The sequence below is a fragment of the Arthrobacter sp. P1_D12 genome (genome assembly GCF_056406175.1).
Window position 1 is genome coordinate 1 of sequence record NZ_JBFUAR010000017.1, and the last position, 56,973, is coordinate 56,973.

The 56,973-nt window shown below is 66.9% G+C and carries 51 protein-coding genes, 1 tRNA gene, 1 pseudogene and 2 riboswitches (1 of these 55 only partly in view); of the genes and pseudogenes, 18 read left to right on the forward strand and 35 right to left on the reverse strand.

Annotated elements, in window-relative coordinates; translation table 11 throughout:
* Positions 1–173: 173 nt before the first annotated feature.
* Positions 174–1,169, reverse strand: a complete 996-nt coding sequence (locus AC1DZV_RS13780) for a substrate-binding domain-containing protein (RefSeq protein ID WP_028275612.1) — start codon at positions 1,167–1,169, stop codon at positions 174–176.
* A 348-nt stretch (positions 1,170–1,517) separates the two neighbouring features.
* Between AC1DZV_RS13780 and AC1DZV_RS13785 the strand changes: the two genes are divergently transcribed.
* Positions 1,518–2,258, forward strand: a complete 741-nt coding sequence (locus tag AC1DZV_RS13785) for a GntR family transcriptional regulator (RefSeq protein ID WP_243181584.1) — start codon at positions 1,518–1,520, stop codon at positions 2,256–2,258.
* A 151-nt stretch (positions 2,259–2,409) separates the two neighbouring features.
* Positions 2,410–3,306, forward strand: coding sequence for a 5-deoxy-glucuronate isomerase (iolB, locus tag AC1DZV_RS13790; RefSeq protein WP_476953919.1), 897 nt, complete (start codon positions 2,410–2,412; stop codon positions 3,304–3,306).
* On the opposite strand, the gene AC1DZV_RS13795 is transcribed toward iolB, so the two are convergent.
* Positions 3,303–3,848 (reverse strand): aldo/keto reductase, encoded by a 546-nt coding sequence (locus AC1DZV_RS13795; RefSeq protein WP_476953920.1) that lies wholly within the window; start codon positions 3,846–3,848, stop codon positions 3,303–3,305. The two genes, iolB and AC1DZV_RS13795, sit on opposite strands and share 4 nt — an antisense overlap.
* A gap of 31 nt (positions 3,849–3,879) precedes the next feature.
* Positions 3,880–5,148: an MFS transporter gene (locus AC1DZV_RS13800; RefSeq protein WP_476952031.1), complete on the reverse strand. Its 1,269-nt coding sequence runs from the start codon at positions 5,146–5,148 to the stop codon at positions 3,880–3,882.
* Positions 5,149–5,312: 164 nt separating this feature from the next.
* Here AC1DZV_RS13800 and AC1DZV_RS13805 point away from each other — a divergent pair, with 164 nt between their 5' ends.
* Positions 5,313–5,762 carry a MarR family winged helix-turn-helix transcriptional regulator gene (locus AC1DZV_RS13805; RefSeq protein WP_223915289.1) on the forward strand — a complete coding sequence of 150 codons (450 nt, stop codon included), beginning with the start codon at positions 5,313–5,315 and terminating at the stop codon, positions 5,760–5,762.
* A 102-nt stretch (positions 5,763–5,864) separates the two neighbouring features.
* Here the strand turns inward: AC1DZV_RS13805 and AC1DZV_RS13810 are convergent, their stop codons facing one another.
* The 9 genes and pseudogenes from AC1DZV_RS13810 to AC1DZV_RS13850 all read right to left on the reverse strand — a co-directional run bounded on the left by AC1DZV_RS13810 (position 5,865) and on the right by AC1DZV_RS13850 (position 16,293).
* Positions 5,865–7,280, reverse strand: a complete 1,416-nt coding sequence (locus tag AC1DZV_RS13810) for a sugar porter family MFS transporter (RefSeq protein ID WP_476953921.1) — start codon at positions 7,278–7,280, stop codon at positions 5,865–5,867.
* Positions 7,277–8,152: a sugar phosphate isomerase/epimerase family protein gene (locus AC1DZV_RS13815; RefSeq protein WP_476953922.1), complete on the reverse strand. Its 876-nt coding sequence runs from the start codon at positions 8,150–8,152 to the stop codon at positions 7,277–7,279. The genes AC1DZV_RS13810 and AC1DZV_RS13815 overlap by 4 nt, the downstream gene beginning before the upstream one ends.
* Before the next feature lie 73 nt (positions 8,153–8,225).
* Positions 8,226–9,152 (reverse strand): annotated as a pseudogene (locus AC1DZV_RS13820) (Gfo/Idh/MocA family protein); the annotation flags it as partial.
* 16 nt (positions 9,153–9,168) lie between these two features.
* On the reverse strand, positions 9,169–10,080 hold the full coding sequence (locus AC1DZV_RS13825; RefSeq protein ID WP_476952035.1) for a sugar phosphate isomerase/epimerase family protein: 912 nt from the start codon (positions 10,078–10,080) through the stop codon (positions 9,169–9,171).
* A 91-nt stretch (positions 10,081–10,171) separates the two neighbouring features.
* Entirely contained in the window at positions 10,172–11,680 is a 1,509-nt protein-coding gene (locus tag AC1DZV_RS13830; RefSeq protein WP_476952036.1) for a CoA-acylating methylmalonate-semialdehyde dehydrogenase, read from the reverse strand.
* A gap of 48 nt (positions 11,681–11,728) precedes the next feature.
* Positions 11,729–13,657, reverse strand: a complete 1,929-nt coding sequence (gene iolD, locus AC1DZV_RS13835) for a 3D-(3,5/4)-trihydroxycyclohexane-1,2-dione acylhydrolase (decyclizing) (RefSeq protein WP_476953923.1) — start codon at positions 13,655–13,657, stop codon at positions 11,729–11,731.
* 39 nt (positions 13,658–13,696) lie between these two features.
* Complete coding sequence (locus tag AC1DZV_RS13840; RefSeq protein ID WP_028275600.1) at positions 13,697–14,647, reverse strand: Cgl0159 family (beta/alpha)8-fold protein; 951 nt, start codon at positions 14,645–14,647, stop codon at positions 13,697–13,699.
* Positions 14,644–15,645, reverse strand: coding sequence for a 5-dehydro-2-deoxygluconokinase (gene iolC / locus AC1DZV_RS13845; protein WP_476952038.1), 1,002 nt, complete (start codon positions 15,643–15,645; stop codon positions 14,644–14,646). The genes AC1DZV_RS13840 and iolC overlap by 4 nt, the downstream gene beginning before the upstream one ends.
* Before the next feature lie 243 nt (positions 15,646–15,888).
* Positions 15,889–16,293: a tautomerase family protein gene (locus tag AC1DZV_RS13850; RefSeq protein ID WP_476953924.1), complete on the reverse strand. Its 405-nt coding sequence runs from the start codon at positions 16,291–16,293 to the stop codon at positions 15,889–15,891.
* A gap of 252 nt (positions 16,294–16,545) precedes the next feature.
* On the opposite strand from AC1DZV_RS13850, the gene AC1DZV_RS13855 reads away from it, so the two are divergent.
* Both AC1DZV_RS13855 and AC1DZV_RS13860 read left to right on the forward strand, forming a co-directional pair.
* Positions 16,546–16,908 (forward strand): ArsR/SmtB family transcription factor, encoded by a 363-nt coding sequence (locus AC1DZV_RS13855; RefSeq protein ID WP_476952040.1) that lies wholly within the window; start codon positions 16,546–16,548, stop codon positions 16,906–16,908.
* Positions 16,905–17,387, forward strand: coding sequence for an SRPBCC family protein (locus AC1DZV_RS13860; RefSeq protein ID WP_223914266.1), 483 nt, complete (start codon positions 16,905–16,907; stop codon positions 17,385–17,387). Before AC1DZV_RS13855 ends, AC1DZV_RS13860 begins: the two co-directional genes overlap by 4 nt.
* Before the next feature lie 173 nt (positions 17,388–17,560).
* On the opposite strand, the gene sucD is transcribed toward AC1DZV_RS13860, so the two are convergent.
* The 4 genes from sucD to AC1DZV_RS13880 form a co-directional block, all read right to left on the reverse strand.
* Complete coding sequence (gene sucD / locus AC1DZV_RS13865; RefSeq protein ID WP_090582639.1) at positions 17,561–18,463, reverse strand: succinate--CoA ligase subunit alpha; 903 nt, start codon at positions 18,461–18,463, stop codon at positions 17,561–17,563.
* A 12-nt stretch (positions 18,464–18,475) separates the two neighbouring features.
* A complete protein-coding gene (sucC, locus tag AC1DZV_RS13870) occupies positions 18,476–19,645 on the reverse strand; it encodes an ADP-forming succinate--CoA ligase subunit beta (protein ID WP_018776032.1) in 1,170 nt (389 codons plus the stop codon).
* Between the two features lie 393 nt (positions 19,646–20,038).
* The gene (gene pcrA / locus AC1DZV_RS13875; RefSeq protein ID WP_476953925.1) at positions 20,039–22,627 is read right to left on the reverse strand and encodes a DNA helicase PcrA; all 2,589 of its coding nucleotides are present in this window, start codon (positions 22,625–22,627) and stop codon (positions 20,039–20,041) included.
* 458 nt (positions 22,628–23,085) lie between these two features.
* Positions 23,086–23,943 carry an inositol monophosphatase family protein gene (locus tag AC1DZV_RS13880; RefSeq protein ID WP_476953926.1) on the reverse strand — a complete coding sequence of 286 codons (858 nt, stop codon included), beginning with the start codon at positions 23,941–23,943 and terminating at the stop codon, positions 23,086–23,088.
* A gap of 101 nt (positions 23,944–24,044) precedes the next feature.
* Here AC1DZV_RS13880 and AC1DZV_RS13885 point away from each other — a divergent pair, with 101 nt between their 5' ends.
* The gene (locus AC1DZV_RS13885) at positions 24,045–24,695 is read left to right on the forward strand and encodes a hypothetical protein (RefSeq protein WP_476953927.1); all 651 of its coding nucleotides are present in this window, start codon (positions 24,045–24,047) and stop codon (positions 24,693–24,695) included.
* Between the two features lie 258 nt (positions 24,696–24,953).
* On the opposite strand, the gene AC1DZV_RS13890 is transcribed toward AC1DZV_RS13885, so the two are convergent.
* Positions 24,954–25,976 carry a hypothetical protein gene (locus AC1DZV_RS13890; protein WP_476953928.1) on the reverse strand — a complete coding sequence of 341 codons (1,023 nt, stop codon included), beginning with the start codon at positions 25,974–25,976 and terminating at the stop codon, positions 24,954–24,956.
* Between the two features lie 217 nt (positions 25,977–26,193).
* On the opposite strand from AC1DZV_RS13890, the gene AC1DZV_RS13895 reads away from it, so the two are divergent.
* Positions 26,194–26,343, forward strand: coding sequence for a hypothetical protein (locus AC1DZV_RS13895; RefSeq protein ID WP_223914272.1), 150 nt, complete (start codon positions 26,194–26,196; stop codon positions 26,341–26,343).
* Positions 26,344–26,444: 101 nt separating this feature from the next.
* On the opposite strand, the gene AC1DZV_RS13900 is transcribed toward AC1DZV_RS13895, so the two are convergent.
* From AC1DZV_RS13900 to AC1DZV_RS13915, 4 genes are all read right to left on the reverse strand, one after another.
* Positions 26,445–27,968: a putative bifunctional diguanylate cyclase/phosphodiesterase gene (locus AC1DZV_RS13900; RefSeq protein ID WP_476953929.1), complete on the reverse strand. Its 1,524-nt coding sequence runs from the start codon at positions 27,966–27,968 to the stop codon at positions 26,445–26,447.
* Positions 27,958–28,449, reverse strand: a complete 492-nt coding sequence (locus AC1DZV_RS13905) for a DUF7793 family protein (protein ID WP_476952047.1) — start codon at positions 28,447–28,449, stop codon at positions 27,958–27,960. Before AC1DZV_RS13905 ends, AC1DZV_RS13900 begins: the two co-directional genes overlap by 11 nt.
* Entirely contained in the window at positions 28,446–28,982 is a 537-nt protein-coding gene (locus AC1DZV_RS13910) for a hypothetical protein (RefSeq protein WP_476953930.1), read from the reverse strand. The genes AC1DZV_RS13905 and AC1DZV_RS13910 overlap by 4 nt, the downstream gene beginning before the upstream one ends.
* Before the next feature lie 184 nt (positions 28,983–29,166).
* Positions 29,167–29,964 (reverse strand): DUF998 domain-containing protein, encoded by a 798-nt coding sequence (locus tag AC1DZV_RS13915; protein ID WP_476953931.1) that lies wholly within the window; start codon positions 29,962–29,964, stop codon positions 29,167–29,169.
* Positions 29,965–30,046: 82 nt separating this feature from the next.
* Here AC1DZV_RS13915 and AC1DZV_RS13920 point away from each other — a divergent pair.
* The 3 genes from AC1DZV_RS13920 (at position 30,047) to AC1DZV_RS13930 (ending at position 31,130) form a co-directional block, all read left to right on the forward strand.
* Positions 30,047–30,119: transfer RNA gene (locus AC1DZV_RS13920), tRNA-Arg, on the forward strand.
* Between the two features lie 64 nt (positions 30,120–30,183).
* A complete protein-coding gene (locus AC1DZV_RS13925) occupies positions 30,184–30,726 on the forward strand; it encodes a DUF6314 family protein (RefSeq protein WP_476953951.1) in 543 nt (180 codons plus the stop codon).
* Positions 30,723–31,130 (forward strand): NUDIX hydrolase, encoded by a 408-nt coding sequence (locus tag AC1DZV_RS13930; RefSeq protein ID WP_476952050.1) that lies wholly within the window; start codon positions 30,723–30,725, stop codon positions 31,128–31,130. The genes AC1DZV_RS13925 and AC1DZV_RS13930 overlap by 4 nt, the downstream gene beginning before the upstream one ends.
* A gap of 60 nt (positions 31,131–31,190) precedes the next feature.
* Here AC1DZV_RS13930 and AC1DZV_RS13935 read toward each other — a convergent pair whose 3' ends face one another.
* The gene (locus AC1DZV_RS13935) at positions 31,191–33,104 is read right to left on the reverse strand and encodes an ABC transporter ATP-binding protein (protein WP_476953932.1); all 1,914 of its coding nucleotides are present in this window, start codon (positions 33,102–33,104) and stop codon (positions 31,191–31,193) included.
* Positions 33,101–34,768 (reverse strand): ABC-F family ATP-binding cassette domain-containing protein, encoded by a 1,668-nt coding sequence (locus AC1DZV_RS13940; RefSeq protein WP_476953933.1) that lies wholly within the window; start codon positions 34,766–34,768, stop codon positions 33,101–33,103. Before AC1DZV_RS13940 ends, AC1DZV_RS13935 begins: the two co-directional genes overlap by 4 nt.
* A 279-nt stretch (positions 34,769–35,047) precedes the next feature.
* Between AC1DZV_RS13940 and AC1DZV_RS13945 the strand changes: the two genes are divergently transcribed.
* The 3 genes from AC1DZV_RS13945 to AC1DZV_RS13955 are packed head-to-tail and all read left to right on the forward strand — an operon-like array spanning position 35,048 to position 37,309.
* Positions 35,048–35,794 carry a hypothetical protein gene (locus AC1DZV_RS13945; protein ID WP_476952053.1) on the forward strand — a complete coding sequence of 249 codons (747 nt, stop codon included), beginning with the start codon at positions 35,048–35,050 and terminating at the stop codon, positions 35,792–35,794.
* Complete coding sequence (locus AC1DZV_RS13950; protein ID WP_476953934.1) at positions 35,791–36,522, forward strand: hypothetical protein; 732 nt, start codon at positions 35,791–35,793, stop codon at positions 36,520–36,522. The genes AC1DZV_RS13945 and AC1DZV_RS13950 overlap by 4 nt, the downstream gene beginning before the upstream one ends.
* 43 nt (positions 36,523–36,565) lie before the next feature.
* Positions 36,566–37,309 carry a hypothetical protein gene (locus AC1DZV_RS13955; RefSeq protein WP_476952055.1) on the forward strand — a complete coding sequence of 248 codons (744 nt, stop codon included), beginning with the start codon at positions 36,566–36,568 and terminating at the stop codon, positions 37,307–37,309.
* 239 nt (positions 37,310–37,548) lie between these two features.
* Here the strand turns inward: AC1DZV_RS13955 and AC1DZV_RS13960 are convergent, their stop codons facing one another.
* The 9 genes from AC1DZV_RS13960 to AC1DZV_RS14000 form a co-directional block, all read right to left on the reverse strand.
* Positions 37,549–40,584 (reverse strand): alpha-mannosidase, encoded by a 3,036-nt coding sequence (locus tag AC1DZV_RS13960; protein WP_476953935.1) that lies wholly within the window; start codon positions 40,582–40,584, stop codon positions 37,549–37,551.
* Between the two features lie 90 nt (positions 40,585–40,674).
* Positions 40,675–41,547, reverse strand: coding sequence for a formate dehydrogenase accessory sulfurtransferase FdhD (gene fdhD / locus AC1DZV_RS13965; protein WP_476952057.1), 873 nt, complete (start codon positions 41,545–41,547; stop codon positions 40,675–40,677).
* A 134-nt stretch (positions 41,548–41,681) separates the two neighbouring features.
* Entirely contained in the window at positions 41,682–43,184 is a 1,503-nt protein-coding gene (locus tag AC1DZV_RS13970; RefSeq protein WP_476953936.1) for a molybdopterin molybdotransferase MoeA, read from the reverse strand.
* Positions 43,181–43,468 (reverse strand): DUF6457 domain-containing protein, encoded by a 288-nt coding sequence (locus tag AC1DZV_RS13975; protein WP_079555354.1) that lies wholly within the window; start codon positions 43,466–43,468, stop codon positions 43,181–43,183. The genes AC1DZV_RS13970 and AC1DZV_RS13975 overlap by 4 nt, the downstream gene beginning before the upstream one ends.
* Positions 43,469–43,489: 21 nt before the next feature.
* Positions 43,490–44,161 carry a molybdenum cofactor guanylyltransferase gene (gene mobA, locus AC1DZV_RS13980; protein WP_476953937.1) on the reverse strand — a complete coding sequence of 224 codons (672 nt, stop codon included), beginning with the start codon at positions 44,159–44,161 and terminating at the stop codon, positions 43,490–43,492.
* A gap of 94 nt (positions 44,162–44,255) precedes the next feature.
* Positions 44,256–44,756, reverse strand: coding sequence for an HNH endonuclease (locus AC1DZV_RS13985; RefSeq protein WP_026266867.1), 501 nt, complete (start codon positions 44,754–44,756; stop codon positions 44,256–44,258).
* A gap of 219 nt (positions 44,757–44,975) precedes the next feature.
* Entirely contained in the window at positions 44,976–45,740 is a 765-nt protein-coding gene (locus AC1DZV_RS13990) for an NlpC/P60 family protein (protein WP_079555356.1), read from the reverse strand.
* 295 nt (positions 45,741–46,035) lie between these two features.
* A riboswitch (cyclic di-AMP (ydaO/yuaA leader) is annotated at positions 46,036–46,205 on the reverse strand.
* 136 nt (positions 46,206–46,341) lie between these two features.
* Positions 46,342–47,163, reverse strand: coding sequence for a M23 family metallopeptidase (locus AC1DZV_RS13995; RefSeq protein ID WP_476952060.1), 822 nt, complete (start codon positions 47,161–47,163; stop codon positions 46,342–46,344).
* 4 nt (positions 47,164–47,167) lie between these two features.
* A riboswitch (cyclic di-AMP (ydaO/yuaA leader) is annotated at positions 47,168–47,382 on the reverse strand.
* A gap of 150 nt (positions 47,383–47,532) precedes the next feature.
* On the reverse strand, positions 47,533–48,228 hold the full coding sequence (locus tag AC1DZV_RS14000) for an iron-dependent transcriptional repressor DtxR (protein WP_476952061.1): 696 nt from the start codon (positions 48,226–48,228) through the stop codon (positions 47,533–47,535).
* 345 nt (positions 48,229–48,573) lie between these two features.
* Here AC1DZV_RS14000 and serC point away from each other — a divergent pair, with 345 nt between their 5' ends.
* On the forward strand, positions 48,574–49,704 hold the full coding sequence (gene serC, locus AC1DZV_RS14005) for a phosphoserine transaminase (RefSeq protein WP_476953938.1): 1,131 nt from the start codon (positions 48,574–48,576) through the stop codon (positions 49,702–49,704).
* Between the two features lie 61 nt (positions 49,705–49,765).
* On the opposite strand, the gene AC1DZV_RS14010 is transcribed toward serC, so the two are convergent.
* The 3 genes from AC1DZV_RS14010 to AC1DZV_RS14020 are packed head-to-tail and all read right to left on the reverse strand — an operon-like array spanning position 49,766 to position 52,145.
* Complete coding sequence (locus tag AC1DZV_RS14010; protein ID WP_476953939.1) at positions 49,766–51,085, reverse strand: MFS transporter; 1,320 nt, start codon at positions 51,083–51,085, stop codon at positions 49,766–49,768.
* A gap of 44 nt (positions 51,086–51,129) precedes the next feature.
* Positions 51,130–51,753: a DUF3027 domain-containing protein gene (locus AC1DZV_RS14015; protein WP_476953940.1), complete on the reverse strand. Its 624-nt coding sequence runs from the start codon at positions 51,751–51,753 to the stop codon at positions 51,130–51,132.
* 8 nt (positions 51,754–51,761) lie between these two features.
* Positions 51,762–52,145 carry a cold-shock protein gene (locus AC1DZV_RS14020; RefSeq protein WP_018776003.1) on the reverse strand — a complete coding sequence of 128 codons (384 nt, stop codon included), beginning with the start codon at positions 52,143–52,145 and terminating at the stop codon, positions 51,762–51,764.
* Between the two features lie 177 nt (positions 52,146–52,322).
* Here AC1DZV_RS14020 and AC1DZV_RS14025 point away from each other — a divergent pair, with 177 nt between their 5' ends.
* The 4 genes from AC1DZV_RS14025 to AC1DZV_RS14040 form a co-directional block, all read left to right on the forward strand.
* Positions 52,323–52,556, forward strand: coding sequence for a hypothetical protein (locus AC1DZV_RS14025; protein WP_079555362.1), 234 nt, complete (start codon positions 52,323–52,325; stop codon positions 52,554–52,556).
* Positions 52,557–52,566: 10 nt separating this feature from the next.
* Positions 52,567–55,059 (forward strand): helicase-associated domain-containing protein, encoded by a 2,493-nt coding sequence (locus AC1DZV_RS14030; protein ID WP_476953941.1) that lies wholly within the window; start codon positions 52,567–52,569, stop codon positions 55,057–55,059.
* Positions 55,056–56,702, forward strand: a complete 1,647-nt coding sequence (locus AC1DZV_RS14035; RefSeq protein WP_476953942.1) for a DNA repair helicase XPB — start codon at positions 55,056–55,058, stop codon at positions 56,700–56,702. The genes AC1DZV_RS14030 and AC1DZV_RS14035 overlap by 4 nt, the downstream gene beginning before the upstream one ends.
* Before the next feature lie 78 nt (positions 56,703–56,780).
* A protein-coding gene (locus AC1DZV_RS14040) for a response regulator transcription factor (RefSeq protein ID WP_018775770.1) crosses the window boundary here: on the forward strand, positions 56,781–56,973 show its 5' end (the start). The gene runs 518 nt beyond the window's last position; 193 of the gene's 711 nt are visible here — the first part of the coding sequence; its start codon is at positions 56,781–56,783; its stop codon lies off the right edge, out of view.

Here is a 56,973-nt window from a genome sequence, read left to right on the forward strand (position 1 = left end):
GGACGTCCGAGCAACTTCTGGAACGGACTGCGCTTGGCGACGCGCTCATCGGGCGCGGACTGCGCTTGGCGACGCGCTCATCGGGCGCCGGCGACTTTGTCTTGGTCTGGGTGATGGTCATGATAAGTCTCCTAGCCGCCGGGCCGGCGCGAACCGGCCCGGCCAGCGGGCTGTTAGCGGACGCCCTGCTGGGCGAAGGTCAGGACATCGGCCGCATTGGATTTGTCGATGACCGCCGGGCCTGTCAGCACAGGCTGGCCGCCGCCGATCTTGAAGCCGCCGCGCTTGTTCTGCCAGATGGCGTCAACGGCTCCGTAGCCCTGCAGCCACGGCTGCTGGTCCACGGTGAACAGAACTGCACCATCCACGATCTTCTGGGCGAGCTCCGCGTTGAGGTCGAAACTAGCGACCTTGGCAGAGCTGCCGGCGTCAGTGACCGACTTGAGGAGGGTCAGGGTGATGGGGGCTCCGAGGCCGATGATGACGTCGGCGTCCTTGGAAGCCTGAAGCTTGGCAGTCGCGGTGGACTGAACGGAGGTCATATCCTTGCCGTCGACGTAAAGGATCTCCGTTCCGGGAACCTTCGCCTTGACGCCCGCGCACCGTGCTTCAAGTCCCACGTGGCCCTGTTCCTGAATCACACAGACCGGGTGTTTGTAGCCGTCCGCGGCCAGCTTGGTGCCCACGGCCTGACCGGCGAGCTGCTCGTTGGAACCGAAGTGGGTGAATGCTCCGAGCTGGGAGGAGACCGATTCACCGGCGTTGAGGCTCACAATCGGGATGCCGGCGTCGGAGGCCTTCTTCAGGACGTCCTTGAGGGCTTCGGGCTTGGCGAGCGTGACCGCGATGCCGTCGACCTTCTGGTCGATGGCCTGCTGAATGAGCTGGGCCTGGCGCCCGGCTTCGGGATCGGACGTATAGAGGAGCTCAACGTTGTCCTTTGCCGATGCCTCCTCGGCGCCCTTGCGAACAATATCCCAGAAGGTGTCACCGGCTGCGGCGTGCGTGATAAGGGCGACCTTGATGCGGGAGGTGCTGGCTGCCTGGCCTCCGCCAGCCGCATTACCTGAGTCTGCGGGCTTGCCGCCGGTGCTGGAACACGCGCTCAGGGCCAGCATGGGTACAACGGCCGCCACGAGGGTCGCCTTCCGCCACGAGAACTTGGTCACGATCAATCTCCTTTGATTCCGGGCCACGCCGGCCGCTTCATCGCGTCGGTCCATGAGCCATCTACAACCGATCATGGTGACTCCAATCACAGTTGTCAATAGTTTGTCCTGACATTAGGATGTTTGGACGTAACGAAGGGGGGTCGGAATGTCGCATTCGCGGAGCTTGCCGGGCCAGCACCGACAGCCCGACCCCCGCAAACAAGGCCCGTCACAGCAGCCCTTGGCACCTCTTGGCAGCCCTGCTACTATCAGAAAAAGGCAGTATGTCCTATCAAGCGAACATAGCCTGACATACGCGGACAGGCCGGCACAACGGCCGCCGCGAAGCACAAGGGAGCATGCCCAGTGGCGAATCAACTGAATCTGCGGATCGACCGCTCTTCCCCGGTGCCGCTGTACCACCAAGTGGTGCAGGGCATCGAGGCAGCGATCCACACGGGGCTGCTGGAACCCGGCAGCAGGCTGGAAAACGAGATCGACCTGGCCGCCCAGCTGAACCTGTCCCGGCCCACGATGAGAAAAGCCATGGACGAGCTGGTCCGCTCGGGCCTCCTGGTCCGCAAGCGCGGCGTCGGCACCCAGGTGGTGTCCAGCCAGGTCCGCCGCCCGCTGGAACTCTCCAGCCTCTACGACGACCTGAGCAACAACGGCAGCAAGCCCACCACCGACGTGCTCAGCTTCTCGCATGAGGAGGCGGACGGCGCGATCCGGACGGCACTGCAGCTTCCGGCCGGCGCCAAGGTCTACCACTTCACCAGGCTCCGGAAGGTGGGCGGCAAGCCGCTGGCCCTGATGGAGAACTGGGTGCGGGATGACATCACCGCCCTCGACGAGGCTTCCCTGGGCGCGCAGGGCCTCTACGCCATTCTGCGCAACGGCGGCGTGAACTTCCGCCTGGCCTCACAGCGGATCGGCGCCATGATCGCCAACGACTACCAGGCGCCGCTGCTCGAGACCACCCCCGGCTCCGCCCTGGTGACCATGGAGCGGACCGCGGTGGACGACACCGGGCGCATGGTGGAAACCGGCCACCACGTCTACCGGGCGGATTCCTACAGCTTCGAAATGACACTGGTCCAGAGGTAAGCGTCCAGAGTCAGCAGTTCAGGGCTGGCCGCGCAACGACAAGGCCTTCAACGATTGGGCCTCTGGTGAGGCGCCAGCGACGGGCGCAACCGGCTCCAACCCCGCACACACACGCGCCTGCCTCCGGCGCGACAACGAAAGGGCAGCTTCCATGGCCAACTGGGTCTATCCGCTCGGCACCGCCGCCGAAGACACGTGGGACGTCTCCATCGGGACGTCCGACTCCAAACTGGAGGTGGACGGCTGGGCGCATACCGGGCTGAAGGTTGCCACGCTGGCAGCCGGCGCCGCCGTCGAACTCGATGCCGCGGCGGAGGAACGCATCGTGATCCCGCTCAACGGCTCTTTCGTGGCGACCGTCGACGGGCAGGACTATCCCCTGGCCGGCCGGGCCAGCGTCTTCAGCGGCCCCAGCGACGTGCTCTACACGGGAGCCGGCAAGGCGGTGGCCATCACCTCGGCCGACGGCGGACGCGTGGCAGTCGCCACTGCCCCGGCCAAGGCCGCCTACCCGATCCGCCTCATCACGGCCGCCGAGACGCCGGTGGAACTGCGCGGTGCGGGTAACTGCTCCCGTCAGGTCCACAATTTCGGGACTCCCGCCGCCCTGGAGGCGGACCGCTTCATCGTCTGCGAGGTCCTCACCCCGGCTGGCAACTGGTCTTCCTATCCCCCGCACAAGCACGATGAGGAAAAAGACGGCGAGACCAACCTCGAGGAGATCTACTACTTCGAAACCCGCGTGACGCCCGGGGCCCCGCAACGCCCGGGCGCCGACGACGCCATCGGCTACCAGCGCGTCTACGCCTCCGACGAGCGGCCCATCGACGTTGCGGCCGAGGTCCGGACCGGCGACGTCGTCCTGGTGCCCTACGGCTGGCACGGGCCCGCCATGGCCGCCCCCGGCTACGACATGTATTACCTCAACGTCATGGCCGGACCCGGCCCGGTCCGCGAGTGGCTCATCAGCGATGACCCGCACCACGGCTGGATCCGCCAGACCTGGGAGGGCCAGGACCTGGACGCGCGGCTGCCGTTCGGCAGCTAGGCCGTCAGGCCCCTCCGGCCCACGTCGTGCTGCTGGAGGGCCGGGTGCAGCTCCACCTGGTTGACCGCCGGCACCGTTCCGCCCAGGTCGATGAGCCGCTGCAGGTGCCCCGGCTCGAAATTGGACACGCCGATGGCCCTGACCCGGCCGTCGGCATGGAGTTTTTCAAGGGCCAGCCAGGAGTCGGCGTACCGGTCCGACGCCGGCGCGGGCCAGTGAATCAGGTAAAGATCCAGATAGTCGAGACCCAGCTTGTCCAGGCTCGCGTCGAAAGCCGCCAGGGCTGGTTCGTAGCCGAGGTCGTCGATCCACAGCTTGGAGGTGATGAACAGGTCTTCCCGCGCGATCCCGGACTCGGCGAGCGCGCGGCCGGTTCCGGTTTCGTTTCCATAGATGGCGGCCGTGTCGATGCTCCGGTAGCCGGCGTCGAGCGCCGCCGCTACCGCCTCGGTGGTCTCGGCGTCGGGAATTTGAAAGACGCCGAATCCCAGCTGGGGCATCCGCACCCCGTTGTTGAGGACGATATCCGGGATTGCGTTCATGGTGTCTCCTGTTGTTGTTGTGGTCGGGCGGTCAGCGGGCAACGGCTGCAGCCTCGGTGACGGGAAGGTCTGCGCTGGTTTCCGGCGCGGCAACGGCGGCAACAGCGGGAACGGTTGACCCGCCGGTTCCCGGCAGGTAGACGTCGTGCTTCTTGGCAGCGGCTGCCGCGAATACCATCACTGCCAGGCCCAGCAGGGTGATCCCGGCGCCGGCCCAGATCGGCGAGGTGTAGCCGAGGCCGGCGGTGATGGTGACGCCGCCCATCCAGGCGCCCAGGGCATTGCCGACGTTGAAAGCTCCGATGTTGGCGCCGGAGGCCAGGGTGGGAGCGCTGCTGGCGTACTTCATGACGCGCATCTGCAGCCCGGGAACGGTGGCGAAGCCGAAGCCGCCCAGCAACACCATGGAGGCGATGGTCACCGACTGGTTGCCGGCGGTCAGGGCGAAGACCACGAGCACTACCACCAGGATGGCGAGCACTACGAGCAGCGTGCGGTCCACATTTTTGTCGGCCGCCTTGCCGCCCACGGTGTTGCCGATGAAGAGCCCGACGCCGAAGAGGATCAGCAGCCACGGGACCGTGGTGGCGGAGAAGCCGGTGACCTCGGTGAGGGTGAAGGCAATGTAGGTGAAGGCACCGAACATGCCGCCGTATCCGAGGATGGTGACCAGGATGGAGAGCCAGACCTGCCCGGACCGGAAGGCCCGGAGCTCGCCTCGCAGGCCGCCCGAATTTTCGGCCGCCTCGCCGGAGCCGGCTTTCGGCACGAGTGCGAGGATGCCGGCCAGGGCGAGGACACCGATCACGGTGATCGCCCAGAACGTGGAGCGCCAGCCCGCGGCCTGGCCCAGCATGGTGCCGAACGGGACACCGAGCACATTCGCAGCCGTCAGGCCGGTGAACATGATCGCGATCGCACCCGCCTTCTTAGTGGGCGCCACCATGCTCGCGGCCACCACTGCGCCGATGCCGAAGAACGCGCCGTGCGAGAGCGCGGCAATGATGCGGCCGATCATCATTACCGAGTAATCCGGCGCGAGCGCCGAGACGAGGTTGCCGGCAATGAACAGCACCATCAGCACGGCCAGCACGGGCTTGCGTTCGAAACGCGTCACGGCGGCGGTGAGACCCAATGCCCCGACCACGACGGCGAGCGCGTAGCCGGAGATGAGCCAGCCCGCGGTGGCCTCGGAGACGTGGAAGTCTGCGGCCACTTGCGGCAGAAGGCCCATGATGACGAACTCGGTGAGTCCGATGCCGAACCCGCCGAGGGCGAGGGCTATCAGGCCAACAGGCATGGAGGTGCTCCTTACAAAGCTGTACGGGATGGGGTATGGCGCGTAAGCTAGTAGTTGCAGACGCGTTATTTATTCTTGCACAAGCAGATACAGCGCGCAAGCAACTATTATTTGATGTGCCCGTCACCACCCCGCCGGGCACGCGAGTTGAAGGGAAACACCTGATGGGCATCAAGGACGACGCCGTCGAGGTCCGGGCGCAAGGCTGGCGGACCCTGGCGGCCCTGCACGGGCTGATCGAGGCCGAGCTGGAGCGGTCCTTGCAGGCCGAGGCGCAGCTCTCCGTCGTGGAGTACACCGTGCTGGACGCGCTGAGCCGGCAGGACGGCTGGCACATGCGGATGCAGCAGCTGGCCCGCGCCACGGCGTTGAGCGCGAGCGCCACCACGCGCCTGGTCAACCGGCTCGAGGACCGCGGGCTGCTGACCCGGATCCTGTGCGCGGATGACCGCCGCGGAATCTACACCGAGCTCACCCCCAGCGGCATCGCCCTGCTCGAGCAAAGCAGGCCGGTCCACGACGCCACGCTGGAGCGGGCGCTGGCCGAGGCCCAGGAAGTCCCCGAACTGGCGCCGCTGGTCGACGCCCTCCCCCGGCTGCACGCCGCGGCATAGCGCGGCAACCCCCTCGCGCGAGTACGCAGAAAAGACGCAGAAAGCCCCGCCGGGGACGAATCCCGGGCGGGGCTTGTGCGTGCAGGGCCTTCTTGACTGGAGCTAGACGGTGACCGGTTCCCTGGCGGCCGCTTGTTTGAAGAAGTGTTCCAGGTCCTCCAGGCTCTTGTCCTTGGTCTCCGGAATGTACTTCGCGGCAAAGGCGATGGCCCCGACGCCGAGCACAGCGAAGACGAAGAAGGTGCTGGACAGTCCGATCGCGGCGAGGAGCTGCGGGAAGCCGAAGCCAACCAGGAAGTTCACGATCCACAGCACGAAAGCCGAGGCGCCCATGCCCAGGCCACGGATCTTCAGCGGGAAGATCTCTGAGAGCATCAGCCAGGTGACCGGTGAGATTGCACCTTGCTGGAAGGCCAGGAATGTCACGGTCAGGGCCAGGATCACGAAGCCCCGGGCGGGGCCCTCGGGGAGGATGAGAGAGAAGACGCCGATCAGGAACAGCGCCGTCGTGGTGCCGAGCTGGCCGGTGATGAGCATCCTCCGCCGTCCCACTTTGCCCAGCAGCCCGATGCCCAGAAACGTGGCGAGAACGGAGATGACCCCGTTGGCGATGTTGGCCGTGAGGGCCGCTTCGCGGCCGAATCCGGACTCGGCGAGGATCTGCGTGCCGTAGTACATGATCGAGTTGACGCCCGTGATCTGCTGGATGACCGCGAGCCCGATCCCCACCACGAAGATGTGCCGGAGCCACGGAACACTGAGGTCCTTCCAGGAGCCCATCTTGGCCTTGTAGTCCTCCACGGCCATGGCCTTGACTTCTTCAAATTCAGCCCTGGCCTCGGACTGGGAGCGGATCCGCTGCAACACACTGAGGGTTTCGCCGAAGCTGCCCATCGATGCCAGCCAGCGCGGGCTTTCGGGCATGAAGTTCATGCCGATCCAGAGCGCGATCGCCGGCAGGGTTGCGATGACCAGCATCCAGCGCCAGATCCCGCCGGCCTCGCCGAAGCTGTTGCCGAGGTAGGCGTTGAACATGAAGGCCAGCAGCTGGCCCGTGACGATCATCAGCTCGTTTTGGGTGACAATCCGTCCGCGCCGGGCACTCGGTGAGACCTCAGCCAGGTACACCGGCACCGTCACCGAGGCCCCGCCCACGGCCAGGCCGAGGATCAGGCGTGCCAGGATCATCGCCTCCGTGTTCGGCGCGAAGGTACACGCAAGGGTGCCGGCGAGGAACACCACGGCCAGCACCATGATCATTTTGCGCCGGCCGTGGCGGTCCGCCAGGCGCCCGCCGAAGAGGGCGCCAAAGGCCGCCCCGAACAGCAGCGAGGAGGTCACGAGCCCTTCGGTCAGTGGAGTGAGGCCCAGGTCCACCTGCATGTACGGCAAAGCGCCGTTGATCACGCCGGTGTCGTAGCCGAAGAGCAGTCCGCCGAAAGTGGAGACGATCGTCGCGGTCCGGAGGGCCCGTTTGTGGTTGACGGGCCGTGTCATCTCGGCGACGGGCGCCGTCATAGGCTCGCCTTCGCGATCCTCTGTTTCATGGTCTCCAGCTGGTACCGGGAGACGTCCGCGGCGTTGTCGTCCTCGGCGAAGACACTGGAGACCATCACCGTGTCGTCACGGTCCAGGAAGCCGATCTCCTGCAGGCCGCCGAAGAACTCGTCCCAGTTGACGTCGCCGTCGCCGATTTTCAGGTGCTGGTGCACGCGGACGGGGTTGCCGGGCGGGTTGGTGATGTAGCGCAGGCCGTGTGAGGCATGGTGGTCCATCGTGTCGGCCACGTGGACCAGGCGCAGCTTGTCGCCCGCGGCCCGCATGATCTCCAGCGGTGCGTTCTTCATGTGGAAGCTGTGCGAGGCCACGTAGACCAGGCCAACATTCTTCGAGTTCAGCCCGCGGATCACCCGGATCGCGGCCAGGCCCTCCTCGACGAAGTCGTCCGGGTGCGGATCGATCAGCAGGTCGATCCCCTCCCGCTCGATGATGGGGAGCAGTTCCTCCATGGAGCGGTAGAAGGCCCGCTCGGATTCTTCGGCCTTCTCCGGCCGGCCGCTGAACTCGGTGTTCATGGTGCCAACGCCCAGGTCCACGGTGATCTGGATGGCGCGTTTCCAGTAGCGGACGGCCGCCTCGCGCGCGTCCTCGTCCGGGCCGGACCAGCGCAGCACGGGCAGCACCGACGCGATTTCGATTCCCGCGTCCTTGCAGGCCGCCTTCAGCTTGCCCACGAGCTCGTCGTCGGCCTTCGGGTGGTTGAAAAAGGGGATGAAATCGGCGTGCGGGGTCATCTGCATGTACTTGTAGCCGAGGTCGGCCACCACGCGCGGGAACTCGAGGAGTCCGTGGCTGTGGTGGAACGGCGTGGGATCTAGGGCGATTTTCACGGTGAACACTCCATGGTGGATCTGGCGGGCGTGCGGCCGGCCGGCGCGTTCTTTGCAGTAGAAGGCGCCGGCCGGCCGTGGCGTAGCCGTCCCAGGCGGTGGGGCCGCCGATCTCATCGCGGAGGGCCGCGTCCACCCAGGACTGGATTTCGACGTCGTATGCCGCCCCAAAGCGTTCCTCGAAGCCGGGGGTGACGTTGCCGCCCCAATGGCCGTTGCTGCGGGTGTACGGGCCTTTGTCGCCGCCGATGCTGACGATGCCGTCCTCGAAGGAGGCCTGGGTGGCCACCTCGTAGCCGAACTTGGCATTGACGTAGATCTCGACGTCGGCCAGGACACCGGACTCGGTCTCGATCAGCACGTGCTGCGGGTCGTGCTGACCAGCCGGGGCGTTCCGTGTGGCCTTGCCGAGACGGACCTGGACCGAGGTGATTTCCTCGCCGGTGAAGTAGCGGATGGCGTCGAATTCGTGGACCACGGAGTCGTTGATCAGCATCTCGTTGGTGAAGCCCGCCGGGGTGGTGGGGTTCCGGTGCTGGTGGTGCAGCATGAGCAGCTCGCCGAGTTCGGAGTCGCGGATGATTTTGCCGAGGGCGGCGTATTCAGCGTCGAAGCGGCGCATGAAGCCGACCTGGATGCGCTTGTGGCCCAGCTCCTGCTCAGCTAAGACAATCTTCCAGGAGGATTCGGCATCCGGGGTGAGCGGCTTCTCGCAGAGGATCGGGATGTCCTTGGCGATCGCCTTGAGCAGGATGTCCTCGTGCAGGAAACCGGGGGTGGCGATCAGTACTGCGTTGACGTCGCCGTTGTTGAGGGCCTCCTCGGCGTCGGCGAGGGCGACGGCACCGGGGATGCCTTCGATGGCGGCCTGGGCACGGGCGAGGTCGACGTCGACGACGGCGGCGACTTCGGCGCCGTGGATGCGGGTGTTGAGCCGCTGGATGTGGTCTGCGCCCATACGGCCGGCGCCGATGACAGCTACGCGGAGGGTCTTAGTCATGATCTTGTCCTCAGTTCTAGTTGACGGCGGTGCGGGAGCCGCAGGAAAGCAGGTAGTTCCGGGTGCGCTTGGCGATCGGCATCGGGACGTCGAAGGCCACGGGATACATGTCCTGTTCCACAATGCCAAAGATCGGCCTGTTGAGCGCCTCCACGGCTTCGATGACGGCGCGCAGGTCCGGCAGCCCGTTCGGCGGCTCGGTCATCACGCCGGCCAGGTTGGCGGCGGCCCACGTCATGTTTTCCTCGTTGACCTTTTTGAGGATGTCCGGGTTGATCTGCTTGAGGTGCAGGTAGCCGATCCGGTCCGGATAGTTCTTGATCAGGTCGAGGCTGGAGGCCCCGCAGTATTCGGCGTGGCCGGTATCCAGGCAGAGGTTGAGGTACTTCGAGTCCGTGGCCGCGAGCAGGGTTTCGATGTCCGCCTGCGCGCCGACGTGGGAGTCGGCGTGCGAGTGGAACTGCTGCTTCAGGCCGAAATCCTCCAAGAGGGTCTTGCCCATGCGGTTGTGGCCGGAGAACAGGTCGCTCCACGCCTTCTCGGTCAGCGTGCCGCTCTCGACGGCCTCGCCGGTGACGTCGTCGCGCCACATCGCGGGAATGACCACGATGTGTTCGCCTCCCATGGCTGCCGTGAGTTCGGCGACCTTGCGGGCCGGCTCCCAGGCTTCGTCGTACTGGTGGGCCCCGCGGTGGAATGCGGTGAACACGGTGCCGGCCGAGATCTTCAGGTCGCGCTGCTTGAGCTCTTCGGCGAGACGGGCCGGATCGGTGGGGAGGTAGCCGTAGGGGCCGAGTTCGATCCACTTGTAGCCGGATTCGGCGACCTCGTCGAGGAAGCGTTCCCACGGGGTCTGCTGGGGGTCATCCGGGAACCAGACACCCCAGGAGTCCGGGGCGGTCCCGATGATCAGCTTGTTCTCAGTCATTTCGATTCTTTCTCATCGGTTGCTCCGCAGGTGCCGTTTTGGACGCTCAAAACGGCGGGTACGGAGCAGTCGATCGTGGTTGGGCGACGCGTCAGTTGGACGGGAAGTTGTAGGAGGCTCCGGAGGCGTGCGTGGGTTCGGGCCACCGGGAGGTGACCACTTTGCCGCGGGTGTAGAAGGAGACGCCTTCGGGGCCGTAGATGTGCTTGTCGCCGAACAGCGAGGCCTTCCAGCCGCCGAAGGAGTGGTAGGCCACAGGGACGGGCAGTGGAACGTTGATGCCGATCATGCCCACGGTGACGGAGCGCTGGAACTTCCGGGCCGCGGCGCCGGAAGAGGTGAAGATGGCGGTGCCGTTGCCGTAGGGGTTGGAGTTGATCAGGGCGATGCCGGCGTCGAGGTCCTCGACGCGGACCACGACCAGGACGGGGCCGAAGATTTCCTCGGTGTAGGCGGTCATCCCGGCCGTGACGTGGTCGATCACGGTGGGGCCGACCCAGAACCCGTCTTCGTGGCCGGGGACCACGAGGTCGCGGCCGTCCACCACCATCGCGGCGCCGGCTGTTTCGGCTTCGGTGACGATCTTCACGATGCGTTCCTTGGACGCCGGCGTGATGACCGGGCCCATTTCGGCGTCGGGCACGGTGCCGTTGTTGACCTTGACGGCCAGGGCGCGCTCTTCGACCTTCTTGACCAGCAGGTCGGCCGCGTCGCCGACGGCGACGGCGACTGAGATGGCCATGCAGCGTTCCCCGGCGGAGCCGAACGCGGCGGCGGCCAGGTGGTCGGCGGCGTTGTCGAGGTCGGCGTCGGGCAGGATGATCGCGTGGTTCTTCGCGCCTCCCAGTGCCTGGACGCGCTTGCCGTGGGCGGTGGCGGTCTCGTGGACGTACCGGGCGATCGGGGTGGAACCGACGAAGGAGATGCCGTCCACGTCCGGGTGGGTCAGGAGGCCGTCGACCGTTTCCTTGTCGCCGTGCAGGACTTGGAAGACGCCGTCGGGCAGCCCGGCCTGCTTCCACAGCTTGGCGAGCAGCATGGAGGCGGAGGGGTCGCGCTCGGAGGGCTTGAGGATGAAGGCGTTGCCCGTGGCAATCGCCATCGGGGCCATCCACAGCGGGACCATGACCGGGAAGTTGAACGGGGTGATGCCGGCGACGACGCCGAGCGGCTCGCGGAAGGAGAAGACGTCGATGCCGGTGGAGACCTGGTCCGAGTAGTCGCCCTTGAGCAGTTGCGGGATGCCGCAGGCGAACTCGATGACCTCGAGTCCGCGGCCGATCTCGCCCTTGGCGTCGGAGAGGACCTTGCCGTGTTCGGCGGTGATCAGTTCGGCGAGCTCGTCCACGTGGGAAGCGACGAGTTCGCGGAACTTGAACAGCACCGCGGTGCGCTTGGCCAGGGAGATGTCGCCCCAGGAATCGGCGGCAGCACGGGCGGCGGCGACAGTGGCGTCCAGGTCTTCCCGGTTGGCCAGCCGCAGCTCTGCGGAGACGGCGCCGGTGGCCGGGTTGTAGACGGGCTGGGTGCGGGTACCCTCACCGGCGGTTTCGGCGCCGTTGATGAAGTGGCTGATGGTGGTGACGGTCGTCGTTGACATAGTGGTGGACTTCCTTGGTCTGTGGCTGTTCGTGGTGATGAAGGGGGGTCAGCCGAGCAGCTTGCGCTGGCGGGCCTTGTGGTCGGTGTAGGTCTGGAAAGCCTGTTTCGTGGAGTCGAGCTCGGAGACCTGGGAGACCGGAACGTCCCACCACGACTCGGAGCTGGGGGCATCCAGCAGCGGGTCGGATTCAACGTGGATGACGATCGGGCCGCCGCGTTCGGGGGCGGCCTTGGCGTCGCGGATGGCCTGTTCGAGCTCGGCGATGACCTTCTCCCCCGGTTCGATCCGGATCACCTTCACGCCGAGGCTTTCGGCGTTCAGGGCCAGGTCGACCGGGAGCCGGTCGCCGTCGTCGAAGCTGTGGTGTTCCTCATCCAGCGCCCGGTACTGGGTGCCGAAGCGCTGGGATCCGAGGGACTCGGAAAGCGAACCGATCGAGGCGTAGCCGTGGTTCTGGATCAGGACCACGATCAGCTTGATCCGCTCGGCGACGGCGGTGACGAGTTCGGTGTGCATCATCAGATAGGAGCCGTCCCCCACCATGACGACGACGTCGCGCTGCGTGCCGCCCTTGGCGGCTTCGGCCAGGGCGGCGCGCTTGACCCCGAGGCCGCCCGGGATCTCGTAGCCCATGCAGGAGTAGGCGTATTCGACGTGGTAGCCGAACGGGTCCCGGACGCGCCACATCTTGTGCAGATCACCGGGGAGGGAGCCGGCGGCGCAGATGACGACGTCCTGGGCGTTCATGGCGCGGTTCGTGGCGCCAATGATCTCGTTCTGCGCCGGCAGCGGCGTGAACCGCGTGTCGAATGCCTCGTCCACGGTGGCGTCCCAGCGTTCCTTCTCGGCCGCGATCCGCTGCTCGAGGTCCGCGCCGATGCGGTAGCCGCCGAGGGCCTGGTTCAGTTTGACCAGGGCCTTGCGGGCATCGGCCACGATCGGCAGTGAGGTGCCGTGCTTGTAGGCGTCGAGGGCGGCGACGTTGATGTTGATGAATTTCACGTCCGGGTTCTGGAACGCGGTCCGGGAGGCGGTGGTGAAGTCCTCGTAACGGGTACCGATCCCGATGATGAGGTCGGCCTCGGCGGCGATGGCGTTGGCCGCCGTCGTGCCGGTGGAGCCGATGGCCCCGAGGGAGAACTTGTGGTCCCAGGGCAGCACGCCGACGCCGGCCTGGGTGTTGCCGACCGGGATGCCGGTCAGCTCGGCGAACTTCGCGAGTTCCTCGTTGGCGTAGGCGTAGAGCACGCCGCCGCCGGCGATGATCAGCGGGCGCTTGGCGGCGCGGATCGCCTCGGCGGCCCGGCGGATGTCCTCGTCGTCGGCGTCCGGGCGGCGGATCCGCCATTCGCGTTCGGCGAGGAATTCCTCGGGCACGTCGAAGGCCTCGGCCTGGACGTCCTGGGGCAGCGAGAGGGTGACGGCACCGGTCTCGGCCGGGTCGGTGAGGACACGGAGTCCGTGGTGGAACGCGGAAAACAGCTGCTCGGGCCGGGAGACGCGGTCAAAGAACTTCGACAGCGGCCGGAACGCATCATTGACGGTGATGTCGTAGGCGTAGGGCTGTTCGAGCTGCTGCAGCACGGGGTCGGCGGCGCGGGTCGCGAACGTGTCACTCGGCAGCAGCAGGACCGGCAGCCGGTTGGTGGTGGCCAGCGCCGCGCCGGTGAGCAGGTTCGAGGAGCCCGGACCGATCGAGGTGCTGATCGCGAAGGTCTGACGGCGGCGGGTGTGGCGGGCGAAGCCGACCGCCTGGTGGGACTGGGCCTGTTCGTTGCGGCCCTGGTAGTACGGCATGATCGTCGGATCGAGCTGCTGGTACTGCTTGAGGGCCTGGCCGACGCCGGCGACGTTGCCGTGGCCGAAGATGCCAAACGTGCCCGGAATCAGGCGTTCCCGGAAGTCCTGGCCCCCGACCGAATCAACGGTGTACTGCTTGGACAGGTATTCAACGACGGCCTGCGCGACCGTCATTCTGCGTGTTCCTGATGCCGTGCTCATTCCCATGGGAAGCTACTCCGATACTTCTTTGGTGCGGGTGGATTCGGTGTGGTGCAGCAGCGAGGCCGCGGTTGCCACGGCACCGGCGACGTCGCCGTCCTGCGGGTAGAGCAGGGTCCGGCCGACGGTGAGGCCCTGAACGCCGGGCAGGGCGAGGGCAGTCTGCCAGCTGGCGAACACCTCGTCCTGGCCAGCGTCCGGGTCTCCGCCGAGGAGCACGGTGGGCATCGTCGTGGACGCCATGACGCGTTCCATCTCGGCCACCACGGGGAGCTTCATCCAGGTGTAGGCGCTGCTCGCGCCGAGGCCTTCGGCGATGGCGACTGACTTGATGACGGCATTGGTGGAGAGGTCGTTGCGGACCTTCCCGTTTTCGCGGACGGAGAGGAAAGGTTCCACCATGGCGATCAGCCTGCGTTCGGCGAGGGAATCGATGGCCCTCGCGGTCGCTTCGAGGGTGGCGACGGTGTCCGGGTCGCCGAGGCAGATGCGGGTCAGCATCTTGCCGCCGTCGGCGCCCAGGGCCTCGAGCGCGGCCGCGGTGTGGCCGGTAAAGCGGTCATCGAATTCGTTCACCAGGCCGGAGAGTCCGCCACGGTTCATCGAGCCGAAGAGCAGCTTGCCCTCGAGCGCGCCGAGCAGGAGCAGATCGTCCATGATGTCCGGCGAGGCGAGGACACCGTCCACGTCCGGGTTGGCCAGGGCGATCTGCAGGCGGTCCAGGAGCTGGCGGCGGTCGGCCATGGCCACCGGATCGTTTCCGACGGCGAGCGCGCCGCGGGCCGGGTGGTCGGCGGCGACAATGAAGTTCTGCCGGTGGGCCCTGACACCGGGGTGGCGGCGCCGGGCCTTGGCGGCGCGGGCAATCGCTTCCGGGTCTTCGAGCCGGATAATGCTCAGGTGCTCGTAGCGGCGGGGATCATCGTTCACCGCACGGGTGGCGACGGCTGGGTTTGCACTCACAGTGCTGCTCCTTCGGTGGCGTAGGTACCCGGCAGCAAGCGGCCGCGGTCGGCGAGCAGGCCGGTGACTTCGTCCGGCGTCGGCATCGCGTCGGCGCAGGACAGGCGGGAGGCGACGAGGGCGCCGGCGGCGTTGGCGAAATCAAGGACCTGCGCCAGGGGCCAGCCGGAGAGCAGGCCGTGGCAGAAGGCCCCGCCAAAGGAGTCGCCGGCACCGAGGCCGTTGACAGTTTCCACGGGCACCGGGGCGGAGACCACACGCTCGGTGCGGGTCTTGGCCATGACCCCTTCAGGGCCCAGCTTCACGACGGCGATTTCGACGCCGGCCGCGAGCAGCCGGTCCGCCTGTTCGTCCGGGGTGCCCTCCCCGACGGCGACGGCGCATTCCTTGTCGTTGCCGATCGCGACGGTGACGTGCGGCAGGATCCTGGCGACCTGTTCCCGGGCTTCCTCCTCGGAAGCCCAGAACATCGGCCGGTAGTCGAGGTCCAGGATGGTGAACTGGCCTTCCTTGAGCCCGGCGCGGGGCCGTGCCTCGTGGGCCGTGAGCTGTGCGGTGCGGCTGGGCTCCTGGCAGAGTCCGGTGACGGTGGACCAGAAGATCCCGGCGTCTCTGATGGCGTCCAGGTCCAGTTCCTCGGCCTTGATCTGCAGGTCCGGTGCCGTGGGGAAGCGTCCATAGAAGTAGAGCGGGAAGTCCTCCGGCGGCTTGATGGCGCAGAACGTGACGGCGGTGGGCCATTCCTTGACCGCCGTGACGAAGGAGTCGTCCACGTTGAATTTGCGAAGTTCGCGGTGCAGGTACTTGCCGAAGGCGTCCTCGCCGGTGCGGGTGATGACGGCGGTGCGGCGGCCATGGCGGGCGGCGGCGACAGCTACGTTGGATGGGGATCCGCCAAGGTACTTTCCGAAGGACGTGACATCCTCCAGATCCACCCCGATGTCGTTCGGGTAGATATCAACACTGATGCGCCCGATCGTGAGCAGTTCGTGGGTCACGGTGATCGTGGACCTTTCTGGTGTGGACTCGATACCTTTGCGCAGCCTGAGCTTCGGCGTTTCTGCGGTGCTTATTCGGTGCTTTGAGCCTGGCGTGAGCCGGGCCACAACCACTACTTTGCCTTAGAATCCATGTACTGTCAAAGGTTTGTACTGACATATTTACAACATGACACGGGAACTTCAAATGACGCCCCGCGCGGCGCCGCAGCGGCTGAGCGGGCGCCGGAAATACCCCGGTGGTTACCTGGCGGGAACGCCAAGTTCGCCGGTGACATACTGGGCCTGCCCGAAACCGAACGACCAGTCCCCGGCGGTGTTCTCGACATATCCGATGAAAACGTCCTCGCCGGCGACCCCCGCGGCGGCCAGCCTGTCCGCAATGGCGGCAAACAGGGACTGCTTGGCGGACTGGCTGCGCCCGGCCTGGGTGAAGATCTGGATCATCACCACCTCCGGCGTCCGCTCGAAGCCGAGCCCGGCATCCTGGGCAACAATTTGCCCCACGGGATGCTCGGTCAGCACGTGGAAGTAGTCCCGCTCCGGAATGCCAAATTCGGCCACGATCGCGTTGTGGATGCCCTGGCTGAGTCCGCGGAGTTGCTCCGCGCCGCGGCCCTGGTTGACGTCAATTCGTACGAGAGGCACTCGCATCTCCTTCATTAGTTTGTCCTGACATACTAACAAAGTAATTCGGAGGTGCGCAAGGATTCCTGACAGCACACAGCAACGCGGGGTCGCTTAGCGCCCATCCCAGCCCCGCAGGACGGGCCCTCAGTGACCCCGCGTTGGGTATTGCGCGGACATTGCCTCCGGCGTAGCGTTAACAACCTAGAGATTGATCAATGAAAAAGTTGATTACTGATCAGTTGACCACGGGACGAGGAGGTGGGACACCGAGTGGAAGCGAGTGACGACGCCGAGCTCGACGCGGCCTTCCTGGCCCTCGCCGATCCGGTCCGCCGCCGCATCATTGCCCGGCTCAGCCGGGGCCCGGCCACCGTCAATGAACTGGCGGAGCCCTTCGCGATCACCAAGCAGGCGGTCTCGAAACACATCCAGGTCCTCGAGCAGGCGCAACTTGTCACGCGGACCCGTGACGCCCAGCGCCGGCCCGTGCACCTGGACCCTGCACGGCTGGAAGCACTCACTGCCTGGATCGACCAGTACCGGCTGGTCCGCGAGGGGCAGTTCCGCAGCCTTGACGCCGTGCTTGAAATCCGCGCCGCCCAGAGCGGCACACAGGCAAAGGATGCATCATGAGCAACGCACTGAAATTGACTGTCCCCGAGGGTCTGCCGTTCATCGATTTCGAGCGTGAATTCGACTTTCCGGTGTCCGAGGTGTTCCGGGCGCACAAGGATCCCGAGCTCGTCGCCCAGTGGCTTGGCCCACGGCGGCTGACTATGGCTGTCGACCACTACGACTTTAGGACCGGCGGCAGCTACCGCTACACCCACACCGCGCCGGACGGCAGCGCCTATGGCTTTACCGGCGTCTTCCACACTGTCCGCGAGAATGATTTCGCCATCCAGACCTTCGAATTCGATGGCTACCCGGACGTGGTGAGTATTGAGTCCCTGACCTTCGAGGACCTGGGTGGCGGCCGTTCGCGGCTCAGCGGCCACGCGGTCTACCCCAGCATGGAGGCCCGCGACGGCATGGCGCAGTCCGGAATGGAGGGCGGCATGACCGAAGCCTACGAACAGCTCGAGGAAGTCCTCAGCGGGGCCAAGGTCTAGGACCTCAGGGACTTAAAGAGTACGACGGCGGCAGGTCACCTCCCGGGGAAGGTGGCCTGCCGCCGTCGTACTTAAAGAAACAACGCGGGGTCACTCCGCGCCCATCCCACCGAGTGGAATGGGCCGTGAGTGACCCCGCGTTGCTGTAGTGCTGGTGCTTCGGCGCTTCGGACCTAGAGGGTCGCGAAGACCTCGCGCAGGAGCTTGGCGGTCTCGGACGGCGTCTTGCCGACCTTGACGCCGGCAGCCTCGAGCGCTTCCTTCTTGGCCTGGGCGGTGCCCGCGGAACCCGAGACGATGGCGCCTGCGTGGCCCATGGTCTTGCCTTCCGGAGCGGTGAAGCCGGCCACGTAGCCAACAACCGGCTTCGTGACGTGGGCCTTGATGTAGTCGGCGGCACGCTCTTCGGCGTCGCCACCGATTTCGCCGATCATGACGATCGCCTTGGTCTCCGGGTCAGCCTCGAAGGCTTCGAGGGCATCGATGTGGGTGGTGCCGATGACCGGGTCGCCGCCGATGCCGATGGCGGTGGAGAAGCCGAGGTCGCGCAGCTCGTACATCATCTGGTAAGTCAGGGTGCCCGACTTGGAGACAAGGCCGATGGGGCCCTTGCCCGTGATGTTGGCCGGGGTGATGCCGACGAGGGCCTCGCCCGGGGTGATGATGCCGGGGCAGTTCGGTCCGATGATGCGGGTGACCTGCTTGCCGTTGGCGTCCACCTTGGACTGGGCCAGCGCCCAGAACTCGGCGGAGTCCTGGACGGGCACGCCTTCGGTGATGACGACGACGAGGCCGATTCCGGCCTCGATGGCTTCAACGACGGCGTCCTTGGTGAAGGCCGGCGGCACGAAGACGATGGAAACGTCAGCGCCGGTCTCTGCCATGGCTTCCTTGACGGTGCCGAAGACGGTGATCTCGTTGTCGCCGTGCAGGACCGTGGTGCCGGCCTTGCGGGCGTTGACGCCGCCCACAACGTTGGTGCCGGCTTTGAGCATCAGGGCGGTGTGCTTGGTGCCTTCGCCGCCGGTGATGCCCTGGACGATGACCTTGGAGTCCTTGTTCAGATAAATAGACATAGTCGAGTCCCTCTACTTCGCTGCGTTGGCGAGCTCGGCAGCCTTGTCGGCGCCCTCGTCCATGGTGGCGGCCAGGGTAACCAGCGGGTGGTTGGCCTCGGCCAGGATGCGGCGGCCTTCCTCAACGTTGTTGCCGTCAAGGCGGACTACCAGCGGCTTGTTCGCGGAGTGGCCCAGCTCGGCCAGTGCACCGACGATGCCCTTGGCGACGGCGTCACAGGCGGTGATGCCGCCGAAGACGTTGACGAAGACGGACTTGACCTGCGGGTCGCCCAGGATGACGTCGAGGCCTGCTGCCATGACCTCGGCGGAAGCTCCACCGCCGATGTCCAGGAAGTTCGCGGGCTTGACGTTGCCGTGGTTCTCGCCGGCGTAAGCAACGACGTCGAGGGTGGACATGACCAGGCCGGCACCGTTACCGATGATGCCGACTTCGCCGTCCAGCTTGACGTAGTTGAGGTCCTGCGCCTTGGCCTTGGCCTCGAGCGGGTCAGCAGCGTCCTTGTCTTCAAGGTGGGCGTGCTTGGGGTGGCGGAAGTCGGCGTTCTCGTCGAGGGAGACCTTGCCGTCGAGGGCAACGATGTCGCCGGCGCCGGTCAGGACCAGCGGGTTGACCTCCACAAGAGTGGCGTCTTCCTTCTTGAAAACGTCCCAGAGCTTCAGGATTACGCTGGCGACCTTGCCACGCAGTTCCTCGGCGAAGCCTGCCGCGGCGACGATTTCGTCGGCCTTGGCCTGGTCGATGCCCACGGCCGGGTCGATCGAGATCTTGGCCAGGGCCTCGGGGCGCTCAACGGCGAGCTGCTCGATTTCCATGCCGCCTTCTACCGAGCACATGGCGAGGTAGTTGCGGTTGGCCCGGTCCAGAAGGACGGAGAAGTAGTATTCCTCGGCGATGTCTGCACCCTGGGCGATCATCACCCGGTGCACGGTGTGGCCCTTGATGTCCATCCCGAGGATGTTGGTGGAGTGTTCAAACGCTTCGTCAGCGGTCTTCGCGACCTTGACGCCGCCGGCCTTGCCGCGGCCTCCGGCCTTGACCTGCGCCTTTACGACAGTTACGCCGCCGATTTTCTCGGCAGCTGCCTTTGCTTCTTCAGGGGTGTGCGCCACGATGCCAGCAAGCACGGGTACACCGTGCGCCTCGAACATATCGCGCGCCTGATATTCAAACAGGTCCACGGTTTAGTGTCCTTCTACGTCGAAGTAGTTTCTGTACAGCCGGACCCCACGTACTCGCGGTTACCGGGCTGCGGAATAAACGCACCCTGCGACAAGCTTGGAAACGAGCCACACGGCGCAATGCTCCTTTGGGAACTCTAGTCCTTCGATCGGACCAGCCCGTTCCAGAGTACCGGTTATGTGAGTAAGGACACTATTCTATGGAGCGTAGAAAAACCGCTAGATTACGGGGTTTTTGGGGTGTCTGACGGCGCTCCGAAGCCCGACGCGGCCGTGCCGGACCCGCGTTCGTAATGTACGGCGAACGCCCGTGCCGGCGGCTGCACGGGGTGCCGGCGGACGGTCTCCGGACTCCCGCCGGGTCTTCAGCCAAACGTCCAGCTACGCGGTCAGTCAGGCGTCCAGCTTGGTCAGCGGCGCGTAGCGCAGCAGCAGCCGCTTCTCGCCGACGTCGAACTTGACCTTGGCGACCGTCTTGTCCCCGGCGCCCTCGACCGCCAGGACGGTGCCGTTGCCGAAGCTGGTGTGGTTGACCTTGTCCCCCACGCTGACGGCGACGACTTCCTTCTGCGGCTGGACCCTGTTCTTGGCCACCGCGGCGGGAACATCGGCGTTGAAGCCGGCGGACGGGCTGGCCGCGGCGCCGCGGGCGGTCCCGGCACCCCAGAACGATCCGCCGTAGCGGCTGGACCCGATCCCGGCACCGCTCCCCCAGCCTCCGCTCTGGCGGCTGGCGCCTTCGCGCTTCCACTCGACGAGCTCGGCCGGGATCTCCTCGATGAACTGGCTCGCGGGGTTGTACTGGCTCTGGCCCCACATGCTGCGGACCTCGGACCTGGTCAGGTAGAGACGCTTGCGGGCACGGGTCAGCCCCACGTAGGCCAGCCGGCGTTCCTCGGCCAGTTCCTTGGGATCGGTGGCGGAGCGCTGGTGCGGGAACAGCCCGTGCTCCATGCCGGTAAGGAACACGACCGGGAATTCCAGGCCCTTCGCGGTGTGCAGTGTCATCAGGGTCACGACGCCGAGCCGCTTGGCTTCGGCGACGGCGGCCGCCAGGTTTTCGGCGTCACCGCCGGGGGCGTCCGGGATCTGGTCGGCGTCAGCCACGAGGGAGACCTGCTCCAGGAAGGCTCCGAGCGAGCCTTCGGGGTTGTCCCGTTCGTATTCCCGGACGACGGCGACCAGTTCGGCGAGGTTCTCCACCCTGGACTCGTCCTGTGGGTCGGTGCTGGAACGCAGCCCGGCAAGGTAGCCGGTTTGTTCGAGCACGGCTTCGAGAGCCGCGGCGGCGCCGGAGCCGGAGGCGACCTCGGCGAGGTCGTCGAGGAGTTTCACGAAGCCCAGCACGGCGTTGACCGAACGCGTCGCCATGCCCGGGGCTTCATCGGCGCGCCGCGCGGCGGCCATGAAGGAGGTGCGCTCACGCTCTGCCAGGGCGGCGACGGCACCCTCGGCCCGGTCCCCGATCCCGCGCTTGGGTTCGTTGAGGATGCGGCGGAGGTTGACGTCGTCGTCCGGGTTGACCAGGACGCGCAGGTAGGCGAGGGCGTCCTTGATCTCCTTGCGCTCGTAGAAGCGGGTGCCGCCGACCACCTTGTAGGGCAGGCCGACGCGGACCAGGACGTCCTCGATCGAGCGGGACTGGGCGTTGGTGCGGTAGAAAATGGCGACGTCGCCGGGGCGCAGGTTGCCCTCGTCCTGGAGCCGGTCGATTTCCTTGGCGATGAACTGGGCCTCGTCGTGTTCGTTCTCGCCGACGTAGCCGACGATCTTCTCGCCGTCGCCCTCGGCCGTCCAGAGCCGTTTCTCCGGCCGGTTGGGATTGCGGGAGATCACCGAGTTGGCGGCGCTGAGGATGGTCTGGGTGGAGCGGTAGTTCTGCTCGAGCTTGATGGTGCGGGCGTCCGGGTAGTCCTTCTCGAACTCCACGATGTTGCGGATGTCCGCGCCGCGGAAGGCGTAGATGGACTGGTCTGAATCGCCGACGACGGTGAGCTCGGCGGCGTCGGGGCCTTCGCCGACGATCTCGCGCACCAGGGCGTACTGGGCGTGGTTGGTGTCCTGGTATTCGTCCACGAGGACGTGCCGGAAGCGGCGCCGGTAGGAATCGGCGAGCGCCGGGAAGGCCCGGAACATGTAGACGGTCTCGGCGATCAGGTCATCGAAGTCCATGGCGTTGGCCTGGCGCAGGCGCTGGGTGTAGCCCTTGAAGACCTCGGCGACGGCCTGCTCGAAGGGATCGTTGTAGTTGGCGCTCGAGGAATAGCTGTCGGCGTCGATCAGCTCGTTCTTGAGCGCGGAAATCTTGTGCTGGATGGCCTTGGGCGCGAAGCGCTTGGGGTCAAGGTCCAGGTTTTTGGCGACCAGGGTGATCAGGCGCAGCGAGTCGGCGGAGTCGTAGATCGAGAAGTTGGAGTTGAGCCCGACGTTCTTGGCCTCGCGGCGCAGGATCCGGACGCAGGAGGAGTGGAAGGTGGAGATCCACATGGTCTTGGCCCGGCCGCCGACCAGCGCCTCGATCCGTTCCCGCATTTCGGCCGCGGCCTTGTTGGTGAAGGTGATGGCCAGGATCTCGCCGTGGTGCGCCCGCCTGGTGGCGATCAGGTAGGCGATCCGGTTGCTGAGCACGCGGGTCTTGCCCGACCCGGCGCCGGCGACAATCAGTAGGGCGCTGCCGGCGTGCTTGACCGCTTCTTCCTGCTGGGGGTTCAGCCCCTCGAGGAGTTCGCCCGCGTTCGGAAGCTGCGGGCGGTCCCAGCCGCTGTCAGGGCCGTCGCCGTGCGCGCTGCCGCCGAGCGGGCTTCCGCCGTGCGGGCTGCCGCCGTGCGGGGCGGCGCCGTGCGGGCTTCCGCCGTGCGGTGCGGAATCCGGTCCGGAATCCAGGGCCGCCAGGCCGGACCCGGAGCGCGATTTAGTGCCTGCCGCCGCCTTGGAGGCAGCTTGGAAGGGTCCGTCGGCGTAAGGGTCAAACAACATATCCATGGTGTATCTAAGTCTAGGCGGTGGCGCTGACAGCCGTGTCCGCCCGTCGGGACATGCCCTCCCCTGCCCGCGCCCAGTGGACATAATCCCCTTGTGCCCACCCCTGGCCGCGAAGAATGAGCATGCCCCGCGGACACGGCCCAGCTGAACGAGCATGTCCTCCCCTGACCGCGCCCAGTGGACATAATCCCCTTGTGCCCAGTCCTGGCCGTGAAGAATGAGCATGCCCCGCGGAAGCTGTCATGGAGAAGAGCCGGGTTGTTCTGAAGACCGCCGAGGTTGTTAACAATGAGCATGACCCACCGACCCGGTACGGCCGAACTGACATGTCCTCCACCACCCGTGACCACTGGACATACTCCCTTTATGCCCACTCCTGACAGCGAAAAATGAGCATGTCCCCCGGACCCCGCCGCGAACAATGAGCATGTCCCACGGGAGGTCCGGCAGGCGGGAAGCTAGCCGAAGCCCCCGGAGCTGAGCGCGGCGCGCAGCTGCTGGACCGCCGTCGTGCCTCCCGCCATGAACCAGTCGAGTCCGTTGACGCGCACGACGTCGGTCGCGCCGCCGGCCGCCTCCACGATCGCCTTCCCGGGCAGCCAGTCCCATTCGGGGCAGCTGTGCTGGAACCAGCAGCCAAGCTCTCCGTCAGCGACCCGGCCGAGGTCGCAGGAGCCGGACCCGAACATGCGCAGCGCGGCCGCCGACGTCGCTGCCGCATGCCAGGGCATGGCACACATCGGATCGGCAAGCCACGTCGGGTGGATGTAGGTTGCCGCGCCGAGATCAGCCAGCGGCGTGTCGGCGCGTCCGGTGCCACCGGACGCGCCGGGCAGGAAGGTGACCAGTTTTTCGCCGTTGAGCGTCGCCGCCCGGGACGTCCCGCCCAGCCAGAGTTTGTCCTCCTCTGGCTGGAAGATGGCACCCAGCCCTGCACCGGAGGAATCCTTCAGGGCAATGGCCGAGCACCAGTACGTGGATCCGTGCAGGAAGTTGAAGGTCCCGTCGACGGGGTCAATGACCCAGGTCCGGCCGCTGCTGCCCGCCACGGAGGCGCCCTCCTCGCCCAGGACGGCGTCATTGGGCCGGCAGCGCCGAAGCTGTTCCAGCACGTAGGATTCGGCAGCGTGGTCGGCGGCCGTGACCACGTCCGAGACCGACGTCTTCTGCCTGCCCTCAAGCCCGGCCTGCCGCATCAACAGCGCCAGCGTGCCGGCCTCGCGGAGCAGGGCCTCGGCCAGTTGGTAGTCATCCAGTGAGGGGTCGAGATCTGCGGTGCTGTGCCGGCCGAGCCGGTGTTTTCCTAGTTCGGTCACGCATCCCAGACTATCGGCGCCCGTTGGCAGTGAACAGCCGGCGCGGACGGCCGGGTAGACGGCGGCGCGGAGGGGTGTGCAGGACGGGCGATAATGGAGCCATGGCCAAGACACCCGCGCAGCGGATCAAAAAGCACGGCGCCAACGCGGCGGTCCCCCAGCACCACCTCCCTCCGGTGATCAATCCGACCACCAGCCGGACACCGCAGAAGGCACAGAGCAACAGCAATCTGATTGTCATCGCCGGGGTCGTGGCCAGCCTGTTCCTGTTCTGGTATCTGCACCTGCTCACCCTCAACCAGCTCACCCAGTTGTCGGGCGGCCAGGCAATGCCCGACTCGTTGGTGGGCGGCTTTGACCTGGGGTTCGTGGAGCAATTGCGCGCGGCCATGGACGCCGATGCCCGGGGCCAGCTGAACTATGTCCACAAGACGGCCGGGATGCTCTTCCCGCTGATCTTTGGCTTCACCTGGCTGCTGCTGATCGGAACCAACGTGGCACGGAAATCCCTGCGCTGGGCGCTGTGGTCGCTGCCGCTGCTTTTTGCTGCGGTCCGGCTGTGGGGCAACACGGTGATCGATGAAATGATGTCCGCCGACACTCTCGACGGCGGTCAGGTCGCCCTGGCCTCCGGGCTCACCGTGGCCGGCTGGGTCCTTCTGGCGCTGAGCGTCGTGGCCGGCGTCGCCGCCGTGTTCCTCGGACGCAAGGCTGCCGCGGCTTCCCCCACCCCGGGACATGTCCAGTCCTGACCTGCGCGGCAGGGCTAGCTCTCTATTCCCGGCTTAGGACACGGGACATGTCCATTCTTGGTTGCGGTGGCAGGGCTGTTGCCCGATCCGCGGCATAGGACACGGGACATGTCCATTCTTGGTCACGGCGGCTGGAACCGTCCTTCGAACCCGGCGTCGAGCACGGGACATGTCCGGCGTTCGGCCCGGCCGGTGGACATCTTGCCATTATGTCCATCCCTCAAGTCCAGGGGAGAGCATGTCCAGTTCAGTGCGAAGTCAGGGTACTTCGGTCAGGAATTCAAGAGCCTGTTCCGCACGTTGGGAGGCTCCTGCTTTCTCAAAGTAGTCGGCGGCCTCCATCAGGTACTTCCGGGCTTCGGCCCCGTTTCCCAAAGCGGCGTGCGACCGGCCCAGAAGAAGATACACCTCGCCCAATATTTGCGGTGACGTCTTCTCGGGGACCGGGAAAATGTCAACTAGGGTATCGACTGCCGATTTCTGATCCCCCGCCAGGAAATTCCAGTGGCCGCGGTTCAGCTTGAGCAATATGTGATCTTCCTCGGTGCCGCCAATGACATCCGTGGCTAGTTCCGCGCGTTCAATGCAACGCAGGGTGTCCGCGTCCGCAACATCGGCGGCAAGCCGCATGGCAGCGGAAGCCTTGTTGAATTTGGCCCAAACAGTGAGGTTCCGTGCCGGCGAAAAGGTGCCAGCGGCGAGTTCGTGATAGTGCAGCCCCTCGGCGACTTTGCTGCAAAGAAACGCGACGTTCCCAATGACCCAGTACGCTTTGCCCACCAGTTGGTCATCGACTTCGCCCGAAATGATGTCCGCCATGATGAGGCTTTCTGCCCACGCTTCGTCAAGCCTTCCACTATCGGCGAGCGCAGCAATGAGGGCCTGCCTGGCCTTGACTGCGATCTCGACGTCATCTTCGCCATTCATGAGGTCGGCTGCAACTCTGGCCTCGTCGGCCGCCTGTTCGAGCAACCCCAGGCCCTGACGGCTCTTGGCCAGCAGGATGTGCACTTGGGCCTGAAGCTGCAAGTTCCCGTCCCAGGGTTCGGCAACTAGCGCACTGGCAACCTCCGCGCAGGCTTCGAAATCACCGGCGGCAAGGAGGCTCTCCGCCCGGAACAAGGTCATGTGCCACCATGAGGACGAATCGCCTTCGGCATTGGCAATGTCCGCGGCCGCCTGCGCAGCGATGGCCGCCTGCCCGAACTCGTGGTTGGACCGGTGTTCGCGCGCCTGCAGCTCTGCAGCAGCGTACGAGGGTGAAACGGAGCTTTGTTGCATATCTCAATTATCCGTTGCCGCGGGAGCGGAAACGAACAAACCGCGCAAGCAAGACCTGCGCAATATTGACTCAGGTCTTCCGAAGCTTCGCGCGGATAACACGAAACCATCCATTGCAGAGCGAATTGTTATACAGCGGCGTGTCGTTTGGCCCTATACTAAATCTGCACCACAAGTCACATGAGTCACATCAGCCTCTTACGTATCAGGAGTCCTAATGAAGAAGACCCTTGCAACACTCCTCGTCGCCGGTGCGCTGGCCGCCGCTGGAATGTCCGCCTCCGCAGCGATTTCTGCTGCAGCTGACACCTCCGGCCAGAGCTCAGTCGTAGCCGTCGGCTGGTGGCCGGACTCCATCAAGAAGTAACGGAGACTGCATTGACAGGCGGCGGGTGTCGGAAGTGATTCCAACACCCGCCGTCGCTGTTTAAACTCACGGAAGTAACCAACGGGTCATCTTCCTTGAACTCACTTGTTCCCCGCAAACAACGCCACAATCTCGCCCGCCGGCGCAGGCCGGCCAAAGTAGTAGCCCTGCCCGCTGCCGCAGCCCATCTCGCGCAGTACTTCCGCCTGTTCCGCCGTCTCGATCCCCTCGGCCAGCGCCTTCAGGCCGCAGGCGTGGATGAGGTGCAGCACCGCGGCTACGAAGTCCCGCTGTTGCTCGTCGTCGCCGAGGCCACTGATCAGACTCCGGTCGATCTTGACCACGTTCACCGGCAGCTTGCGCAGGTAGCTGATGGAGGAATAGCCGGTCCCGAAGTCATCGATCTCGAGCTGCACGCCGAGCCGGCGAAGGCCGTTGAGCGAATACTGGTCGACGTCGCCGCCGTTGACCGCCATGGACTCCGTCAGCTCCACGATCAGGTTTGATGCATCCACGCCGGTCTCCCTGAGGATGTCCCGCACATGTTCGATCAGCTCGAGGTTTTGCAGTTCGGTGGTGGAAATGTTGACCCGGACGTTAAAGCCGCTGTCCACCTGCAAGTCCTGCTGCCATTTGCGCAATTGACGCACGGCATTGCGCAGCACCCAGTGGCCCAGGTCCACGATCATGCCGGTTTCCTCGGCCAGGGGAATGAACTGGTCCGGCATGAGCAGACCGCGCTCCGGGTGGTTCCACCGGACCAGCGCCTCCACGCCTTCGATCCTGCCGGTCGCGAGGTCCACCACCGGCTGGTAGTGCAGGGTCAGCTGGTCCTGCCGGATAGCTTCGCGCATTTCCGTAACCATGACGCTCTGCAGCCGGCGCGCGTACAGCAGGGCCGGCTCGAAGACTTTGATGCTGCTGTGCTGCTGCGCCTTGGCCGCGTACATGGCCGTGTCGGCCTCCATGACCAGGTCATCGACGGACTGGCCGGGTTCCGCGATCCGCAGGCCGATGCTCGTTCCGCAGGTGACTTTCAGGTCCCCGACGTCGAGGCTCTCACTGAGTGCCTTGAGGATCCTGTTCGCCACCCTGCGTGCCCGGACCAGATTGGACTTCGGCAGCATGACGGCGAATTCGTCGCCGCCAAGGCGCGCCACTGTGTCAGTCTCGCGGACGGCGTCCTGGAGCCGGCGTGCGATGGCCCGCAGGACGTCGTCGCCGGCGCTGTGCCCCAGGGTGTCGTTAATGCCCTTGAAGGAATCAAGATCCAGAATCAGGAGGGCCGGCGGCATTTCGCCGCGTGAGGACTCCGCCAGGGCATGGCTCAGGACCGAGTTCAGTGCGGTGCGGTTGGCGAGTTGGGTCAGGGGGTCGGTCAGCGCCATGCGTTCGAGCTCCACCTGCGCCTCGCGCAGCATGGCCGTACGGCTTTCGACCCGCTCTTCCAGCTCCTGATAGATGGTCTGAAGGTCATCGGCCATCAGGTTGATGCCGGCGATGACGGCGGCGACGTCGTCGCGGGCTCCCGAATGCGGGATCCGGGTGCTCAGATCGCCTCCGGCGATCCGCACGATGCCTTCCACGAGGGCGTGCAGCCTGGGGTCCGGAGCTTCATTCTTCACGGGTGTACTGCCTTAGCCACTCAACGGCCGCGGATTCGGAGGTGAAGAACTGGGCCGGGATCGTCTCGCTTCGGGACCGCAGGAGGTAGTGGGCAATGACCCGGTCCACCGGGCTCTCGCCCACCAGGGCGAACGCTGTCGCCGCTATGGAACCGCTGTAGACCCGGCGGGCCTCCATGCTGACACCGACGACGCCGGTGATCACCAGGAGCACCGGCATCCGCCGTCCCGCGGCGAATGTGCGGACGATGTCGCCGGCGATGCGCGCCTCCGGACCCTCGATCTCCTGGTTGGCGGGCAGCAGGACCTCGATGATTCCGCCGTCGATCATCCGCACCCCGATGCGACGGGCGGCACCGTCGGTCGCCCGGGCCGCGGTCACCGCCGCCGCCCCCAGAACGACGCCGGCCGCGGCCGCTGCCGTGTCCGGCAGGCCCTCCGGCAGCCGCCCCTCGGGCCCGGCCAGGGCCTCGAGCATCATCGGACCGCAATTCGACGGCGGCGGTCCGCGGAGCCCCGGAGGTCACAGTTCAGCCGTCGGTCGCCGTGATAGAGAATCGTTTCCCAGTCGACTTCCTCGGCTGTCTTGGCAATCACGGGACTCTCCTTCACTTTCTTGGGCCTGGGACTGACATACAGCCAGTTAACCACCCCGAGGAAGATATCCACCGCGGAGTTGAAGGCGCTGTTGGGGCTGAAATGGTCGCGGAGACCGCGAAAGGCTCCTTGGCGGACCACATGCATTAGGGTCGAAAGCGTCAGAAATATTACGACGACTGGATAGGAAATCGCTCCAACCCGACGCCCGCGAACTGCGGTCGGGTGGTCGGCGTGCGCTTTCAGGGCGGTGGAAATAACGTAGCTGATCGGAGCGGTCAGCGAGGTGAGAATTCCTAGCCGAACAGTGACCATTTTGCACATAAACAGTCTCAGACGACCAAGAGACAGCGCCCCGGGATGAACTTCGGGGCCCCACCGACGGGGCCGGAACGCAACCTTTTGTTCGGTCGTCACGCTGTCCGCACCGAAGAGCGGCAAGACTCGCTGATTTAACATTCGTCCCCGTATGACTGCAAAGTCTGCATACTGGCGCGTTGATGGAAAAACCCACACGCCCGCACCGGGATGTTCCGGTGGGTGCCCTCATGATAATGCAAGGTCAGGCCCCTGCCGGTCATCTGACACCCTGAAGCTTGCCTCAGCCGGCCTGGGCCCGGGCGAGCTTGCGTGCCGTGCGTTCGTGCTGGACCCGCTGGGCGATGACAAGGCCTGCCGCGGCGACGCCGACGGTGATGGGATAGCCCATGAGCCGTTCGAGGGTACCGGGTTCCGGTACGTGCATGCCCGTCAGTCCGCCCGCAATGAGCGCCGCCAGGGACACGGCCCCGCAGCCCAGGATGAACCACCCGAGCGGAGTCTGCCGGAGCCAAAGCCAACCAAGGATCAGGAGCGCCAGGGCCCCGGCGGCGAAGTACATCAGGGCGCCGGCCACGTGCCAGGCCGATCCCGTGTCCTCGGGCACCAGCCCCACGATGACCGTTCCTGCCCCGGCGGCGCCGGTCAGCAGCCGGGCGGCGGCCGCTGCCACCACCCCTGCGCCCCAGCGCGCGCGGCCGTGCACCCGCCCCGGCACCCGGCCGCGCCGGAGGGGCACTCCGGTCCGCGCGGCACAGCACAGGAGCGCCGAGCCGAGCAGCAGCGCGCCGACCACCATGCCAAGGCCTTGGACCACAAATGACGCGTTCATCAGCAGGTGCGCCGGCGAGCAGACGTCCCGGCCGGAGAACTCTCCGCACGCCACGGCGCCGAGGTCGCTGATGTAGCCCGTGCGGCGGCTGTATGGCTCCGCTCCCGCCCAGGCACCGATCACAGCCGACTCGGCCACGAAATACTGCAGCACGCTCAGCTTCGCCAGGGCCCCGACGTAAAACCTGGTCGCGGCCACATCGGGGTAGTAGAGGGCTCCGGCGGAAAGCTCGGTGGTTCCTGCAGTCATGCCAAGAGCGTAGTACGCGCGCTCACCTTGTATGCTTATATCCGTGTCCGACCGGACCGGCCCCGGCCGCCCGCGGACATCCGCCCTCGTAGCTCAGTGGATAGAGCACGGCTCTCCTAAAGCCGGTGTCGTTGGTTCGATTCCAATCGAGGGCACTTGAACATTCCTGCCCCGGACGAAACCCCGGACACGGGTCCGGACTTTGACCTCCGCGCCTACCTGCGCGGCTCCTGGTCCGTTGACCGCACCCTGCTGGACCGCAGCACCGGGACCAGCGGAACCTACACCGGCGTCGTACGCTTCACTGCCGACGACGACGGCGGCCTATGGTGGCGTGAAGAAGGCACCGTGCGCTTGGCGCCCCTGGGCGGCTCGCCGTTCGCCGGCCCGGCGAGCCGGGAATATCTGCTGCGGCCGTCGGACACCCCCGATGTCTTGGACGTGTACTTCCCGGACGGCCGCCCCTTCCACCGCATGGGCTTCGCCGGGCAAACCAATCAGGACGAGCACTGGTGCGACCCGGACACCTACCGCGTGACGTACACCTTCCGCGGTCCGGACCAATGCGGCTACCGCTGGGACGTCACCGGGCCCGCCAAGGACCAGCTGCTGGAGTCCGTCCTGCACCGGCTGAAAGCAAAACCAGAAGCAGGACCAGGCCCGGATCCCGAGACAAGGCCAGGCGTGACGCCGGGAGTAACCCCGGATATGACCCCCGATGCGACGCCGGATGCCGCGCCGGATTCAGGGCGCGCCGGGTGAACCCGCGCATCGTCGTCTCCGCCGTCTGCGTTTTCGATCGCTCCGGACGCCTCCTGACCGTCCGCAAACGCGGCACGGACAAGTTCATGCACCCCGGCGGCAAACCCGAGGCAGGCGAAACAGCGGCCCAGGCTGCGGCGCGCGAGCTCCAGGAGGAAGTGGGGATCGTGCTGGCCCCGGACCGCCTGGACCTGCTGGGTTGCTGGCTGGCGGATGCCGCCAACGAGGCGGCCACCCAGATCGAGGCAACGGTCTTCACGGCGCCCGGGGTATGGAGCGCCCGGCCGTCGGCGGAAATCGCCGAGATCCGCTGGCTGGACCTGTCCGGCGAGCTGCCCGGCGACCTCGCCCCGCTGCTGACGGACCATGTGCTGCCGGCCCTGTCCGCCAAGCCGTCCGGCTAGGACCCGTAACGGCCAGGGCCCTCCAACGCGGGCCTCCAACGCCGGCTTCCAAACGCCGGCTCAGTAGCCGGGCACGGATTCCTGGGCCACCGCGCTGGCCTCGGAGAACTGCGTCCGGTACAGCTCCGCATAGCGGCCCTCGGCGGCGAGAAGCTCCCGGTGGGTACCGCGCTCCACGATCGAGCCGTCCTCCACCACCAGGATCGCGTCCGCCGCACGGATCGTCGAGAGACGGTGGGCGATCACGACGGCGGTACGGCCTTCCAGCGCGGCGCCCAGCGCCTCCTGGACGGCGGCCTCATTGGTCGAATCCAGCGCGGCGGTGGCTTCGTCGAGGATGACCACCCGCGGCTGGGCGATCAGCAGGCGGGCGATCGTCAGGCGTTGCCGCTCGCCGCCGGAGAGCCGGTAGCCGCGCTCCCCCACCACGGTGTCCAGCCCATCGGGCAGGGACCGGATCATGTCTTCGAGCCGGGCACGGCGCAGCGCATCCCACATCTGCTCTTCGGTGGCCTCCGGCCGGGCCAGACGCAGGTTGGAGGCGATGCTCTCGTGGAACAGGTGACCGTCCTGCGTCACCATCCCGAGGGTCGCGCGTATCGAGTCGAACGTGAGGTCACGGACGTCCACGCCCGCGCCGGGCGTCGTGCCGCCGAAGCGGATGGCGCCGGAGTCGACGTCGTACAGGCGCGACAGGAGCTGCGCAATGGTGGACTTGCCCGCCCCGGAGGAGCCGACGAGGGCCACCGTCTGACCCGGCTCCACCCGGAAGCTGATGCCGTGCAGCACTTCCTCGCCGCCGCGGGTGTCCAGGGTCCGCACGTCCTCCAGGGAGGCCAGCGAGACCTTCTCCGCCGAGGGGTAGGCGAAGCGGACATTGTCGAACTCCACCGAGAGCGGACCTGGCGGGGAGGCCACCGCATCCGGCTTCTGCTGGATGAGCGGCTTGAGGTCCAGGATCTCAAAGACGCGTTCGAAGCTGACCAGGGCGCTCATGATCTCCACCCGTGCGTTCGAAAGTGCCGTAAGCGGCGCGTACAGGCGGGTGAGCAGCAGCGCGAGCACGACGACGTCGCCCGCGTTCAACTGCCCGGCGAGTGCGAGCCAGCCGCCCAGGCCGTAGACCAGTGCCAGGGCCAAGGCCGAGACCAGTGTCAGCGCCGTGACGAAGGTGAATTGCAGCATGGCGGTGCGGACGCCGATGTCCCGGACGCGGCCGGCCCGGAGGGCGAACTCGCGGGATTCCTCGTCGGGGCGGCCGAAAAGCTTAACCAGCGTGGCGCCGGGCGCGGAGAAGCGCTCGGTCATCTGGGTGCCCATGGTGGCGTTGTGCTCGGCGGCTTCGCGCCGCAGATCGGCCAGCTTGGAGCCCATCCGGCGGGCCGGGATCAGGAAGATCGGCAGCAGGAGCATGGCGAGCACTGTCACAAGCCACGATTTGTTCAGCATCACCGCAAGGGTCAGCGCCAGGGCCACGACGTTGCTGACCACGCCGGAGAGCGTGCCGGCGAAGGCCGACTGCGCGCCAATGACATCGTTGTTCAACCGGCTGACCAGGGCCCCGGTCCGGGTCCTGGTGAAGAAGGCGATCGGCATCTTCTGGACGTGGTCGAAGACCTTCGTGCGCAGGTCCACGATCACGCCTTCGCCGATGGTGGAGGACATCCAGCGCGTCACTAGGCCGATTCCAGCCTCGGCGACCGCCACGATCGCGATCAGGACGGCCAGCCAGATCACCGTTGAGGCCTCCGCGTGGGCGATGATCTCGTCAACCACCTGCCCGGCGAGGACCGGGGTGGCGACCGCCAGGAAGGCCATCACGATGGACAGCAGCACGAAGGCGATCAGCTTGCTGCGGTGGGGGCGGGCAAAACTGAAGACGCGCTTCAGGGTCTCCTTCGAGAACGGCTTGGACCCGCTGGAGGCGCGGGTGATGTTGTAGAGGGAGCTCCAGGCGACCCGGTCCATGCTCATTTGGTGTTGCCTTTCGGGGCATCGGCGTGCAGTTCGGTGACGACGCCGTTCTCGACGTTCCAGCGCACGTCCAGGCGGACGTTTTCCAGCAGCCGGCGGTCGTGGGTGACCAGCAGCAGCGCGCCGTCGTAGCTGTCGAGGGCTTCCTCGAGCTGTTCGATGGCGGGCAGGTCAAGGTGGTTGGTGGGTTCGTCCAGCACGAGCAGGTTCACGCCGCGGGCCTGCAGCAGCGCCAGGGCGGCCCGGGTCCGTTCCCCCGGGGAGAGGGAGTCCACGGTCCGGTTGGTGTGATCGGCTTTGAGGCCGAATTTGGCCAGCAGGGTGCGCACCTCGGCCGGGGTCTGCTCCGTCAGGACGGCCTCGACGGCGTCTGCGAGCAACAGCTCGCCGGACAAGAGCCCGCGCGCCTGGTCGATCTCGCCGACGGCCACGGACGCGCCCATGGAGGCGTCACCGGAGTCGGGCTGCTGGACGCCGAGCAGGAGCCGGAGCAGGGTGGATTTGCCGGCGCCGTTGGGACCCGTGATCCCGATCCGTTCCCCCGCATTCAGCTGCAGGTTCACCGGGCCGAGGGTGAAGTCGCCCTGCACCGCGACGGCGTCGCGCAGGGTGGCCACGACGGCGCTGGAGCGGGGCGCCGCCCCGATGCTGAACTGCAGCTGCCATTCCTTGCGCGGCTCTTCCACTTCTTCGAGCCGGGCGATGCGGGACTCCATCTGCCGGACCTTCTGGCCCTGCTTCTCGGAGGACTCGGTGCTGGCCGCCCGGCGGATCTTGTCGTTGTCCGGGTTCTTCTTCATCGCGTTGCGGACGCCCTGGGAGCTCCATTCGCGCTGGGTGCGGGCCCGGGAGACGAGGTCCGCCTTGGTGTTCGCGTACTCCTCGAAACGTTCCCGGGCGTGCCGGCGGGCAACGGCGCGTTCCTCCAGGTAGGCCTCGTAGCCGCCGTCGTATACCGCCACCGAGTTTTGGGCCAGATCCAGTTCCACGATCGTGGTGACGCAGCGCGCCAGGAACTCGCGGTCATGCGAGACCAGGACGGCGCCGCCGCGCAGGCCCTGCACGAAGGCCTCGAGCTTGGCCAGGCCGTTGAGGTCCAGGTCGTTGGTGGGTTCGTCCAGGAGCACGATGTCGAACCGGCTCAGCAGCAGGGCGGCGAGCGCCACGCGGGCCGCCTGGCCACCCGACAGGCCAGTCATTCCGGCGTCGGGGCCCACATCGAGGCCAAGGTCCGCCAGGACGGACGGGATGCGGTCCTCCAGGTCGGCGGCGCCGGAGGCCATCCAGCGGTCGAAGGCCAGGGAGTAGGCGTCGTCGGAGCCCGGAGCGCCGGAGCCCAGCGCCTCCGCGGTGGATTCCATCTCCAGGGTCGCCTGGGTACAGCCGGTGCGCCGGGCGATGTAGGCCGCGACCGTTTCGCCGGCAATGCGTTCGTGTTCCTGCGGCAGCCAGCCGACAAAGGCGTCGGCGGGGGCCAGGCTCACGGTGCCTTCCTGCGGACCGTCGACGCCGGCCAGCAGCCGCAGCAGGGTTGATTTGCCGGCACCATTGGCGCCGACGACGCCGACGACGTCGCCGGGGGCTACGGTCAGGGACAGCTTCGAGAAGAGTGTGCGGTGATCGTGTCCACCGGAAAGATCCTTGGCAACAAGGGTTGCAGTCATTACTTCATCCTCTCACTGCGGCCCAAAACGGGCCGTCCCGACCGGGAGAAACTGCGGGGCCGGACGGGACAGAAAAGCGGCCGGGCATAGAAGAACCCGCCGGTCCGGACTTGGGGGGTGTACGGACCAGCGGGTTCGACCATTTAGCATAGTTGAATTAGCACCTCACGTAAAATCCCAGCCCACTCCGTGACGCCCCCGTCACCGGCCGCCCCAATCGCCGCTGCCCCACCGCATGCCAGTAGCCATGCTGCCCGTCGACTCCGCAGGAAGCCCTAGATGCCACTACCCGCAAAGGCGTTCCAATTCTGGCTTCACCGCGTTGCCCCGTCCGCGAGCACGGCCGATCTGTGCAGGATCTCGGGGATCAAGCGCACCACCTTCGCGCAGCAGCTGGTCCGCGGAAAGGTGGCCGAAACCACTCTGGTCAGCATCAGCCGGGCCCTGGGCTTGAGTCCGCTGGCGGAACTCGGTTCCTTCGACCAGTACGCGGAACTCGCCGCCCCGCCGCAGCCGCCGACCCCGGCAGAACTCGTCAGCCAGGTCGCCACCATGGACCTTTTGCGCGCCGTCATTTCCCGCTCGTCCCCGGCCTACGGCGGCTATGGCGACCAAGGCAGCTCAATGACTCCGGCGTTGGGCCCCGCCCCGCACGCAACCTCGGTCCGGAACTGGGTGGACGCGATCGACGACGGTGAGTTGCGTCACCGGGTGTCGGCGGCCACCGGCGTGGCACCGCAGAATTACTCGGCCCAGCTCACAGCCAACAGGCTGTCCCCCGAACTGGCGGTCGAGACTGCCCGCGCGGCGGGCGTAGGATTCACGGGCGGGCTCGTCGCCACGGGCCTGATCACCGAGGCCGAGGCTGGCTGGACGCCTGGGGCGAAGCAGGCCGCATTGGACGCCCTCTCCGACGGTGAACTGAGCGCACTGGCCGGGGACCGGTTGCAGGCGCTCGGGAAATCGCTGCGGCGCCACGAACAGGAGCAGGCACAAACAGAGAAGATTTGGGAGAACCTCGGATGATCGCGACACTGCAGTGGACCACGCTGGCGGTGTGCGGCATCGTCACGCTCGCCCGCGTGCCCAGCGCCCTCCGGGGTGAGAACCGTTCCCTGTTCGCCATCTTTGCCCTCATGACCCTCGCGATCCTGCTCAGCATCGACGTCCCGTATCTGGCCGTGGACCAGCTCCTGGGCGGCATGAACATCGCCAATCTGGTGCTGCGCTTCGTCATTTTCGCAGCCATCTTCTTTCTTGGAGTCCGGGTGGCCCGGGGCTTCAGTGCGGATGACGCCCTAAAGCTCATCACCGGCCCTGTTGGAATTGTGGTAGCCGCAGCCGCTTCGGCTGTGGTGGTGGTGGTCTTCCTCATGATGGACACCGCCGGCTCCTCGGCGGGGCTGGTCGCCGTGTCCGCCAAGGATGACCGCAATGCTGCCTTGGTGGAGTTTTACGGGGCCGCCGGGCGCCTTTATCCGGGGTTCATCACCGTGGCCCTGTTTCCGGCCATGGTGCGGACCCTGCGCAGCGGCCTCCCGGTCTTGGTGCGGTCAAGCGCGGCGTTGCTCGCGCTGGGCACCGTGGCTATCTCCCTGAGCCTGCTCTCCCCCGTCATTCCTCCGTCTCTCGGATTCATGCGGTTCTTCTTCAACTATTCGGCCGTTCTATGCCTGGTCCTGGGACTGTCCCTGATCTGGTTGGCCAAGACGCTTGCGAAGCGGGCGCCGAAGAAGCAAGCTGGCATAACCTGACCATCTTGGGGCTGAGCAGGCATGTGATGTTGGAGAATCCGGAATGATTGCAACCCTCCAGTGGGGCACGCTGGTCATCTGCTCCGTGGTGCTCCTCCTCCGCGTTCCGGATGCGCTCCGGGGGCGGAACAGGACCGTCTTCTGCATCCTGTTTCTCGCGACGCTGTGCAGCCTGCTTTCGGTGACCGGCCCCTACGAGGCGATCGACGCGGTGCTGGGCGGATGGAACCTCACCCACCTGATCTTGCGCTTCCTTGTATTCGCGGTGGTCCTGCTGGTCGGCCTCCGTGTGGCGACGGGACTGGCGGACCCCCGCGGCTACCGCCTCATCGCGGGCCCGCCCGGGCGCTGGGCCCTGGCCGTCAGCGCCGTCGTCGTGGCGGGGACCTTCTTCTTCATGGACACCCGCGGGTCCTCGGCCGGCATGCTGGACATCGCGGACGACGGTGGACGCAATGCCGCCCTGGCGCCGTTCTACGCTGCGGCCGGCCGCACCTATCCTGCTTTTGTCTCGCTCGCCCTGCTGCCGGCATTGCTGGCCACCGCCAGGAGCCAGCTGCCGCGGCTGGTGCGTGCCGCAGCCCTCCTGACCTGCCTCGGTGCCCTGGCCACCGCGTTCACCATCCCCGCCTCCTTCGCCACGAACGACTGGCTCCTCGCGCAGCAGACCGTCAACTATCTGGCCGTGGTGGGTTACGTCCTGGGCCTTGGACTGTTCTGGGCGTCCGGGCTCGTCGCGAAGAAAACTAATAACACTCGCGCAACATTGCGCAAGAATGAGACATAGGGCATTCACAAAATCATTAGACCGTGAGAGAATCATGAATGTGTGAAAGCGGCAACCGCTTCGTGTACGGAAGTCAGCCGTGCGGAGCAGAGGCAGCCGTCCAAGCGCCATTGGGGGGATGAGTGGTAGCGGTCCGGAAGGACCGCTCCCACTCAGCCTGTTTAAGGGCAGTTCCGTCGTTCCGGACAGTGCTAGCCGGATTCCCCTGCAGGGAAGGCGGCGTCAGGCGGCCCCGTCTTTCAGCGCACAAACCTCAGCGTGACCAGCTGGAAGGGCCGCAACGTCAGCTCGGCGGAATTGCCGCCTGCCGTCACTCCCGGGGCGTCGACGGGCCGTTCCAGCAGGTCCACGGCGTGCAGCCCGCGGACCGGGAAATTGGCCTTCACCACGCCGGTGGACCGCTCCCCCAGTGCTTCATAGAGCCGGACAATCACATCCCCGGAACCGTCCTCAGCGAGTTTGACCGCTTCAATGACAAGGGCCTGGTTGAACACGCTGACCAGCGGCTCCACCCCTTGCGCCCCGTGCACCACCCGCGGCGTCAGGTTGGTGCGGTAGCCCTCCTCGACGGCGTCGGCGATCGTGGCGCCCGGACGGACCGTGACGTGCAGCTCGTGCTTGCCCTGGTCCGCGCCGGGATCCGGAAACTTCGGTGCCCGCAGGAGCGAGAGCCGCACTGTGGTGGTGGTGCCGCCGTCGTCCTCCCGGACATTGCGGGAGACGTCGTGGCCGTAGCTGGAAGCGTTGGAGATCGCCACCCCATAGCCCGGCTCGGCGACGTGGATCCAGCGGTGGGCGCAGATTTCGAATTTCGCGGCCTCCCAGGACGTGTTGACATGGGTCGGGCGGAACACGTGCCCGAACTGCGTCTCCGCCGCCGACCGGTCCGCCCTGACATCCAATGCAAAGCCCAGCTTGAGCAGCTTTTCGCTCTCCTGCCAGTCCACGGCCGTGGTGATCGCGAGCGAGTCTGCACCCGGCGCGAGCGTAATCCGTTGGGTCACGGCGGAGGCCCCAGCCATCCGCTCCACCACCACGACGGCGTCCGGGCTTCCGCCCCGGGGGTCGCGCTCCAGTGCCACCGAAAGCGTCTGTTCCAAACGGACGACGTTCCTGCGGTAGAAGGCGTCGATGTCCCACGCGTCCCATTCATTGGGCGTGTCCCGGTGCAGCTCCAGGAGGTTTCCCACCTCGCCGGGAGCAATCGCCTCGCGTCCGGTGGCCCGGTCCGTGAGGGAGACCAGTAGTCCGCGGGCATCCACCACGGCACGGATGATGCCATTGTCCAGAATGTAGCCGCCGCCGTCCTCAGTGACCTCTACCGGCTGCCCGGGCCGGACCGGTTCGGCAGCGGCCAGGGCAGGCACGCCCAAGCGCTTGTGCGGGGCAGCGTTGAGCAGGAATTCGCGGCTGCCGGTGCCGAGGGCCGCCGCCGCGGCGTTCGTGATGATCGCTTCCAGTCCCCGTTCGACGGCGGCATAGTTCCGTTCGGCGTCCTGGTGGACCCAGGCGATGGAACTGCCCGGCAGGATGTCGTGAAACTGCTGCAGCAGAACCAGCCGCCAGAGGCGCTTGAGCTCCGCAGCCGGATAGCGGTGCCCGGTCCGCACAGCCGCCGTGGCACTCCAGAGCTCGGCCTCCCGGAGGAGGTGCTCGCTGCGCCTGTTCCCCAGCTTGGTCCTGGCCTGGCTGGTGTAGGTGCCGCGGTGCAGTTCCAAGTACATCTCCCCCACCCAGACCGGCAGGGGCTCATACTCGGCCTGGGCCTGGCTGAAGAAGCTGGCCGCCGAGCCGATCCGCACCTTCGGAGATCCTTCCAGATCCGCCGTGCGCTGCGCTGCGGCCAGCATCTCGCGGGTTGGGCCCCCGCCGCCGTCGCCGTAGCCGAACGGAACCAGCGACGTGCCTCCGCGTCCGTGGTCCCGGTAGTTCCGTTCTGCGTGCGCCAGGTCCCGGGCACTGAGGTCGGAGTTGTAGCTGTCCACAGGTGGGAAATGGGTGAAGACCCGGGTGCCGTCGATTCCCTCCCAGTTGAAGGTGTGGTGAGGCATCCTGTTGACCTGGTTCCAGGAGATCTTCTGGGTCAGGAACCAGCGGCTGCCTGCGGCCTTGATGATCTGCGGCAGGGCGGCGGAATAGCCGAAGGTGTCCGGCAGCCACGCCTCCTGGCAATCGACCCCGAATTCGGCCAGGAAGAAGCTCTTACCCTCGAGGAACTGCCGTGCCATGGCCTCGCCGCCGGGCATGTTGGAGTCGGATTCGACCCACATCCCGCCGACGGGAACGAACCTGCCGGCGCGGACCTTGTCCCGGATGCGCCCGAAGAGCTCCGGATAGTACTCCTTCATCCACGCGAGCTGCTGGGCGGAGGAGCACGAAAAGATGAAATCGGGATTCTCGTCCATCAGTGCGACGACGTTGGAGAACGTCCGGGCGCACTTGCGGATGGTTTCCCGGACAGGCCACAACCAGGCCGAATCTATGTGGGCGTGGCCCGTGGCCACCAGCTGGTGCGCCGAGGCATAGGCCGGCCGGGACAGGGCATCGGCCAAGGCGGCCCGTCCGGCCTCCGCGGTCCCGGCAACGTCGTCGGGGTCCATGATGTCCAGCATGCGTTCGAGCGACCGCAGGATGTCGTGGCGGCGGGGCTGGTCCATGGGCAGCTCGTGCATGAGCCCGCTGAGCGTGAGGATGTCCTGCTGCAGTTCCCAGACAGTCTGGTTGCATTCGGCGATGGCGATCCTGCCGAGGCGATACTTCGGCTCGCTGCCCGACGTCGCCTTGTCGCCGTAGGGGGTGGCGGCGAAAGTCCAGTTCTGGGACAAGTCGGGGTTGGCTGCGGCTTCGACGTAGAAGTCAACGGCCATGCCACTGCCCAGGAGCTTGAGCGGGATGTACTGGTTCCGTGGCGAGATCGCCTTGATGATGGTCCCGTCGGACCGCCAGGCAATGCCTTCGCACTGGAAACCCGGGAGGTCGCCGCTGAAGCCGAGGTCCACGAGGACTTCCACGGAGGTTCCGGCCGCGGTTCCCCAGGCGTCCGGAACCTCACCCCGGAGCCGGAGCCACTTGGTGCTCCAGGGCCGGCCCCAGGCCGCGCCGTGTTCCTGGGGCGTGAACTCCTGCCGCAGGGCCTCGAGCACCGGCACGGGTTCGTCCGGCGCGTCCCAGCTGCTCAGCGTCAGCGGCACGCTGCGCGGGTAGACGGCCGGGCCGATCCGGTCACGCAGAAAGCGGTCCAGCCGGACTTCCGTAAGACGGCGGTCGTCGTGCAATGTGATCCTCTTCAGCGCTGGGGGGTCCGATCGACTCCAATCGATGGATAAAACTTACGCCGCGGAGAACCCATTGGCCAACTGTTGCCCCTAGCCGGCCGCAGGCGCCGGAACCGCGACGCGTTGCTGGCCCGCGTACACGTTCAGGCTGGTCCCGCGGCTGAACCCGGCCAGGGTCATCCCGCTGGCCTCGGCGAGCTCGACGGCCAGGCTCGAGGGGGCACTGACAGCGGCGAGGACCGGGATACCGGCGAGGGCCGCCTTTTGGACGAGCTCGAACGATGCCCGGCCGGACACCTGTAACACGGTGCCCCGGAGCGGGAGCAGGCCTTCGCGGAGCGCCCAGCCCACCACCTTATCCACCGCGTTGTGCCGGCCCACGTCTTCGCGCAGGCACAGCAACTCGGCCGAGCCGTCGTCGGAGATCCTGAAGAGGCCGGCAGCGTGCACGCCGCCGGTGACTTCGAAGACCTCCTGGGCGGACCGGAGGGCGTCCGGGAGGGCCGCGAGCGTTTCGACGGGGACAGTCAGCGGATCGTGTGCCGGGCTGTAGTGCGATGACTTCCGAACGGCATCGATCGAGTCAGTGCCGCAGATGCCGCAGGAACTGGAAGTGAAGACGTTGCGTCCGGTCTCGGGCCTGACGACGTCGGGCCTGAGCTGCGCCTCCACCACGTTGAAGGTCTGCATGCCGTCGGCGTCTTCGCCGGCGCAGAACCTGAGCGAGACCAGCTGTTCGGGAGACCAGATGATCCCCTCCGAGACGAGGAAGCCTGCGACGAGGTCGAAGTCATTGCCCGGCGTTCGCATGGTGACGGAGAATGACATGTTGCCGAGCCGGATTTCCAGCGGTTCCTCGACGGCAAGGACGTCCTCCCGATGCCGGACCGGAAATTCGAGGGCCTGCGGGGACCCGTCCAGGACGATCTTGTGCACCTTGCGGCGCTGTGTCACACGGCCCATCCGGTGCTCCTAAGCAACATTGTGTGCCGCTGTTTGAAGCTAGCGGCTGTTTGAATCTTTGGTTGGTTCCATCATTGTAAGTGCCTGATTCTGGCGGCGTGCCTTGTCCCGGTGCCGTCGCAGCAGGCCAGGGCTCAGCCCAAAAGGGCACTCCAGTCCACCGGACCGTCGCTGGCCGCGGTTTTCCTGGCGGTCCGCTTCGCCGCCGGCTTCTGTTCGGCGGCCGCCGCCGAAGCGTCAGGCAACGGCGCACTCCACGGGAGGGCGAAGGCGGGGACGAGTTCCCCCAGCTGCACGCCATGGGGCGGGACCACCAGCACACCGTCGGCGGCGGCCAGCCCCCGCATCATTCCAGGGCCGGTGTGCTGCGCCGGCGATGCCATGCCGTAGAGCAGCCGGAAGGGCATGAGCCGGGTCCGGCCCGGGTCGGCGTCAATCGTCGAGCCGCAGGGCACCTCGCTGAGCGGGGGGATCACGCCGTGCCCGAGTGCCGCCAGGAGTGGGGCACCGATCGTGGACAGCGCCATCATGGCCGCGAGCGGGTTTCCTGGCAGGCCAAGGATGTAACGGCCGTCCGGCAGCTCGGCCAGCACGGCGGGGTGGCCCGGGCGCATGGCGATTCCGTCGATCAGCAGGCGGCCGCCGAGCTCGGCGACCGAGCGCCTGAGGTGGTCTGTCCCGGAGCGCCCCGTGCCGCCGGTGGTGATCACGACGTCGGCAGGAAGGTTTTCACCGGCAGGATCGGTGTCCTCGAGGGCGGCGAGCCACTCGGCGTAGGTATCGCCGACTTTCACTTCTTCGGTACAGATCCCGCCGAGCATTCCCACCACGGCGGCCAGTTGGGGTCCGAAGGTGTCGCGGACCTGCCCGGGTGCCGGTATCCCGCTCGTCACGACCTCGGAGCCAGTGAAAACGAGGCGGACCACGGCCTTGCCGAGCACGGGGAGGGCGTCACTTCCGGCCAGCGCGGCGAGCGCCAGATGGGCCGGGTTCAGGACCGTGCCGCCCTTGATCAGGACGTCCCCGGCGGCGGCTTCCTCCCCGGCCTTCCTGATGTGGTCGCCGTTGCGCGGGTCTCCCGGCTTCGCGGTGCCGCCCAGCTTCAGGACGGGCAGGCCGTCGTCGTCGGCGTCGATGATGCCGCTTTCGCTGCGCAACACTGCCTTGGCCCCGGGCGGGATGAGGCCGCCGGTGGCAATCGGGCTGGCCTGATGTGGGGCCAGACGCTGGCCGGGTTCGGCCAGGATCCAGGGCCCGCTGCCGTTGACGGCCCAACCGTCCATGGCAGAGGAAGCGTAATGGGGCATGTCCTGCCGGGCAACGACGTCCGCCGCGAGCGTCCGGCCAAGCGTCTGCCGCAGCGGAACAGGGGCGGCCGGGATGGGAGCGGCGCACTCGAACGCGAGTTGCCGGGCCTCCTGCCACGTGTGGGCCAGGTGTCTGTGCGGCTCCGCGGCAGTGTCCTCGTCCCCTGCGTCCTCGTCCGCGGTGTCCTGGTCCGCGATGTGAGGGCCTCCAGGGCCGTCTACGAGAGCCTCTCCACCGCCATCTCTGACGCCATTTCCGCCGCTATCGTTGACGCCATCTTCACCTGCGGCGGTGGCGGGGCCATTGCCGTCCGGGGCCGCAGCCGTCATGCCCCGGAAGTTTCGGCGGCTGCGTAGTCCTTGGCGAGCCGGCGGGCCACGGCCATCGCGGACTCCATGGACACGGAGTCCGTGGCCTGCCCGGAGCCGGAGGCCAGGCCGGCCGCAAAGCCGGCAATGAATGTGGTCAGCGGTGCCGCCGGGCGCACCACGGAATGGGCGGCCACGCCGGCCAGGGCGAGGACCTCATTCACGTCAATCTCAACGTCGTCCAGCTCCAGGGCCTGGAGCAGGGCACGGCACCAGTCTTCCAGTGTTTCGTCCTGGCTTTTCACCGTTTGCCTCCATGGTCGAGTTCAGCTGTGCAGAGCCGGGCCGGAGCCCGGACCGCCGTCGGGAATCCTGCCGGATACCCCCAGTGCGGACGCGTCATCCCAGGTGTCGACGTCATCCGTGGAACCCGGGGGAACGCGAACTTCCCGCACGTCCAGCCTAGCAAGAAGGGCGAACACCGACGCGTTTTCCAGCCGGTCCCGGGACGCGGCGTCCGCGACAGAACGTTGTAGCCCAGCCGTGCCATAAAAGCCCGCAAGCGGCTGCTTCCGGCCGTCGGCCGAGACGGCCATGACGCCGTCGGCCCCACCCCTTTCCGGCGTGCCTGCAGCAGACGCGGCCAGCGCCTCGGCCAGGGCACGGACCGCGCCTTCCGACCGGGGCATGTCACACGCCAGGACGAGGGTATAGGGCGCGGCGGCTGCGTGCCGGCTCGCGTGATCGGCGGCCAGGGCGGCCAGCCCCGCCGCGATGGCTGCGGCCGGACCCGCGAAGGGAGGCTCTTCCCGGCAGGTCAGGACGCCGCCGGGCAGGCCCCCGGGGTCGGGGCCGACGACGACGGTGAGCCCCGCCGCGCCCGCGGCCCGCAGTGACCGCTCCAGGAGGGTGGCGCCGTCGTAGATCAGCCCGGATTTGGGCACGCCGCCGAGGCGTGAGGACCGCCCCCCGGCGAGAATGATGGCATCGAACTCCATCGGTTCAGCCTAGCCCGGCGCCAGCGGCCACTGAACAAGCCGTAACGTGCGCCGGCAGCGTCTTCACCGGCTGATCAGCCAGCAAGGAGGCAGATCAGGCAGCCGATTCAGGCAGCAGGAACGGATCCCAGGCCGGCGTCGGCTTCTCGAGTTCCTTGATCTGCCAGATGGCACCCTTTGGCGGGCCCGGAACAAAACCGATCTTCCAGCCCATCTCCGCCGGCGTATGGTCGCTCTTGGCGTTGTTGCACCGCAGGCACGCCGCCACCAGGTTCTCCCAGGAGTCGGCTCCGCCCCGCGATTTGGGCTGGATGTGGTCGATGGTGTGGGCAGCCTTGCCGCAGTACGCGCAGCGGTGGGCATCCCGGCGCAGCACGCCGCGGCGGCTCACCGCAGTCATCGTGTTATACCTGGGCCGGATGTAGCGGTTCAGCAGGATCACGGACGGGCGGCCCAAAATGTCCTGGGGGCCGACCACGGGGTCGTCCCCTTCGGCCACCACGCTGGCCTTTCCGGTCAGGACAAGGACGAGCGCCCGGCGGAAGGTGATGACCGCCAGCGGTTCATATCCAGCATTCAGAACGAGAGTGCGCATCCGCATACCTCTTCACGGCCGCACCCGCCAGCGGCACGAGGGCCGGCTGCCCTCTGCATGGTCGGGCTATGGATCGACAACACAAGAGTAAACACTCAAGTGCCGGATCACCGAATATTTTTTCACCGGCGCGGTCCTCAGCGCGGAAAGTTCACTGCGCGGCAACGCAAAAGACCCCCGCCTGGAGGCGGGGGTCTTTCGGAATGCTGGGGTTCGTGCTTAGGCGCCGACGCGGATGAAGACCGGGCCGGAGCCGACGTTGACGCTGTACAGCGCGGTGGTGCCGCCGTTCCAGCCGCCGTGCACTGCCATGCCGTTGCCGACGTAGACCGCGATGTGAGCCATGCCCACGCCGCCGTTCTGGTAGTAGGCGAGGTCGCCCGGGCGTGCCTCGGCGGCGCTCACGGTGCGGCCCAGGGACAGGTAACCTGCCGGCCAGCCGTGGTAGTGGATGCCGGCCGCGGCCAGGGCGTTGGTGGCCAGGGCGGTGCAGTCCTGCGCCACGCCGATCTGTGCGTAGGCAGCAGCGGCGATGGTCGCGCCTGCGCCGCTTCCGATGCCCGCGGGGGCCTGGGCAGCGACGCCGCCGCTGACGCCCAGCTCGGTGCCGCCGGCGCGGGTGGCCGTGGCCGTGGCGTCCTGGACCTTCACGACGGGCTTGGGAGCCTCGACGACGGGAGCCGGCGTGGTGGTCACGGCGGGCTTCTCGTAGGAGATCGCGATGGTGGAAGCGGCCGAGATGGTGGCCGGAGCTGCGGACTGGACTTCCAGGGCCGAAGCGGAGGTGGATTCGCGCTGAACATTGGTTTCAGCAGCGTTGGCTGCGATTCCGCTGGTCAGGACCAGACCGGAAGCTGCGGCGATGACCGCGGCCTGACGGCCCACGCCGCCGGCGTTGTCGCCGACAGCCTTAGCAATTACAGCCAGCGAGTTGGTCTTGGTGACCTCGGCGCGGTGCCGTGCAACGTTTGCACGAGTAGTCATTAAGTTCTCTCTTTCGTGATCCTTGGACCGCGCGCTTTCGGGCACGGACTGAGGACGCTCCGGCATCTTGGGGGTACGCCGGATCGCCCCGAAATGGGTTACTTAGCGAAGGGTGTACTGCGAAGACGCGCCAAAAGCGGAAACTGCATGCTGTCCGGGCTCGGTAGAGATTGAGCCTGCGGAACGTGATCCAATCCGGGCGCCGGCAAGGGCGGCACGTGATGTGGATTCCAGCGGGCTCGACAGAGCCTCGCCGGTGCGCATGCGCGCAGAATTGTGGCGTGAAGACACGAAAGTAGCCTCTCCCAATGCCTACGAGGTGAGCTGTCGGATTCGGATGGGAGTCACCCGGCCGCGCTGCTTCCTGGGAAGCTTTGCGACTTAACCCCAAGGCCTTCTTTCGAAGGCCAAAATTGGTTCCCCCGCCCCTGCCAGACGATGTAATGCGAACGGACCTTGAGCGGTGGCAGAGCTAGGCAATCCACTCAAGAGCGCCAACTTCGGAAAAGTTGGCGTGCTTCAAACCCTACAGCAGTCCGGATCCAATGTCACATTCAGATCACGGCGTGTCACAAGAAGTTGAGAGCTGCCCATCGTCTTTCTAGAGCCAGCCGAGCGGGTCAACGACTTCGCCGTTGACCATCACTTCAAAGTGGAGGTGGCAGCCGGTGGAGGCGCCGGTGGTCCCGCTCATGGCGACGACGTCACCGCGGGAAACCTTCTGGCCGACCTTGACCGAGGCCGAGGACAGGTGGTTGTACGTGGTCTCCAGTCCGTTGCCGTGATCGATGACCACGCGGTTCCCCCCGCCGAAGGGATGCCAGCCGTTGAAGGTCACGGTGCCGCTGGCGGCCGCGTGGACCGCCGTGCCGCACTGGGCGGCGAAATCCTGGCCGCGGTGGAACTCCCCCGCGCCCCCGGTAATGGGGCTGACGCGGTAGCCGAAGGGCGAGGCCGTGACCAGCTGGTCGAGCGGCGCACCCAGGGTGCCGGCCGATGCCGCGCGGGTGATGGTGCCCACAGACTGGGCGCTCAGCAGCTGCTTGAGTTTCCCGTCCGGATCACCCTTCGTGGTGACGGCCGTGCGGTTGAAGTCGACTTTGGCGGCAGCGGCAGCGGTGACATCCGGCTGCACGGCAGCCGAGAGCGCGCCGGATTCTCCCGGATTCGAAGCCATCACCGGGCTCGTGACGGGGACCGTCACAGTCAGAACCAGACCAGTTGCGGCCAGTGCGATCCCGGCCTTCTGCCCGACTCCGCTGGCCGCGGCAAAGTCCGTGACCTGGCGGAACGGACTGCGACGGCGACGGCGTTCATCGCGGTGCACGTCCCGCGGGCGTTCGGCCGTGTGTGCGACGACGGGACGCGGCTCCGGAGCGGGACCGGTCGCGCGGCGACGGCCCCTGGCGGTCTGGGTGGTCAAGAACGGTTCCTCTCTGGATGGCCTGCGAAGTTAGCTGTCGGATTCGGGTCAGAGAGATCAAAGACCCGGTCCGCCGTTGCAAGCAGCCAAGCACAGAGGCATCCCCAGGGGATCCTTCGGTGGAAGCTGCTTGCCGCTGACGGACTTCACCCCAAGGCTGCCGAAGTAGCAGCCGAAAGTGGTTCCCCCGCCCCTGCCAGGAGGTAGTTCTGCGACTGATCCGCTGGCAGGGCTCGGCTTCGGATCAGGTAACGCTTTGGTATCGGTACTGGGCACTAACTATAGGCGATTAAGCCGCCCGGTAATAAATCCGTAACCGCAATTGTGGACAACTCATGGGTCGTCCCATGACCGGCGCGTAGTGGCTGGTCAGGCGACTGTTACAAAGACGTGCGCGGCAACCTCGGGCGGCAGCTCCAGGGCACCTTCGATATCGGGGACGCGGACCGAGATGTACTCCCCCACCCGCTCCAGCGAGACCAGCGCGCCAGGCCTGATTCCGCCCTCGTCGAGCTGGGCCAGAAGCTCCGGCTCCACCTGGATCGGCTCCGCGAGCCGGTTGACCGTAACCCGTGAAGTTGCCCCGTAGCCGGCCATGGCCTCCAGCAAGTTCACGGGCCTGTCCACGGGGGCGCCATTGGGCACGCCGCCAAGATCCGCAAGCCCCGGAATAGGGTTTCCGTAGGGCGAGACTGTCGGGTGGTTGAGCATCTCGAAGATTCTTCGCTCGACACGTTCGCTCATGACATGTTCCCAGCGGCACGCTTCCTCGTGGACGTAGGCCCAGTCGAGCCCGATCACGTCCGCGAGGAGGCGTTCGGCCAGACGATGCTTGCGCATGACACCGATTGCACGTTTCCGTCCGGTTTCCGTCAGTTCAAGGTGCCTGTCGCCGGAAACAACCACCAGCCCGTCGCGCTCCATCCGGCCGATGGTCTGGGACACAGTGGGGCCGGAGTGGCGGAGCCGTTCGGCGATGCGGGCGCGGAGGGCAACGATGTTTTCTTCTTCAAGTTCCAGAATGGTCCGAAGATACATCTCCGTAGTATCGATCAGATCCGTCATTCAGCTCAGCTCCTCGAGCGCAGTCCTAGCGTCATTCCCACCGTACCGCGTGCGGGCTGCATGCAGGATGCGCCCAGGCGGGAACCGCCGTACGTTCGCATGCCAGCCTAGCCTATTTTGAATTACTCCGGATAATCTTTCGATCGACCTGAAGCTATTGTCCCAGCCCCAGCCGGCCGGCCGTCCCCGGCGTCTCAATGACCGGACTATGACAGGCCTTTTTCTGTATCGCCGGGAGCTGTCAGGCAAAATAAGACAGGCAGAATGAAGAGGGGTGTCCGTGGTAGCCATCCCTGCCCGCCACCTCCCAGCCACGCTACGAACCAGCCGAAAATTGGAGCCACTGTGAGCGACACCAGCATCACGATCCCCGCCAACCTCCTGCCCAAGGACGGACGGTTCGGCGCCGGCCCGTCCAAAGTCCGGCCGGAACAGATGGACGCCCTGGCCGCGGCATCGTCGAAGCTGCTGGGGACCTCCCACCGCCAGGCGCCCGTGAAGAACCTGGTCGGCTCGGTGCGCAGCGGCCTCAGCGAATTCTTCCGGGCACCGGAAGGCTATGAAGTGGTGCTGGGCGTCGGCGGATCCACCGCGTTCTGGGACATTGCCAGCTTCGGGCTCGTGGAGAACAAGGCGCAGCACCTGTCCTTCGGCGAGTTCGGCTCGAAGTTCGCTTCCGCCACCAACAAGGCGCCGTTCCTTGCCGAGTCCTCCATCATCAAGGCCGAACCCGGCACCCGCCCCACCGCCCGGGCGGAGGCCGGCGTCGACGTCTATGCGTGGCCGCAGAACGAGACCTCAACCGGCGTTGCCGCCCCCGTCCAGCGGGTGGCCGGCGCCGACGAGGGGTCGCTGGTGCTCGTGGACGCGACCTCGGCCGCGGGCGGGCTGGACGTGGACGTGGCGGAGTCGGACGTGTACTACTTCGCGCCGCAGAAGAACTTCGCGTCCGACGGCGGCCTGTGGCTGGGCCTGTTCTCCCCGGCCGCGCTGGAACGGGCGGCACGGATCAAGGCCGGCAACCGCTGGATTCCCGACTTCCTTGACCTCCAGACGGCGATCGACAATTCCCGGCTGAACCAGACCTACAACACCCCCGCGCTGGCCACCCTGGTGACCCTGGACGCCCAGGTGCAGTGGCTCAACGCCAACGGCGGCCTGGACTTCGCCGCCGGCCGGACCGCGGATTCTGCCGGCCGCATCTACCGCTGGGCCGAAGCGTCCGAATACGCCACGCCGTTCGTGGCCAAGGCCGAGGACCGCTCGAACGTGATCGCCACGATCGACTTCGACGAATCGATCGACGCCGCGGCCATCGCCAAGGTGCTCCGCGCCAACGGCGTCGTCGACACCGAGCCGTACCGCAAGCTGGGCCGCAACCAGCTGCGCATCGCCACCTTCGTGGCGATCGAGCCCGACGATGTCTCGGCACTGCTCGAGTGCATCGATTTCGTCGTGGCGGAACTGAAGAAGTAGCCCCGCGTCCGGCGTCGTCACGGCCCCTGGGAACCTAAGCCGTGACGGCGCCGTCGTCGTTTCAGGTCCGTCCGCCCTGCTGTGCCTCCGGCCGCGCGTCCCGGCCGGCACCGGCCGGGCCGGTCCGGCTTTCGACGCGGAAGTACCGCAGCCCGTGGGCGCGGCGGTTGAAGTGGAGCCGCAGGTGCTTCGCGCGGATGATCCACACCAGCCCGATCAGGGCTGCCAGCAGGCCGGCGCCTGCCGCGACCGCCATGGACCAGCGGGGGCCGGCGGTGTTTGCCACCCAGCCGACGAGCGGCGCACCAAGGGGAGTTCCGCCCATGAAGATCGCCATGTAGAGGGCCATCACCCTGCCCCGCATTACGGGCTCTGTCGTGGTCTGGACGTATCCGTTGGCGCTCGTCATCATGGTGATTGCGAACAGCCCCACGGGCACAAGTGCGACGCCGTACCAGAAGTAGTTCGGGGCCATGGCTGCGATGCCCGAGGTCACGCCGAAGGCGGCGGCCGCCCCGAAGATGACCCGCAGCCGTGGCTTGCCGCGCCCGGCGGACAGCAGGGCCCCGGCGACGGATCCGATGGCCATGATCGAATTCATCAGGCCGAAGGCCCCCGCGTCCAGGCCGAATTCGGTCCCCACCATGGCCGCGATGAACAGGGCGAAATTCAGCCCCAGGGTTCCCAGGATGAAGATCGCCACCAGCACCACGACCAAATCCGGACGGTACCTCACATAGCGCAGCCCCTCCCGGATCCTGCCCCTGCCCGCCGGTGCCCGCGGCAGCCGGCGCAGCGACGACGACGGGATTTTCGCCAGGCTCAGTAACAGGGGCACAAAGGTGAGCGTATTGATGAGGAAGACCCAGCCGGGCCCGACGACGGCCGTGAGCACGCCGGCGACGGCCGGACCGATCATCCGGGCAACATTGAAAGACGCGCTGTTCAGGGCCACGGCGTTGGGGAGGTAGTCGTCCTGGACCAGTTCCGAGACGAAGGTCTGCCGGACGGGGGCGTCCAGGGCCGAGACCACCCCGAGCATCAGGGCGAAGGCGTAGACGTGCCAGAGCTGCGCCGCGCCCGTGACCACCAGGATGCCCAGCCCCGCGCTCAGCAGCGCCATGGCGGACTGGGTCAGCACCAGGAGCCGCTTGCGGTTGAACCGGTCGGCGACCAGTCCGGCCACGGGTGCCAGGAAGAGTTGCGGGCCCAGCTGCAGGGCCATCGTGATTCCCACCGCCCCGGCATCGTGCGCCGTCAGGTGGGCGAACACCAGCCAGTCCTGGGCGGTGCGCTGCATCCAGGTGCCAACGTTGGAAATAAGGGCGCCGACGAACCAGATCCGGTAGTTCAGGATGTGCAGGGATTTGAACGTGGACATCAGCCCCAGCCCTCCCCAGACACGCTCCCGGACGCTCCCAACCGCTAGTCGGCCTCGCCCGTTGAGCGTTCCCGCTCGGCGTCGTCGGCGTCGTCGGGGTCGGCGTCGTCGGTGTCGTCGGTGTCGTCGTCGGGGTCGGCGTCGGGGTCGGCGTCGGCGTCGGGGTCATCCTGCTGGTCGGCGTCGGACGCCTGGGACGGCGCTTCGGAACCGGACGGCGCCTCGGCAGCCTCGTCAGCCTGCGCGTCTTCCGGGCGGACCCGTTCGGCCCACGGAACCCATGCCGGTGCCAGGATGGAGTCCTCGGAGGGCAGGAGGCCAAGTTCGTCCACCGTGACCACCTTGGAGCGCGAGTTGCGTGTCAGCACGGCGTACCACTGCCAGCCCAGGTATCCAGGGAGCCTGGATTCGAACAGGTGGGTCACCAGGCGGTCGCCCTCGCTCCGGGCACCGAGGTGCTCGCCGATCTGCTCGGCGGGGGCAATGCCCTCCACCGCGGTGCGGGCGGCGTCGACGGCGGCGGCCAGGAAGGCGTCAGGCTTGCCGGTGCGCCAGACGGGCACGCCGGCGCGCGGGCGGATTCCCTGCTTGGAGCCGGTTGCTTTGGCCCCGGCGGGCGCTGCGGCTCCGGCATCCGGCGCTGGCAACTGATCAGGTTCCTGAGTCATCAAAAGCCTTATACGTCCAGCTCGTCGGCAACCTTACGGAGGGCCGCTGCGATCGCCTTGCCCTTGTTGCCTTCCGGGTACTTGCCCGCGGACAGGGTCCCGGACAGGTTGTCCAGCACGCTGACGAGGTCCTGGACCAGCGGGGCAAGGTCCCTGGCGCTGGGCCGCTTTGCCTTGGCGATGGACGGCGTCTTGTCCAGCACGCGCAGGCCCAGGGCCTGGGCACCCTTGCGTCCGTCGGCTACACCAAATTCAACACGCGTGCCGGCCTTGAGCTCCGTAATGCCTTCGGGCAGCGCGGACTTGGGCAGGAAGACTTCCTGGCCGTCCTCGCCCGCGAGGAATCCGAAGCCTTTTTCCTTGTCATACCACTTGACCTTGCCGGTAGGCACGTAATCAACCTTCTTCGTTCTGCGGGGACACGGCCGGCGGTCACCGCATCCGCATGGATACGCGGGTTCAGGGTATGACTGCCCGGACCGTGTTGGTCTGTATCTCCAAGGTTATCCTGCCTGGTTCACTTTAACGGCTTGAGGCGCGGGCGATGCCGGACTGTTAGCGTTGCCCCCATGACACTGACGCGTTACCGGCGGCCTTTGATGATCGTAGCGGCCACCCTTGCTGTGCTGTCCCTCGTTGCCGTCGGCGCTGTCATGGCCATGGCCTTCAACAATGCCGTGGCGCCGGCCTGGATTACCTCGACGGCCCTTTACGGCCTCCCGGTGGCATTCCTGCTCATGCTGGCGCTCGTTGTCGACGCGGTGGCAGCCCGGCGCCGCCCGCGCGGGCCCGGCGAAAGGTAACGTTGGAGCGATGTCCCTCATCCGCGCGCTCAGCAAGGAACTTCAGGCACGAAGCGACGAATCGTTGCGGGCCCTGTTCTCCGCGCGGCCGGACCTGATTTCTCCCGGCGTCCCGGACTTCGCCGCCCTCGCCGCCCGCGCCAGCGGACGCGTCAGCGTGCAGCGGGCACTCGAACGGCTCAACCGCCCGCAGATGCAGGTCCTGGAAACCCTGCACCTGTGCACCAACGCCGATACCGGGCACAGCGCGTCGGCGGCGATGCTGAAGAAACTGATCAACGGCTCCTCGGTTGCCGCCGTCGACCGGCTCCTCCATTCCCTGCAGGAACTGGCCCTCGTCCACCGCGCCGATCCGCCGCACGGCGCGACCCCCGCCGCCGCCAAGCAGCGCCACTACCTTCCGGTCGGCAGCCTCAAGGACGTGATTGGCATCTACCCAGCGGGGCTCGGGCGCAGCTACACCGAACTTGTGCGGCTCCAGCCTGCTTTTGCACAGCGCGTGGTGCAGCTGGTGGGGGAACTTCACCGCGCCGGGGCGTCCATCTCCCCCGCCACGACGCCGATGGAAGCCGCCCTGTCCCTGCAGCACTGGACGGCAACACCGGAATCGCTCCAGCAAATCCTGGCCACCGCACCGGACCGGACCGCTGCCCTTCTGGCCCGGTTCGGGAACTGGGCCATGGGCGCCGTCCCGCAGGCGCAGCGCCGGGCGTCCGTGCTCCACGAAGGCGCCGACGTCGGCCCCGTGGACTGGTTGCTGGCGCGCGGGCTGCTGGTACCGCTGGACGCCGCGCACGTCGAACTGCCGCACAGCGTCGGGGTGTCGCTGCGCGGCGGGTTTGTCATCGAGAACTTTTCGCTCACGCCGCCCGTCCCCCGGCTGGGCAACACGAGCGCGGGGTTGCGCCGAAACGCCGCGTTGGGCGCCATCGCCGAGACACTGCGGCTCGTGGGCGAAGTGCTCTACACCGTGCGCGAACAGCCGCTGGCGACGCTGCGCAGCGGGGGCGTCGGGGTCCGGGAGATGAAGCGGCTGGCGGATTCCCTGCGGATGGAAGTGCACGAGGCCGGTGTCCTCGCGGAGCTCTGCGGAATGGCCGGTCTGCTGCGGCTGGACGTCGACAGTTCTGCGTGGGTGCAGCCGCCGCAGCTGGAGTGGCTGTCGCTGCCGAGGCAGGAGCAGTGGCTGTGGCTGGTCAACGCCTGGCTGGCCAGCGAGCGCGCACCGTCCCTCGTGGGCCAGCCGGTGAATGCTGCCGCCCCGGGCCCGGCAGGGCACCGGGGCCCGGCAGGGACCACGATCAATGCGCTTTCCGCCGAGGCGCAGCGGCCGGACGCCCCGGTGGTCCGCAAAAGGGTCCTGGAAATCCTGCACGAACTCACCCTTGAGGCCGTGGCGCCCGACGGGCAGGCCCCGGTCCTCGATGCCGCCGCTGTGCTGGAGCGTGCCGAGTGGACGCAGCCCCGGATGGCCAGGCGCTTCAGCTCGCTGATCCGCGGCATCCTCGCGGAGGCCGAGATGCTCGGCCTGATCGGCTCCGGGGCGCTGAGCCAGCTGGGCGCCGCGATCGCCGCCGAGCAGCCGGACGACGCCCTGGGGATCCTGGGCGAACACCTGCCGGCGGCCCTGCAGCATGTGTTGCTGCAGGCGGACCTGACGGCGGTGGCGCCGGGCTACCTCGACCCCGAACTGAGCGAACGGCTCCTGACCATGGCCACGGCCGAAGGGCAGGGACCGGCCACCATCTACCGGTTCTCCGTCACCTCCGTGCGCCGTGCCCTCGACGCCGGCCAGGACGCCGCGGCGATGCTGGACTTCCTGCGCCAGCATTCAGCCACCGCCATCCCGCAGCCCCTCCAGTACCTCATCGAAGACACTGCCGCGCGCCATTCCCGGCTCCGGGTGGGGGCCGCGGCCAGCTTTATCCAAAGCGAGGACGAGGCTGCCCTGCTGGAACTGCTCAACGCCCCGGCCGCGGCCGGCCTCGGGCTGGTGCGCATCGCGCCCACCGTGGTCGTCTCCCACGCCGCGCCCCGGGAAACCGCTCAGGCCCTCCGGGGTCTGGGGCTCGCCCCGGTCCTGGAGGAAGCTGCCTCCGCGATCGTCCGGCTGCGCCGCAGCACCCCTGCGCCCGGCAGCGGCCGGCCGGTCTACACGGCCCCGCGGACCGCTCCGCCGGAGGCCGACATCGAGGCCCAACTGGCCGTGCTGCGCACCAACGGGTCCCGGGCGCCGGGCKCCGGCGCCCACCCGCCGGCGGCACCGGGCAGCGAGGAAGCGACCCAGCTGGGCCTCGAGACCCTGCTGAAGGCGATCCGCCTCAGGCAGCGGGTCATCATGAACGTCGTGGACAGCATGGGGAATGCCACCCGCGAGACGGTTGTTCCGGTAGCTGTGAATGGCGGGCGGGTGCGGGTGTTCGATCCGGACAAGGAGATCGAGCGGGTCCTGTCCATCCACCGCATTATCGACGTAGAAGCTACAGAGGAATTGTTCCAGTGAATGACGGGCCCCTGATCGTCCAGAGTGACAAGACCATCCTGCTGGAGGTCGACCACGAACTCGCAACGGAGGCCCGGCACGCCATCGCGGCGTTCGCCGAGCTGGAACGGGCCCCGGAGCATGTGCACAGCTACCGGCTGACGCCGCTGGGGCTCTGGAACGCCCGGGCCGCCGGGCTGGACGCCGAAAAAGTGCTGGACACCCTGCTCACGTACTCCCGTTTCCCCGTGCCCCACTCCCTGCTGATCGACGTCGAAGAGACGATGTCCCGGTACGGCCGGCTCCGGCTGGAGAAGGACCCGCAGCACGGCCTGGTCATGCGCACCTCCGACTACCCGGTGCTCGAGGAAGTCAGCCGCGCCAAGAAGATCGCCCCGTTGCTCGGGCCACGGATCGACGGCGAGACGGTGGTGGTGCATTCCTCCCAGCGCGGCCAGCTCAAGCAGCTGCTGCTCAAGCTTGGCTGGCCGGCCGAGGACCTGGCCGGCTACGTGGATGGCACCCCGCACCCCATCATGCTCAACGAATCGGGCTGGAAGCTGCGGCCCTACCAGCAACTGGCCGCGGAGAACTTCTGGGCCGGCGGCAGCGGCGTCGTCGTCCTTCCCTGCGGCGCCGGCAAGACGCTGGTCGGGGCGGCCGCCATGGCCACCAGCTCCACCACCACACTGATCCTGGTGACCAACACCGTCGCCGCGCGGCAGTGGAAGGACGAGCTCCTCAAACGCACGTCGCTGACCGAGGAGGAGATCGGCGAGTACTCCGGCTTCGTCAAGGAAGTCCGGCCGGTCACGATCGCCACCTACCAGGTCCTGACCACGAAGCGCGGCGGGCTGTACCCGCACCTGGAGCTCGTGGACGGCAACGACTGGGGCCTCATCATCTACGACGAGGTCCACCTGCTGCCCGCGCCGATCTTCCGGATGACGGCGGACCTGCAGGCCCGCCGACGGCTCGGGCTGACCGCCACGTTGGTGCGGGAGGACGGCCGGGAGGGCGAGGTCTTCAGCCTGATCGGTCCGAAACGCTACGACGCGCCGTGGAAGGACATCGAGGCCCAGGGCTACATCGCCCCGGCCGATTGCGTGGAAGTCCGGGTGGACCTGCCCCGCGACGAGCGGGTGGCCTATGCCATGGCCGAGGACGCCGACAAATACCGGCTGTGTGCCACCTCCGAGACGAAGACCCGGGTGGTCGAAGAACTCGTCGCCGAACACGCCGGGGAACAGCTCCTGGTGATCGGGCAGTACATCGACCAGCTCGACGAGATCGGCGAGCGCCTGGGCGCGCCGGTGATCAAGGGCGACACGTCGGTGAAGGAGCGCCAGCGGCTGTTCGACGCGTTCCGCGCCGGCGAGGTGCAGACCCTGGTGGTGTCCAAGGTCGCCAATTTCTCCATCGACCTGCCCGAGGCGTCGGTCGCGATCCAGGTCTCCGGTTCATTTGGGTCCCGCCAGGAGGAGGCGCAGCGCCTGGGCCGGCTGCTGCGCCCGAAGAAGGACGGCCGCTCCGCCCGGTTCTATTCGCTCGTGGCCAGGGACACCCTGGACCAGGATTTCGCCGCGAAGCGGCAGCGGTTCCTCGCCGAGCAGGGGTACGCCTACCGGATCATGGACGCCAAGGACGTGGGCACCGCGGGCTAGGCGGGTGCCGGGGATGCGGCCATGCAACACACAACCTCCATTCAGAAAACTCCCAGAGTCTGGGAGCATCATGGGAACATGAAGAAGAACGGTCCCGAAGCCAAGCTGCTTGTCGTCGATGACGAACCGAACATCCGCGAGTTGCTCTCCACGTCCCTGCGCTTCGCTGGTTTCGAAGTCGTCTCGGCCGGGAGCGGACGCGAGGCACTGGCTGCTGCTGAGTTGCACTCCCCCGATCTGGCGGTGCTGGACGTCATGCTGCCGGACATGG

Bases quoted from the DNA above. Each gene is read 5' to 3' on its own strand.
- iolB (WP_476953919.1), top strand. From the start codon at position 2,410: ATGGCCAACTGGGTCTATCCGCTCGGCACCGCCGCCGAAGACACGTGG.
- AC1DZV_RS13795 (WP_476953920.1), bottom strand. From the start codon at position 3,848: ATGAACGCAATCCCGGATATCGTCCTCAACAACGGGGTGCGGATGCCC.
- AC1DZV_RS13800 (WP_476952031.1), bottom strand. From the start codon at position 5,148: ATGCCTGTTGGCCTGATAGCCCTCGCCCTCGGCGGGTTCGGCATCGGA.
- AC1DZV_RS13805 (WP_223915289.1), top strand. From the start codon at position 5,313: ATGGGCATCAAGGACGACGCCGTCGAGGTCCGGGCGCAAGGCTGGCGG.
- AC1DZV_RS13810 (WP_476953921.1), bottom strand. From the start codon at position 7,280: ATGACGGCGCCCGTCGCCGAGATGACACGGCCCGTCAACCACAAACGG.
- AC1DZV_RS13825 (WP_476952035.1), bottom strand. From the start codon at position 10,080: ATGACTGAGAACAAGCTGATCATCGGGACCGCCCCGGACTCCTGGGGT.
- AC1DZV_RS13830 (WP_476952036.1), bottom strand. From the start codon at position 11,680: ATGTCAACGACGACCGTCACCACCATCAGCCACTTCATCAACGGCGCC.
- iolD (WP_476953923.1), bottom strand. From the start codon at position 13,657: ATGACGGTCGCGCAGGCCGTCGTTGAATACCTGTCCAAGCAGTACACC.
- AC1DZV_RS13860 (WP_223914266.1), top strand. From the start codon at position 16,905: ATGAGCAACGCACTGAAATTGACTGTCCCCGAGGGTCTGCCGTTCATC.
- sucD (WP_090582639.1), bottom strand. From the start codon at position 18,463: ATGTCTATTTATCTGAACAAGGACTCCAAGGTCATCGTCCAGGGCATC.
- pcrA (WP_476953925.1), bottom strand. From the start codon at position 22,627: ATGGATATGTTGTTTGACCCTTACGCCGACGGACCCTTCCAAGCTGCC.
- AC1DZV_RS13885 (WP_476953927.1), top strand. From the start codon at position 24,045: ATGGCCAAGACACCCGCGCAGCGGATCAAAAAGCACGGCGCCAACGCG.
- AC1DZV_RS13890 (WP_476953928.1), bottom strand. From the start codon at position 25,976: ATGCAACAAAGCTCCGTTTCACCCTCGTACGCTGCTGCAGAGCTGCAG.
- AC1DZV_RS13895 (WP_223914272.1), top strand. From the start codon at position 26,194: ATGAAGAAGACCCTTGCAACACTCCTCGTCGCCGGTGCGCTGGCCGCC.
- AC1DZV_RS13905 (WP_476952047.1), bottom strand. From the start codon at position 28,449: ATGATGCTCGAGGCCCTGGCCGGGCCCGAGGGGCGGCTGCCGGAGGGC.
- AC1DZV_RS13915 (WP_476953931.1), bottom strand. From the start codon at position 29,964: ATGACTGCAGGAACCACCGAGCTTTCCGCCGGAGCCCTCTACTACCCC.
- AC1DZV_RS13935 (WP_476953932.1), bottom strand. From the start codon at position 33,104: ATGAGCATGGACCGGGTCGCCTGGAGCTCCCTCTACAACATCACCCGC.
- AC1DZV_RS13940 (WP_476953933.1), bottom strand. From the start codon at position 34,768: ATGACTGCAACCCTTGTTGCCAAGGATCTTTCCGGTGGACACGATCAC.
- AC1DZV_RS13945 (WP_476952053.1), top strand. From the start codon at position 35,048: ATGCCACTACCCGCAAAGGCGTTCCAATTCTGGCTTCACCGCGTTGCC.
- AC1DZV_RS13950 (WP_476953934.1), top strand. From the start codon at position 35,791: ATGATCGCGACACTGCAGTGGACCACGCTGGCGGTGTGCGGCATCGTC.
- AC1DZV_RS13955 (WP_476952055.1), top strand. From the start codon at position 36,566: ATGATTGCAACCCTCCAGTGGGGCACGCTGGTCATCTGCTCCGTGGTG.
- fdhD (WP_476952057.1), bottom strand. From the start codon at position 41,547: ATGGGCCGTGTGACACAGCGCCGCAAGGTGCACAAGATCGTCCTGGAC.
- AC1DZV_RS13970 (WP_476953936.1), bottom strand. From the start codon at position 43,184: ATGACGGCTGCGGCCCCGGACGGCAATGGCCCCGCCACCGCCGCAGGT.
- mobA (WP_476953937.1), bottom strand. From the start codon at position 44,161: ATGGAGTTCGATGCCATCATTCTCGCCGGGGGGCGGTCCTCACGCCTC.
- AC1DZV_RS13985 (WP_026266867.1), bottom strand. From the start codon at position 44,756: ATGCGCACTCTCGTTCTGAATGCTGGATATGAACCGCTGGCGGTCATC.
- AC1DZV_RS13990 (WP_079555356.1), bottom strand. From the start codon at position 45,740: ATGACTACTCGTGCAAACGTTGCACGGCACCGCGCCGAGGTCACCAAG.
- AC1DZV_RS14000 (WP_476952061.1), bottom strand. From the start codon at position 48,228: ATGACGGATCTGATCGATACTACGGAGATGTATCTTCGGACCATTCTG.
- AC1DZV_RS14010 (WP_476953939.1), bottom strand. From the start codon at position 51,085: ATGTCCACGTTCAAATCCCTGCACATCCTGAACTACCGGATCTGGTTC.
- AC1DZV_RS14015 (WP_476953940.1), bottom strand. From the start codon at position 51,753: ATGACTCAGGAACCTGATCAGTTGCCAGCGCCGGATGCCGGAGCCGCA.
- AC1DZV_RS14025 (WP_079555362.1), top strand. From the start codon at position 52,323: ATGACACTGACGCGTTACCGGCGGCCTTTGATGATCGTAGCGGCCACC.